The 57,671-nt window shown below is 38.2% G+C and carries 59 protein-coding genes and 1 other annotated feature (1 of these 60 running past the window's edge); of the genes, 47 read left to right on the top strand and 12 right to left on the bottom strand.

Annotated elements, in window-relative coordinates; translation table 11 throughout:
• A protein-coding gene (locus tag HNQ80_RS11405) for an ArsR/SmtB family transcription factor (protein WP_184310784.1) crosses the window boundary here: on the top strand, positions 1-204 show its 3' portion. The gene continues 126 nt to the left of window position 1, outside the view; the window shows 204 of its 330 coding nt (coding positions 127-330); the start codon falls outside the window, past its left edge; it ends in the stop codon at positions 202-204.
• Between the two features lie 32 nt (positions 205-236).
• Positions 237-632 (top strand): VOC family protein, encoded by a 396-nt coding sequence (locus tag HNQ80_RS11400; RefSeq protein WP_184310783.1) that lies wholly within the window; start codon positions 237-239, stop codon positions 630-632.
• A 611-nt stretch (positions 633-1,243) separates the two neighbouring features.
• Here the strand turns inward: HNQ80_RS11400 and HNQ80_RS26455 are convergent.
• Entirely contained in the window at positions 1,244-1,753 is a 510-nt protein-coding gene (locus tag HNQ80_RS26455) for a hypothetical protein (RefSeq protein ID WP_330602839.1), read from the bottom strand.
• Between the two features lie 341 nt (positions 1,754-2,094).
• On the opposite strand from HNQ80_RS26455, the gene HNQ80_RS11390 reads away from it, so the two are divergent.
• The gene (locus HNQ80_RS11390) at positions 2,095-2,328 is read left to right on the top strand and encodes a hypothetical protein (RefSeq protein ID WP_184310782.1); all 234 of its coding nucleotides are present in this window, start codon (positions 2,095-2,097) and stop codon (positions 2,326-2,328) included.
• 368 nt (positions 2,329-2,696) lie between these two features.
• Here HNQ80_RS11390 and HNQ80_RS11385 read toward each other — a convergent pair whose 3' ends face one another.
• Entirely contained in the window at positions 2,697-3,761 is a 1,065-nt protein-coding gene (locus tag HNQ80_RS11385) for an IS4 family transposase (RefSeq protein ID WP_207726979.1), read from the bottom strand.
• Positions 3,762-4,056: 295 nt separating this feature from the next.
• Between HNQ80_RS11385 and HNQ80_RS11380 the strand changes: the two genes are divergently transcribed.
• The 3 genes from HNQ80_RS11380 to HNQ80_RS11370 all read left to right on the top strand — a co-directional run bounded on the left by HNQ80_RS11380 (position 4,057) and on the right by HNQ80_RS11370 (position 6,483).
• Positions 4,057-5,286, top strand: coding sequence for an RtcB family protein (locus HNQ80_RS11380; protein ID WP_184310780.1), 1,230 nt, complete (start codon positions 4,057-4,059; stop codon positions 5,284-5,286).
• A 17-nt stretch (positions 5,287-5,303) separates the two neighbouring features.
• Entirely contained in the window at positions 5,304-5,924 is a 621-nt protein-coding gene (locus tag HNQ80_RS11375) for a hypothetical protein (protein WP_184310779.1), read from the top strand.
• Between the two features lie 88 nt (positions 5,925-6,012).
• On the top strand, positions 6,013-6,483 hold the full coding sequence (locus HNQ80_RS11370; protein ID WP_184310778.1) for a spore coat protein: 471 nt from the start codon (positions 6,013-6,015) through the stop codon (positions 6,481-6,483).
• Between the two features lie 207 nt (positions 6,484-6,690).
• On the opposite strand, the gene HNQ80_RS11365 is transcribed toward HNQ80_RS11370, so the two are convergent.
• On the bottom strand, positions 6,691-7,443 hold the full coding sequence (locus HNQ80_RS11365; protein ID WP_184310777.1) for a TSUP family transporter: 753 nt from the start codon (positions 7,441-7,443) through the stop codon (positions 6,691-6,693).
• 217 nt (positions 7,444-7,660) lie between these two features.
• On the opposite strand from HNQ80_RS11365, the gene HNQ80_RS11360 reads away from it, so the two are divergent.
• The 3 genes from HNQ80_RS11360 to HNQ80_RS11350 all read left to right on the top strand — a co-directional run bounded on the left by HNQ80_RS11360 (position 7,661) and on the right by HNQ80_RS11350 (position 10,890).
• A complete protein-coding gene (locus HNQ80_RS11360; RefSeq protein ID WP_184310776.1) occupies positions 7,661-7,984 on the top strand; it encodes a hypothetical protein in 324 nt (107 codons plus the stop codon).
• A gap of 170 nt (positions 7,985-8,154) precedes the next feature.
• Positions 8,155-9,972 (top strand): MutS family DNA mismatch repair protein, encoded by a 1,818-nt coding sequence (locus tag HNQ80_RS11355; RefSeq protein WP_184310775.1) that lies wholly within the window; start codon positions 8,155-8,157, stop codon positions 9,970-9,972.
• A 135-nt stretch (positions 9,973-10,107) separates the two neighbouring features.
• On the top strand, positions 10,108-10,890 hold the full coding sequence (locus HNQ80_RS11350; RefSeq protein WP_184310774.1) for a diguanylate cyclase: 783 nt from the start codon (positions 10,108-10,110) through the stop codon (positions 10,888-10,890).
• A gap of 59 nt (positions 10,891-10,949) precedes the next feature.
• Here the strand turns inward: HNQ80_RS11350 and HNQ80_RS11345 are convergent, their stop codons facing one another.
• Positions 10,950-11,378 (bottom strand): DMT family transporter, encoded by a 429-nt coding sequence (locus HNQ80_RS11345; protein WP_184310773.1) that lies wholly within the window; start codon positions 11,376-11,378, stop codon positions 10,950-10,952.
• A gap of 130 nt (positions 11,379-11,508) precedes the next feature.
• Positions 11,509-12,249: an MBL fold metallo-hydrolase gene (locus HNQ80_RS11340; protein WP_279288987.1), complete on the bottom strand. Its 741-nt coding sequence runs from the start codon at positions 12,247-12,249 to the stop codon at positions 11,509-11,511.
• Here HNQ80_RS11340 and HNQ80_RS25910 point away from each other — a divergent pair.
• Both HNQ80_RS25910 and HNQ80_RS11335 read left to right on the top strand, forming a co-directional pair.
• Complete coding sequence (locus tag HNQ80_RS25910; protein WP_243183197.1) at positions 12,230-12,421, top strand: hypothetical protein; 192 nt, start codon at positions 12,230-12,232, stop codon at positions 12,419-12,421. The two genes, HNQ80_RS11340 and HNQ80_RS25910, sit on opposite strands and share 20 nt — an antisense overlap.
• A gap of 308 nt (positions 12,422-12,729) precedes the next feature.
• Positions 12,730-13,425: a zinc metallopeptidase gene (locus HNQ80_RS11335; RefSeq protein ID WP_184310771.1), complete on the top strand. Its 696-nt coding sequence runs from the start codon at positions 12,730-12,732 to the stop codon at positions 13,423-13,425.
• A gap of 73 nt (positions 13,426-13,498) precedes the next feature.
• Here the strand turns inward: HNQ80_RS11335 and HNQ80_RS11330 are convergent, their stop codons facing one another.
• On the bottom strand, positions 13,499-14,185 hold the full coding sequence (locus HNQ80_RS11330) for a DUF3298 and DUF4163 domain-containing protein (RefSeq protein ID WP_184310770.1): 687 nt from the start codon (positions 14,183-14,185) through the stop codon (positions 13,499-13,501).
• Positions 14,186-14,379: 194 nt separating this feature from the next.
• On the opposite strand from HNQ80_RS11330, the gene HNQ80_RS11325 reads away from it, so the two are divergent.
• Positions 14,380-14,970, top strand: coding sequence for a gamma carbonic anhydrase family protein (locus HNQ80_RS11325; RefSeq protein ID WP_243183196.1), 591 nt, complete (start codon positions 14,380-14,382; stop codon positions 14,968-14,970).
• Positions 14,971-15,002: 32 nt separating this feature from the next.
• On the opposite strand, the gene HNQ80_RS11320 is transcribed toward HNQ80_RS11325, so the two are convergent.
• Together HNQ80_RS11320 and HNQ80_RS11315 are read right to left on the bottom strand one after the other, a co-directional pair.
• Positions 15,003-15,185, bottom strand: coding sequence for a hypothetical protein (locus HNQ80_RS11320; protein ID WP_207726978.1), 183 nt, complete (start codon positions 15,183-15,185; stop codon positions 15,003-15,005).
• A gap of 64 nt (positions 15,186-15,249) precedes the next feature.
• A complete protein-coding gene (locus tag HNQ80_RS11315) occupies positions 15,250-15,948 on the bottom strand; it encodes an SIMPL domain-containing protein (RefSeq protein ID WP_184310767.1) in 699 nt (232 codons plus the stop codon).
• A gap of 248 nt (positions 15,949-16,196) precedes the next feature.
• On the opposite strand from HNQ80_RS11315, the gene HNQ80_RS11310 reads away from it, so the two are divergent.
• From HNQ80_RS11310 to HNQ80_RS11250, 13 genes are all read left to right on the top strand, one after another.
• Positions 16,197-16,898 carry an ABC transporter permease gene (locus HNQ80_RS11310; RefSeq protein WP_184310766.1) on the top strand — a complete coding sequence of 234 codons (702 nt, stop codon included), beginning with the start codon at positions 16,197-16,199 and terminating at the stop codon, positions 16,896-16,898.
• Positions 16,899-16,929: 31 nt separating this feature from the next.
• The gene (locus HNQ80_RS11305) at positions 16,930-17,634 is read left to right on the top strand and encodes an ABC transporter ATP-binding protein (RefSeq protein ID WP_207726977.1); all 705 of its coding nucleotides are present in this window, start codon (positions 16,930-16,932) and stop codon (positions 17,632-17,634) included.
• Positions 17,635-17,822: 188 nt separating this feature from the next.
• Entirely contained in the window at positions 17,823-18,416 is a 594-nt protein-coding gene (locus HNQ80_RS11300; protein WP_184310764.1) for a TetR/AcrR family transcriptional regulator, read from the top strand.
• 28 nt (positions 18,417-18,444) lie between these two features.
• Positions 18,445-18,807: a response regulator gene (locus HNQ80_RS11295; protein ID WP_184310763.1), complete on the top strand. Its 363-nt coding sequence runs from the start codon at positions 18,445-18,447 to the stop codon at positions 18,805-18,807.
• Positions 18,808-18,829: 22 nt separating this feature from the next.
• Positions 18,830-20,884 carry a chemotaxis protein CheW gene (locus tag HNQ80_RS11290; RefSeq protein WP_184310762.1) on the top strand — a complete coding sequence of 685 codons (2,055 nt, stop codon included), beginning with the start codon at positions 18,830-18,832 and terminating at the stop codon, positions 20,882-20,884.
• A gap of 39 nt (positions 20,885-20,923) precedes the next feature.
• Entirely contained in the window at positions 20,924-21,100 is a 177-nt protein-coding gene (locus HNQ80_RS11285; protein ID WP_184310761.1) for a hypothetical protein, read from the top strand.
• A gap of 27 nt (positions 21,101-21,127) precedes the next feature.
• On the top strand, positions 21,128-21,619 hold the full coding sequence (locus tag HNQ80_RS11280) for a chemotaxis protein CheW (RefSeq protein WP_184310760.1): 492 nt from the start codon (positions 21,128-21,130) through the stop codon (positions 21,617-21,619).
• Between the two features lie 12 nt (positions 21,620-21,631).
• Complete coding sequence (locus HNQ80_RS11275) at positions 21,632-23,362, top strand: methyl-accepting chemotaxis protein (protein ID WP_184310759.1); 1,731 nt, start codon at positions 21,632-21,634, stop codon at positions 23,360-23,362.
• A 64-nt stretch (positions 23,363-23,426) separates the two neighbouring features.
• A complete protein-coding gene (locus tag HNQ80_RS11270) occupies positions 23,427-24,242 on the top strand; it encodes a CheR family methyltransferase (protein WP_184310758.1) in 816 nt (271 codons plus the stop codon).
• A 5-nt stretch (positions 24,243-24,247) separates the two neighbouring features.
• The gene (locus HNQ80_RS11265; RefSeq protein ID WP_184310757.1) at positions 24,248-25,273 is read left to right on the top strand and encodes a protein-glutamate methylesterase/protein-glutamine glutaminase; all 1,026 of its coding nucleotides are present in this window, start codon (positions 24,248-24,250) and stop codon (positions 25,271-25,273) included.
• A 38-nt stretch (positions 25,274-25,311) separates the two neighbouring features.
• A complete protein-coding gene (locus HNQ80_RS11260; RefSeq protein ID WP_184310756.1) occupies positions 25,312-28,815 on the top strand; it encodes a PAS domain S-box protein in 3,504 nt (1,167 codons plus the stop codon).
• Between the two features lie 2 nt (positions 28,816-28,817).
• Positions 28,818-29,216: a response regulator gene (locus HNQ80_RS11255; protein ID WP_184310755.1), complete on the top strand. Its 399-nt coding sequence runs from the start codon at positions 28,818-28,820 to the stop codon at positions 29,214-29,216.
• 195 nt (positions 29,217-29,411) lie between these two features.
• Positions 29,412-30,020 carry a redox-sensing transcriptional repressor Rex gene (locus HNQ80_RS11250; protein WP_184310859.1) on the top strand — a complete coding sequence of 203 codons (609 nt, stop codon included), beginning with the start codon at positions 29,412-29,414 and terminating at the stop codon, positions 30,018-30,020.
• A 73-nt stretch (positions 30,021-30,093) separates the two neighbouring features.
• Here HNQ80_RS11250 and HNQ80_RS11245 read toward each other — a convergent pair whose 3' ends face one another.
• A complete protein-coding gene (locus HNQ80_RS11245; RefSeq protein WP_184310754.1) occupies positions 30,094-30,273 on the bottom strand; it encodes a hypothetical protein in 180 nt (59 codons plus the stop codon).
• 162 nt (positions 30,274-30,435) lie between these two features.
• Between HNQ80_RS11245 and HNQ80_RS11240 the strand changes: the two genes are divergently transcribed.
• The 13 genes from HNQ80_RS11240 to HNQ80_RS11180 all read left to right on the top strand — a co-directional run bounded on the left by HNQ80_RS11240 (position 30,436) and on the right by HNQ80_RS11180 (position 43,780).
• Positions 30,436-31,308 (top strand): cation diffusion facilitator family transporter, encoded by an 873-nt coding sequence (locus HNQ80_RS11240; protein WP_207726976.1) that lies wholly within the window; start codon positions 30,436-30,438, stop codon positions 31,306-31,308.
• A gap of 398 nt (positions 31,309-31,706) precedes the next feature.
• Complete coding sequence (locus HNQ80_RS11235; protein ID WP_184310753.1) at positions 31,707-32,963, top strand: ammonium transporter; 1,257 nt, start codon at positions 31,707-31,709, stop codon at positions 32,961-32,963.
• Between the two features lie 52 nt (positions 32,964-33,015).
• Complete coding sequence (locus tag HNQ80_RS11230; RefSeq protein WP_184310752.1) at positions 33,016-33,375, top strand: P-II family nitrogen regulator; 360 nt, start codon at positions 33,016-33,018, stop codon at positions 33,373-33,375.
• 143 nt (positions 33,376-33,518) lie between these two features.
• Positions 33,519-33,773, top strand: a binding site (T-box leader).
• Between the two features lie 507 nt (positions 33,774-34,280).
• Positions 34,281-35,573, top strand: a complete 1,293-nt coding sequence (aspS, locus tag HNQ80_RS11225) for an aspartate--tRNA(Asn) ligase (RefSeq protein ID WP_184310751.1) — start codon at positions 34,281-34,283, stop codon at positions 35,571-35,573.
• An 11-nt stretch (positions 35,574-35,584) separates the two neighbouring features.
• Positions 35,585-35,869: an Asp-tRNA(Asn)/Glu-tRNA(Gln) amidotransferase subunit GatC gene (gene gatC / locus HNQ80_RS11220; RefSeq protein WP_184310750.1), complete on the top strand. Its 285-nt coding sequence runs from the start codon at positions 35,585-35,587 to the stop codon at positions 35,867-35,869.
• Positions 35,870-35,879: 10 nt separating this feature from the next.
• Complete coding sequence (gene gatA / locus HNQ80_RS11215; protein ID WP_184310749.1) at positions 35,880-37,355, top strand: Asp-tRNA(Asn)/Glu-tRNA(Gln) amidotransferase subunit GatA; 1,476 nt, start codon at positions 35,880-35,882, stop codon at positions 37,353-37,355.
• Between the two features lie 2 nt (positions 37,356-37,357).
• The gene (gene gatB / locus HNQ80_RS11210; RefSeq protein ID WP_184310748.1) at positions 37,358-38,788 is read left to right on the top strand and encodes an Asp-tRNA(Asn)/Glu-tRNA(Gln) amidotransferase subunit GatB; all 1,431 of its coding nucleotides are present in this window, start codon (positions 37,358-37,360) and stop codon (positions 38,786-38,788) included.
• A gap of 69 nt (positions 38,789-38,857) precedes the next feature.
• On the top strand, positions 38,858-40,183 hold the full coding sequence (gene glnA / locus HNQ80_RS11205; RefSeq protein WP_184310747.1) for a type I glutamate--ammonia ligase: 1,326 nt from the start codon (positions 38,858-38,860) through the stop codon (positions 40,181-40,183).
• A 56-nt stretch (positions 40,184-40,239) separates the two neighbouring features.
• Positions 40,240-40,809 (top strand): ANTAR domain-containing response regulator, encoded by a 570-nt coding sequence (locus HNQ80_RS11200; protein WP_184310746.1) that lies wholly within the window; start codon positions 40,240-40,242, stop codon positions 40,807-40,809.
• A gap of 478 nt (positions 40,810-41,287) precedes the next feature.
• Positions 41,288-42,280, top strand: a complete 993-nt coding sequence (locus HNQ80_RS11195; RefSeq protein WP_184310745.1) for a 2-hydroxyacyl-CoA dehydratase family protein — start codon at positions 41,288-41,290, stop codon at positions 42,278-42,280.
• Between the two features lie 4 nt (positions 42,281-42,284).
• A complete protein-coding gene (locus HNQ80_RS11190) occupies positions 42,285-43,049 on the top strand; it encodes an acyl-CoA dehydratase activase (RefSeq protein WP_184310744.1) in 765 nt (254 codons plus the stop codon).
• 159 nt (positions 43,050-43,208) lie between these two features.
• A complete protein-coding gene (locus HNQ80_RS11185; RefSeq protein WP_184310743.1) occupies positions 43,209-43,589 on the top strand; it encodes a hypothetical protein in 381 nt (126 codons plus the stop codon).
• 50 nt (positions 43,590-43,639) lie between these two features.
• Positions 43,640-43,780 carry a hypothetical protein gene (locus tag HNQ80_RS11180; RefSeq protein ID WP_184310742.1) on the top strand — a complete coding sequence of 47 codons (141 nt, stop codon included), beginning with the start codon at positions 43,640-43,642 and terminating at the stop codon, positions 43,778-43,780.
• A gap of 66 nt (positions 43,781-43,846) precedes the next feature.
• Here HNQ80_RS11180 and HNQ80_RS11175 read toward each other — a convergent pair whose 3' ends face one another.
• The gene (locus HNQ80_RS11175; protein ID WP_184310741.1) at positions 43,847-44,350 is read right to left on the bottom strand and encodes an arsinothricin resistance N-acetyltransferase ArsN1 family A; all 504 of its coding nucleotides are present in this window, start codon (positions 44,348-44,350) and stop codon (positions 43,847-43,849) included.
• 56 nt (positions 44,351-44,406) lie between these two features.
• Complete coding sequence (locus HNQ80_RS11170; protein WP_184310740.1) at positions 44,407-45,264, bottom strand: hypothetical protein; 858 nt, start codon at positions 45,262-45,264, stop codon at positions 44,407-44,409.
• Positions 45,265-45,648: 384 nt separating this feature from the next.
• Between HNQ80_RS11170 and HNQ80_RS25905 the strand changes: the two genes are divergently transcribed.
• A complete protein-coding gene (locus HNQ80_RS25905) occupies positions 45,649-47,061 on the top strand; it encodes a peptidoglycan-binding domain-containing protein (RefSeq protein ID WP_184310739.1) in 1,413 nt (470 codons plus the stop codon).
• A 440-nt stretch (positions 47,062-47,501) separates the two neighbouring features.
• Positions 47,502-48,458: a methyl-accepting chemotaxis protein gene (locus HNQ80_RS11160; RefSeq protein ID WP_184310738.1), complete on the top strand. Its 957-nt coding sequence runs from the start codon at positions 47,502-47,504 to the stop codon at positions 48,456-48,458.
• A 147-nt stretch (positions 48,459-48,605) separates the two neighbouring features.
• Here HNQ80_RS11160 and ric read toward each other — a convergent pair whose 3' ends face one another.
• Entirely contained in the window at positions 48,606-49,310 is a 705-nt protein-coding gene (ric, locus tag HNQ80_RS11155; RefSeq protein WP_184310737.1) for an iron-sulfur cluster repair di-iron protein, read from the bottom strand.
• 201 nt (positions 49,311-49,511) lie between these two features.
• Here ric and HNQ80_RS11150 point away from each other — a divergent pair, with 201 nt between their 5' ends.
• From HNQ80_RS11150 to HNQ80_RS11120, 7 genes are all read left to right on the top strand, one after another.
• The gene (locus tag HNQ80_RS11150) at positions 49,512-49,817 is read left to right on the top strand and encodes a PadR family transcriptional regulator (RefSeq protein ID WP_184310736.1); all 306 of its coding nucleotides are present in this window, start codon (positions 49,512-49,514) and stop codon (positions 49,815-49,817) included.
• Between the two features lie 48 nt (positions 49,818-49,865).
• Positions 49,866-51,677 (top strand): ABC transporter ATP-binding protein, encoded by a 1,812-nt coding sequence (locus tag HNQ80_RS11145; RefSeq protein ID WP_184310735.1) that lies wholly within the window; start codon positions 49,866-49,868, stop codon positions 51,675-51,677.
• The gene (locus HNQ80_RS11140) at positions 51,658-53,454 is read left to right on the top strand and encodes an ABC transporter ATP-binding protein (protein WP_184310734.1); all 1,797 of its coding nucleotides are present in this window, start codon (positions 51,658-51,660) and stop codon (positions 53,452-53,454) included. The genes HNQ80_RS11145 and HNQ80_RS11140 overlap by 20 nt, the downstream gene beginning before the upstream one ends.
• Before the next feature lie 11 nt (positions 53,455-53,465).
• The gene (locus HNQ80_RS11135) at positions 53,466-54,884 is read left to right on the top strand and encodes a sensor histidine kinase (protein ID WP_184310733.1); all 1,419 of its coding nucleotides are present in this window, start codon (positions 53,466-53,468) and stop codon (positions 54,882-54,884) included.
• Complete coding sequence (locus HNQ80_RS11130) at positions 54,865-55,503, top strand: response regulator (protein WP_184310732.1); 639 nt, start codon at positions 54,865-54,867, stop codon at positions 55,501-55,503. Before HNQ80_RS11135 ends, HNQ80_RS11130 begins: the two co-directional genes overlap by 20 nt.
• 146 nt (positions 55,504-55,649) lie before the next feature.
• Positions 55,650-56,006, top strand: a complete 357-nt coding sequence (locus tag HNQ80_RS11125) for an FMN-binding protein (protein ID WP_243183193.1) — start codon at positions 55,650-55,652, stop codon at positions 56,004-56,006.
• Positions 56,007-56,072: 66 nt separating this feature from the next.
• Positions 56,073-57,479, top strand: coding sequence for an FAD-dependent oxidoreductase (locus HNQ80_RS11120; RefSeq protein ID WP_207726975.1), 1,407 nt, complete (start codon positions 56,073-56,075; stop codon positions 57,477-57,479).
• Positions 57,480-57,671 lie beyond the last annotated feature (192 nt).

Genomic DNA, 57,671 nt, shown 5'->3' with positions numbered 1-57,671 from the left:
ACCCGCACGGCTGTTTCAAAACATCTACACATCTTAGAAGAAGCCGGACTTGTGAGTGAGCGTAAAGTCGGACGTGAGACACGTTATAAGCTTCAGCCGGAACCGCTGCTTGAATTAAAACAATGGCTTTCATACTATGAAAGATTTTGGAACAAGAAATTGGCTGCACTTAAAAATTTTGTGGAAGACAAAGAAATCAAATAAAATTAATGAAGAATTTAAGGAGGCAAACTCACATGAGAAAAATTATTCCTGAGATTTATGTCCAAAACTGTAAAGAAGCTCTTGCATATTATAAGGAGATATTCGGTGGGGAAATAAAAAATGTTCAGTTGGCAGATGGAAAAGAGATGTTCAAAGGTTTCGAAGGAAAAATTATACATGCTGAGCTTCATATAAATGATGATTGCGTGCTGTATCTAGTTGATATATTTGATGAGAAAAAAGAAAATGGCAATATTAACTTATTATTAGAGTTGGAAAGCGAAGAAGAAATAAACAATCTATATCAAGCGTTAACGAAAGATGGAGCTGTGAAGTTTGAATTGCAGAAAACCTTTTGGGGTGCTTACCATGCAGTAGTAACTGATCTTTATGGGAATACGTGGGGGTTGAATTATTCTATAAGATAAATAGTAACTGAAAAATGACCTAAGATTGTTGAGTTGTCAATGAGACATCTACTTATCATTCATTGCTTTGATACAAAGAGAGGCCTAGGATGACTCCTAGGCCTTAAACATTGGAGGTAGCATATGAGTGATTGGCTTTTGTTTACATCTATCAGATGCAAATGAGTGAAAATCTTGAGATCATCATATTTATCAGGCAACTAAGCATGGATAGCTGAACAATACAATAAGCAATCGGAAAAAGAAAATAGTGTATTAAATTTGATGTAAAGAAAATGGCTGTTTGTCCTTTTCCTGATACAAAATATGCAGGACAAGAAGATTTGTTACATAAATCATGGAAGATCTAATATTTCTGTAACGGATGTGACATGAGAAAAGAAAGGAAGTACTATAAGGAAAAGTTAGGGATAGACTTCCTTGATTTGACATGAAAATTAAAAGCCCCCTTATATGAGAAATTATTGATGAAGAATTTCTCATGTGAGGGAGCTTTATTTATATTTAAGAAGCCTAGGGTTTTCTAGGGAAGATAAAATTACATAGCCAAATTTGTGCTTTATATATCTCACCAAAAATAGGGGGAATACATAGGCTTAGATGCTTGATGGTTAGTAGCAGATGAAATTGTCAATGTTTCTTAAATCTGTTCCGAAATATACCCAGCGGGATCTTGCCCATCGAAAGCCAGCTACGGATCTTGGACCTACAAAAGTGAGATATGCCCAAAAAGATCGACCATCTCTTAGCCAAAGATATACAAATTGAAAGGTACATGGACGAATGGCACCAGGATCAACGGCGAGAATGGAAGGTCCTTGCTGCTGTTGTGGGACAAAAGATGGAGGACGACCTACTGGAGGAGCCTGTGTTCCAGGACCAGCACCAAAGGGAGGTGTAGCAGGAGGCTGACCAAATGGAGGTCTGGGTCGCTGTCTCATATAATTAAAATAGTAATAGGGGTCATATATATCATCAAAATCATCGTAATACAATGAAATCACTCCTTTTCTTAGATCTATTTCATCATATTCTAGTCCAAGACAAAATGTACCAACAGAATGGGATATCTTATCTAAATAATTTTTGATTTCGTTATGGTGATCTCTGGAGTGATCCACAACCGTATAGAGAAATTTTGTAATGAAATTTTGTAATGAAATGTTGAAATTAATGATAAAATTGGATAATATGTCGAAAATGATAAATAATAAAATATATATGCAATAGATAGAACGGAGCGATGATTTGAAATGAAATGGGCGATATCCAGATGGTTAAAAAAGCATCAGATAGAGCAGGACTCTCAAGAAGAGCCTATTCATTATAGGATAAGAAAACCATGTAGATATTGGGAGTTTGAAAAAAGCTTAGAAAAGCTAGAAAAGAGAGGGCATGATTCATAATTTACAACAGCCAATAATATGCTTATTATATAGTGGAAAAAATGGGGTGTTGTAAAGTGGATGAGACCGTTATAAAGCTCTTAAGAGAAATGGAAACAAGCATAGAGGAGATGGAAAAGAAGATAGATCAGATTTATCGGGTGATTCTGGGTAAATCTGCTGGTCAAGAAGTGAATAAATCAGAAGAAGAAATCTTGGTGGTAGACAGTAGAAAATATGGATGGGAAAAGGAAATGCCCTTTGATGAGGTTGTGAAGAAAATGGGGGGAGGCAATACGAGTCTGAAATAGAAAAGCATACGAAGTATGCTTTTTTATTGTCTAAGAGAGTATAAATTTTAAGTAAGCTCAAATTAAGTAAGCACAATGGATGTAGGGATTGAGAAAACCAAACAATAAAAAATAGGGGTTGTAGGGGATGAAATCCCCTGCCGTACTAAGGAGGGTGCTCAGACTGCGATAGCAGTCGTCGAAGGGAACCTAGGGTTTCTAGTGTTGCATTTATGAAAAAAATTCATAAATCGTTAAATTCAATCCGTTATGGTTGGAGCATATTATCCAGCCATAACGGATTTTTTATGGTTAACCATATTTTTCCACCATAAATAGATAGATTTATAATAGGAACCTATAGCCATCTTTTTTAAATTTTCTTCGTTTTATCCACTAAGAATTGTAATTGTATCCTCATGCTCCAATAGGTTCATCTGCAGGATCCCCCTAAGTGAAGTAATAGACAATTTAGGATTTAGCTCTAAATGAAATAGGCTAAGAAGAAGATAGGCGATGAGGGCTGAATAAATCTGAATCTTAATTGCATTTTCATTATGGCCTAGCCATTTCTTTATTCTTAGATTTTGTTTAATCCATTTAAAGAAGACTTCTATGTTCCAGCGTAGCTTATATAATTCTACTATCTGCTCCGCAGGAGTTGAAAAATCATTAGTAATCATCCTAACTTCTCCATTTTTCTCATCAAAGATCGTTACTTCTCGATAATGATTCTTAGCCCTTTTGTCTTTTTTCCCAAGCCAAATCCTTCGGTCCTTAAGATTCTCATTATAGGTTTCATATTCTTCTATTACTTGGGTGTGGGCATTGTTAATTTGTCTAGTAATGAACCGCCTACCCTCACGGGTTAGTTGATCATAGAGTTTGTAGTTGAAATACCCTCGGTCAAACAAATAGAGTGCTTCAGGATTATCAAACAATCCTTCCAGACATTTTCTATCATTGGTTTTAGCTGGTGTAATATTTACTTTCTCAGGGATAGACTTATTCAAATCATAAAGGGTAGTAATCTTCATTCCAGCCTTATCATTCTTATATTCAAGTTTGGGAGCCAGTGAAGCAGCAATTTGTATGATGGTACCATCAATAATCTTTATGTTATTAAATCGTTGATTCCATATCTTAAGTCCCAGTTTTGTCTTCGCTACACCTACTAAATGATAGTACATATCTTCAAAGATTTGATAAGGTCTAGATCCATTCTTTCTAGATAATTGAGAGAAGCTAGGCACATTCATAAGTTCCCTAATTTTAGGACTATGCTTTGCTTTACAAGTTAACAGCCTCAACCCTTCAGTACTACTAAGTTGCTGATAAATCAAGGCTATTGCGTGGGAGTGGGTGTAGAAATGCTGGGTTCTATAGTCCCCATGATATTTATTTACAAGACTGCTAAAGAAACTACCAGAAAATACTTGTGTTATTTTTCGCAAAACTGTTTTATTATTTAGTTGAGTCATAAAAGCATCTCCTTTGTTTGGTGAGTTAGGGGTAACTCCATTTAACCAAAGGATATGCTTTTTTTCATTGTAAAGATTTTTCCAAAAGGAAGATACATAAATTTCTTTGATGCAACACTAGAAACCTAGGGTTCCCTAGCGAAAGCGCCCTTAGGCGCTTTTTTTATTGTATGGAAAGAAATTACAAAATAAGGGTAGTAAACCACAGAAGGCATTCGCTATAATAGAAGTGGATATAAAAATTTCTACAATGTAAAAAGGAGAAAAGATGTTTATTCTATACGATCAAGAGAAACAGAAATTCCCAGTTAAAATATGGTTAGAAAATATATCTCAATTAGATGAGGGTTGTATAGAGCAGGCCATCAATCTTTCGAATTTGCCATTTCTGCATCAATGGGTGGTGCTCATGCCGGATACTCATCAAGGGTTTGGTATGCCTATAGGGGGTGTCATCGCTGCCATAGATACAATCATTCCAAATGCTGTTGGCAAAGACATTGGTTGCGGGATGGCCTATATGGATACCAATATTCGTAAATCTGAGCTCAGTGAAAATGAATATAAGCATCTGGTAGGGCAAATCATGAGAAATATTCCAACGGGATTTGAGAAGCATAGCAAGTTACAGGAGTCAGAAGAATTTTTAAATTTTCATGAGATGGTTCGTGAAGGCAGCGAATTTGCGAATAACCAGAAGAACAAGCATCCTGAGTTATGGAAACGATGTTTTCCCAATGCTTTCCAGCAGATTGGAACTTTGGGCTCTGGGAATCATTTTATTGAAATTCAAGAAGATGAAAACGAGCTGTTAGGGATTATGGTGCACAGTGGAAGTAGAAATATGGGGAGTCAGATTGCTGATTACTTTGACCATTTGGCAAAGAATATGAATAAGCAGGAGCGCAGTAATGTGCCTGCATCTTACGATTTGGCATATCTATCTGTAAAGGATGAGACCGGACAAGATTACATTCAGTGGATGAACATGGCCTTGACCTTTGCAATGTACAATAGAAAACGAATGATGGACATCATAAAGATGGAAATGAAAAAGAAGCTTCCCCATATACAGTTTCTAAATGAGGTAAATGCCCATCATAATTATGCAGCAAAAGAAAGGCATTATGGAAAAGAAGTATGGGTACATCGAAAAGGGGCGATTTGTGTGTCCAAAGGAATGCTAGGCATTATACCGGGCGCCATGGGGTCCTACTCTTACATTGTAGAAGGTCTTGGCAACGCCGAATCCTTTGATTCATGTTCCCATGGTGCTGGAAGAGTATTGTCGCGCAATAAGGCAAAAGAAAGGTATTCAGTGGAGGATACATTATTGGACTTAATGAAAAATCATGTGATTTTAGGGAAAAACAATAAGAAAGATGTGTCTGAGGAAAGCAGGAAAGCCTATAAGGATATTGATTTTGTTATCTCTCAGGAACTGGATATTGTGAGGCCCATAAAGAAGTTAAAAACCATTTGTGTCATTAAAGGGTAGTTGAAGGGGGATTTCTTTTGAATAAGGAGTTATTATGGGCAAATCTGTTGGTGATGTTTCTTGTATTTCATTTTTTATACAGGGGAATGAGAAAGTTAAATGGCTGTATTTTTTTTCAGGAATCCAATCAGATGACAGTTGTATATGCCATCATAACGGCTTTATTCGAAATTAAAAAAATGGATTTTTCCATTTTTCAAGACATAGAATATAGTGCTGCCTTTGTCTTATTGTATTCGATTCCTCTTTTGATCATTGTAGGAGGTACTTATTTTAATCTGAGGAAAAAATCAATGATTGTTTATGATATTTCAAAAGGGAGAATCGTTCAAGTGTTAAAGGATGTATTCCTAAGATATCGTATGGTGTTGGAGCAAGAAAGTGGGGAAGATCTTAAATTTCAAGTAAAAGAGCAAGATGTGACGGTAAAACTTTCTGCGGGAAACTTTGATCCAAATAAATGGACGATCGAAATTAACAAATATCGCAGGCTTTTAGATTTTGAATTGATCATGGAGGACATAAAAAATGCAATATATGAAAAAGAAGAGCAGAGAAAAAGATATCGAGGAATAATGGATATTTGTCTTGGTATTGCTGTTTTTATTGGCTTGGCATGGTTCCATCTTAAATTTTAAAAATGCTTTCCTTAGATGTAGCGTAATATAGTATTTTGCATATCTTCTGTAGGAATGAAGAAAATATCTACAGGAGGTGGTATGTAGAATGTTACAACTAACACAAAAAGAAAGAATGCTGTTGGAGGATCAGAAGAATCATGAGGAATTGTGCATCAAAAAATATCTGAAGTATGCCAATGAAGCGCAAGATGTACAACTGAAGCAACTGTTTACGTATTATGCCAGTGTAGAGCAGGAGCATTTGAGCACGGTGACTCAAATTTTGGCGGGACAAGTGCCCAATACATCTTCACAGCAAGGTGGACAGCAAAAGAAGCAACAACAGAATCAACAGAGCTTTACAGGAAATACAGCTTATAATGAAAATGACATTGCTCTGTGTAAGGATGCCTTGACCACAGAAAAATATGTTTCTTCCACCTACGATACTACTATATTTGAGTGTGCAGACAAGAATGTGAGACAAGTGTTGAATCATATACAGAAAGAAGAACAAGAGCATGGAGAAGGACTTTTCAACTACATAAAAAGCAAAGGAGCATATAAGCTGCAATAAAAAAGGCACACCACGTGTGCTTCGCTAGGGGAACTTAGTTCCCCTTCGACGGCTGCAAAGCAGCTTCCTGAGGACCCCTCTGACTGCGGCATGGGAATACTTCCCCTGCACCCCTGTTTTTTTATAGTATAAGAAAGTATACTTTCTTATACTATAAAAAAGGCGGTAGATTTCGATCTACCGTCTTTTTAGAATAGGATGTTTTAACTAGATGAATTCTAAAGATAATTTGATGATAAAGCCCAAGGAAACAATTAAAAAGATGGGTTTGATGAGCTTAGCACCGTTTTTGATGGCTAGTTTTGTACCTACCAGAGCACCAAGAATCATGGATATGGCCAATGGAATACCTATTGCATAGATGACCTTTCCATGAAGGGCAAATACGATAAAGGACGAAATTCCGCTGAAAGCGTTTAACACCTTGCCATTGCCACAGCTTACCAGGAAATCAAAACCCAAAAAGGTGATAAATGAGAAAATAAGGAAAGATCCTGTTCCAGGACCAAAAAAACCATCATAAAATCCCAGTATAAAAGCAATGGAACATCCAATCAATATGTTTTTGCGAGTCATTCCAGAAAATTCATCGGTACTGCCCAAATCCTTTTTTAGCACTGTGTAGAGGCAGACGACGGCAAGCAGGACTAAAATGATACCGCTTAATATTTTTTGGTCAATCATAAGTACTGTGTTTACACCCAATGCAGCACCGACAATCGTGCATGGAATCATATACTTTAGCATGGGGATATGTATCTTTTTAGATTGTATAAAGCCGATAGAACTGGAGACGGTTCCAAACATGGCGCCAAATTTATTGGTACCTAAAGCAAAATGAGGAGGTATACCAAAGGCAAAGAGTGCAGGAATACTGATTAGCCCACCGCCACCAGCAATAGAGTCGATAAATTGGGCTAAAAATCCAAAAAAACATAAATAAATGATTTTAAGATCCATAAAGATTAGTCCTCCGTAAATTTAGATTTCAAAAATATTTTAACCGATTCCCTAATAAATGTCACGTAAAAGGTTAACTGTGCAATTTGAAGAGACAGCTGCCATAGGTTGGCGAGTGAAAAAATTTCCTATGTTAACAATAACTACAAAGGGCAGAAATAGAGGAAACGAAAGGCTGCTGACGAATTAATAGAGTTATGAAAAGAAGGCTTGAAGGGTGGGGGCTGTTATTCAATCACAGATAGAAGCATTAAAAAAATGGGAACAAAAGATTCGAGAGAATATTTTATTTAAGGAGTATGTTCTACGAAAGATCAAAAGAGAAGAACTTCAATATGAAGGTAAGATTAAAATATTTGAACAGGCTGGAGAGATATACAAGGAAGATATTGAAGCGTTAAAGGCAGCATTTGACGCCATGAAAGATAGGAATACAAGGCTTGTTGTGGAATTGGAGCGTGAGAAAATCCTAATGGAAGAGGCTTTGGAAGAAATCCATGGTAAACTTGATCATTTGAAAAGGGAATGGGCAAGTATATAGTGATTTCAAAATAAGCCATCATTTCAAAAATCCATATTCATTGAATTACTCGACATGTACGGAGCAGGCTAACTGCTCCTATTTTATTTTTACTATTCATTGAATTTCTAAATAAGTGTTATAATAGAAGAATGTAAAGAGTGAAAAGCAGCCAAAGGAGGTTTGCCAGATTGAAAAATCCTGAAATTGCTTATAGAAGAAAACAGAAACATTATGGATGGTTACATAAAAGACAACATCAAGCAGCAAATAAAATCAGTAAGATTAGGCTAATAGTTTCCTTGGTGGGTATTATCATTGGCGTGATTCTTTTTAGCATGGGTAAGAATTCCATGGCTGTTTTAGGATTGGTAGTTACTCTATGTTTGTTTGTCCCTTTGGTAATTTGTCATAAAAAGATGAAGAGAAAAAGTAGATATTCAGAGGTTCTTTGGAAGATGAATGAGGAAGCGATTCTTCGAATAACTGGTAAATGGCATGCCTTCGCCGATAAAGGGCAAGATTTTCGGAATGAAGCGCATCCCTATGCAGAAGACTTGGACGTGTTTGGGGATGGATCCTTATTTCAATGGATCAACACAGCCTTAACTGTTTTAGGGAGAAAAAAGCTAGCGGAATTCTTGGCCAATCCATCTAAAGAACTGGAGAAAATCCGAGATCGTCAAGGAGCTATTAAAGAATTAGCGAATCTACTTCGATGGAGGCAGCGGTTTGCTGCTGAGGCTCACTTGGCCGCTGATGAAATTTTCAATCCAGAACCTTTGGTTCAATGGCTGAAATCATCAAATACAACATATGGGAAAAAATGGTTGCAAATTCTCATGTGTATTTTGCCTGGGATGACAATGTTGCTTGGATGGCATAGCTTCGTCAATCAGGCAATATCTTACAGATATTTCATTGCTGCGGTTGGTATACACTTGATGATATTGAAAATAGGAAGAAAGGAAAGGGAAGCGATATTTCGTACGGTCTATCGATATAAAAACGATATAGGCATTTACATGGGAATGATTACATGGATTGAACAGCAGGAATTTGAAAGTCCATATTTAAATAGAGTAAAAGCTCAAATGATCAATGAGAGAAAAGAACTGCCATCAAAGCAAATCAAAAGATTCTTTCAAGTTGTAGAAATTTTTTCCCAACGATATAATGCCGTATTTCTTCTGATAAATATACTATTTCTATGGGATTATCATAGCCTGTGGAAGTTAGAACGCTGGAAAGATGAATCTGGTCGATACTTTGATCAGTGGTTGAATGGCATTGGAGAAATAGAAGCTCTTGCAAGCTTATCGATTATAGGGTATGATCATCCCGATTGGGCCCTTCCTGAAATACTAAGCGGAGAACCAGTACTCTTGGCCCAGGAAATGGGGCACCCATTATTAACGCAGAAATGTATAAGGAATGATTTCAAAATAAAAAGACCTACCAGTGTGCTATTGATCACGGGTTCAAATATGTCGGGAAAGAGTACATTTCTCAGAAGCGCAGGGGTGAACCTTGTTCTTGCTTATGCAGGAACACCTGTTTATGCCAGGGGATTTCAATGCGCTATCATGGAGGTTCATACCTGCATGCGAGTTCACGACGATCTAGGACAAAGCATTTCCTCGTTCTATGCTGAGTTGCTGCGAATCAGAAAAATCATAGATGCTGTGAAGAAAGAGAAACCTGTATTTTTCTTATTGGATGAAATCTTTAAGGGGACAAACTCCCATGATCGGCATTTGGGTGCGAAAGCCTTAATCAAGCAGTTGATCCAGGGAAAAACCATGGGACTTGTATCAACCCATGATTTAGAGCTTGGAGATCTGGAGCAGGAAACCCAGGGGGCAGTACAGAATTTTCATTTTAAAGAGTATTATGAGGAGAACGAACTTCGTTTTGATTATAAGCTGCGGTCTGGTATCTCTACCACTAGAAATGCCATGTATCTCATAAAAATGGCGGGTATTGATGTGGACAATAAAAATATATAAAAAACTGCTGTGATATTCAGCAGTTTTTTTTCATATATATGGGGTATAGAAGTTTTTTAAGACAAGCATGAAAATGAAGTAGAAGATGTTTCTGCTGGGTGTATGGAATTCAAAGGAACTAGGGGTGGAACACGAATGGATGATGTCTTTCAAGTTGAAGATATTAAGGAAAAATCCATAGAATTGATGGTAAAAAGCATCGAAAAAATAAATAGTTCTTCTATGGATACAGTAAAAAATGACCTTATCAACAATATAAGAGGAATCCATGAAAAATATAAGAAGAGGATGGAACTTCTTCGATGGCAGATGGCACAGATCCAAGGAGAAAAGGAAGCCTATCGTTTAAAGAATATTGAATTAAAGCAAAAACTCCATGATTTGGAGTTGGAAAACCAAAGGCTATTAAGCCTTTCACAAAATGATGGCTTAACTGGAGTTCCCAATCGTAGGAGATTGGATGAGTACTTGAGCATAGAGTGGATGCGTGAGAGAAGAGAGGCATCCTATCTGTCTCTACTCATCATTGATATAGACTATTTCAAAGAATACAATGATCATTATGGACATTTAGAGGGTGACCAGTGCCTGATACAGGTAGCGAATGCACTAAAAGGAACCCTAAAAAGACCTGGTGACCTCCTTGCTAGATATGGGGGAGACGAATTTATGGCTGTCTTGCCCAATACAGATTCGATTGGGGCCCTATTGATGGCTGAAGAGATGAGGAGAGAAATAGAAAAGCTAGAAATCATCCATCAATACTCGAGTATCAGTAATGTTGTAAGTATTACTGTAGGGGTTGCTACAGTCTTACCAAGTGGACATACGTCCGTGGAAGACCTTGTTCATATGGCGGATAGTGCCCTATACCAAGCCAAGAAAAAGGGGCGAAATCAGATCGTTTCATTAACATAATAGGGATTTACAGGGATGGACAAGGCTATGCTTATCATACTTTATATAGGGCTAGAGAGTTACTTTACAATTAGGTATGTACCTAATAGCAGAAAAAGAATTCCGAATAGTTTACAGAGATAGAGACATTGTTGTTTTAAAATAAACGCATCTACGATCAAACCACTAACAATCTGAGAAGCGACAATAATGGTAAGGGTATTAGCTACTCCAAGTTTTGGAATTGCCTTAATACCCATATAGACAATCAGCGTGCCAAATATTCCGCCAATGAGCCATAGAGGTTCTACATGGATAATCTTTTTGTACTCATGGATAGTTCCTTTCAGCAGATTTGCGACTAAAATAACTAGCAAGCCTGTGATTAGGTTGTGAAGTGTAGCGATTTTGGGTGAAACAATCCGCCCCAGTTTCACGTTGATGGTCGCTTCGATGGTTGTAAAGAACCCTGCCAGAATGGCAAAGAGAATAGGAATGATTTTGCCCATGGAATGATCCCCTTTCTACTCTTTTAATATATATGCAAAACACTAGTAAAAGAATAGAAAAATTTATTACACAAAAGAACATCCTTCCTATATGCTGAAGTTTTAGGTATAAGAAGGATGCTTTGTTAATCTAGTGGACATAGCGTCCATGATCAGGGATCGCAAGTTCATCAAAATCTTTAGCCAAGGCATCCAATTGTTCTGATAAATTTTTACCATACATAGGCTGGCCATGACCAGTAATAACTATCTTTGGATGGAGTGCTCTCAGTTTTTCTACAGACCGCCAAGCTTCTTTCCAATCCGTGGTGAAATAAGCAGGAGGCCCGTGAACCTCTTTTTCCTGGGTTAACACTGCCCACGCCGATTCCTGTTTTACGGTGGTAAAAGCATCTCCTGCGATCAAAACACCGTCCTGATCTCTGAAAAGGGAAACATGACCAGGTGTATGACCGGGGGTATGGATCCAACGCCAGTCAGTCATAAAGGGAATAGTGCCGTCAGAAGGCAGTGGCTTCACCCGATTTCCTAAATCTATAGCTTTTCGAGGGTAGATGGATGAGATTCGTGCCATCAGTCCGCCGCCAACACTGGGATCTGGAGGTGGATAATCCGATTGACCTGTCAAGTAGGGCAACTCAAATGCATGAGCATAAACAGGAACATCCCAATGTACTGCAAGTTCTTTTACGGCCCCAACGTGGTCAAAATGGCCATGGGTTAGAATAATAGCCTGGGGCGTTGAAGCTGATCCAAAACGCTCTGCAGAAGCTTCTAGGATACGTTCCATGGAATCGACCATACCTGCATCAACTAGGACCCATTTATTGAAACGGTCATGGGGATTACCAATGAAGCAGAGATTGACCATCAAAAGTGTCATGGTCCATACATCTGGTGCTAGCAATAAACCTGAACCGCTGGCATCTACCTTTTCATGTACTTGGTTTTCTACCATAGCAGAAGCTCCTTTCTATTTTTTGAGGTTAACGATGTTATTATGTGTGATTCACCAAGGGGATATTCTGCTTTTTAGGAACTGAGATATCTTTGTAGAGTGAAAAAATATTGTATTTTTTTGAGAACTGTGATATAGTATTATTCAAATATCATATGTGAGTGTTAAAGGGGAGTAACTACCCGTTCAGGGAGATAAAGTCAACAATCGATAGCTTGGGCTGTCTGGCTTTGTCCTTTGTTTCTAGAAGATGTAAGACCTTTAACATAATTCCACCATTCTTGGTAGAATTATGTTAAAGGTCTTTTATTACTAAGGAGGTGATAATAGGTATACACTATAAATAAAAATGCTAAACAATAAATTTAAATAAAATGATAGGAGGAAAAAAATATGATACCTTTTTTTGATCCAACATTTATATTGCTAATCCCAGCCATCATATTGGCCATGATAGCTCAAGGCAGGGTGCAAGCAGCTTATAGCAAATATTCAAGATACAGCTCACGATATGGTATAACTGGTGCTGAATTGGCCAGTAGACTCCTGCGAGATCAACGGATAGGAGATGTACGCATTGAGATGGTTTCAGGTCATATGACAGATCATTATGATCCGAGACAAAAGGTGCTTAGACTTTCCAGGGATATTTATCACGGAACATCCCTTGCAGCATTAGGAATTGCTGCCCATGAAGTAGGGCATGCAGTGCAACATAACGAAGGCTATGCCATGTTGAGCTTGAGAAATATGATCTTTCCTTTGGCGAGCATTGGTTCTCAAGCTGCATTACCTCTTTTATTCCTAGGTTTAATCCTGGGTTCTCAATCGTTGGCCTCCATAGGAATATTCGTTTTCATGTTTGCCGTAGCATTTCAGGTAATCACACTGCCTGTTGAATACAATGCCAGCAGCAGAGCATTAGCAATGTTGGCAGATGGTGCATATGTTACTGTCGAGGAAGAAAAACCTATTAAGAAGGTCTTAAATGCTGCCGCCTTAACCTATGTGGCGGCTACAGCTATGGCTGTAATGCAACTCTTAAGACTACTGATGATTTCTGGATTCTTGGGAAGGCGAGATGATTAGGAAATCTTCATATGGTAAAAGGAAAAGCGTCTAGGAAATAGATCTGGACGCTTTTGTCTTTTAAAACCATAGACTACCCTCTCAAAAATATAGGTTTGAGTATAGAAGAAAGGGAAGAAAAGGGGATTTTAAATACGGGTAATTGAGATTCTGTGGGCGCAATTTGGTGGAAACCAAAAAAGATGACCACATGACCATTTTCAAGATAAAACGGTTGATCTTCAGCAATGCCCTTAAACTGCTCTGGGGTGCCAGCAAAATATTTATCTCTGTTTGCCTGGAGCTGCTGTTTGATCTGCTGGTTGATGACTTCTTTATAGTTGGATCCTTCTCGGAACAAATCTTCAATGGAAAGAGATTTTCCTGTTAGGAGGCTGTAATTATAGGGTACTTTAATATATGAATGCTTTCCTTGAATGCGTTCGTAATATAGGATATTTATGCTAAGGATAGAAGCCTTGTTGTAGGTAACTGAATAAATATTTGAGGCGATATATGGAATAACAGCTTTCCCTTTTTTCTTGGCTTCGGCGGCATTGTCTTTCGCTGCCTCTTCCATTCCTTTTTTGAATTCTAGAATATCATCTTCAACTTGTTTGTTGATATTACTTTGAATCTGAGGATTGGATAAACCTTGCGCAACTGGGATTTTTAAATCTAAAGTGATAGCAGTGGTGTCGCTTTTAATTGTTTTTGTCTTGAATGTTACAGGATTTTCAGGAATATCACTGCGATATAGGTCAGAATTTGTTTCAGCCATATGATAAGCCATGCACAAAGGATAACCATGACAATGATATTGGCAAGATCGGAACATGGAACTCCCCCTTTTTTAGTTTTTTAATACCGTATATATAGGAATTTTCTATCTATAACAATATTATGTAGCAGAGCATGTATAAGTTCTTACTATGTCGTGATGGGTAAATAGGCATTCTTAGATTGTAGCAGAATATGATCAGACAACAGATTTACAAAACGAAGGGAGATAAAATCGATATGATAAAAGAATTTGAAGGTGTTTATCCTCATTTAGATACGAAAAGCTTTATAGCCGATGGTGCCCAGGTGATTGGATCGGTGACGATGAAAGAATTCAGCAGTGTTTGGTTTAATACGGTGGTAAGGGGCGATGTGAATCGTATTGAGATTGGGAATTATACCAATGTTCAAGACAATAGTGTTGTTCATGTGGCCGACGAACATCCTACCATTATTGGTGATTATGTAACCATAGGCCACAATGCCATCATCCATGGTTGTACTATAGAAGATCATTGTTTGATCGGAATGGGAGCCATTGTGCTGAATGGTGCTGTGATTGGAAAGGGGAGCATTGTTGCGGCTGGTGCTTTGGTAAGAGAGAATCAAGTAATTCCTCCAAATTCACTGGTTGTGGGCATGCCAGGAAAAGTAATAAAGACAATAGAAAGTTTGGATACGATTCATGCCCAAGCATTAAAGTATAAAACCCTATGGACAGAACGCTATGGCATCATTCCAAATGCAGGTGGCGAGCGTTATCAAGGAGAGAAAATTGTTTAGAATATAAACGTATAAAAAACATGCAGCGGCTTTTATATCGCTGCATGTTTTTTTACTCTTTGTCTTAAAACCTCTGCAATCGGATAATAGTCAAACGAATAGGGGTAGAAGGCTATATGGAGCTCTATCTGGGCTAATATTTGTTCTGTTTCTGATAAAATTACTGCACCATTCTTGGATCTTTCGATCAGATGGCTAAACTCACTTTGAGACATAGATATATAAGGGTGATGCATGGGAAATCAGCTCCTCCATAAAGGATATATAAGACATTAGAGATCAATGAGGTAGCGGTCTATAGGTAAAAGTAGCGACGACTCTTGCTGAAATATTGATTTGACCAGGTTGAATAGGTGTGATTCCTTCCGCTGCTTTAAGCAGCTGTCTATCTTCGAATGGGATAGGTTGGCTGGATTCTTCCACAACATGAACAGGCATCTTAGATACAATTGCTCTGATGCTTTGTCCGATGACGCTAGCTTTATTGATGGCATCGTTGATTGCCAGCGTAAGTGCCTGTTTATAGTATCTTGATGGATCAGCGGTTGAGAAAACAATATTGTTAATGATATTGGCGCCGTTGGCTACAGCTCCATCGATGACCGTACCGATCCGATCTATGTTTCGAATGGTGACTAAGAGCATGTGTACAACACGATAATTCCTAAATATTTGGCGTCCTTCCACATAGTCATATTGGGGATCGATGGTATAAGATTGGGTTTGAATATCCTTCTGTGGAATACCTGCCCCTATCAGTCCTTGGATTACCCTGTTTACTATTTGGGTATTTTGCTCTTGTGCCAGTTTAAGCTCTTGATTTTCGGTAGATACGCCAAGGGAGACAGATGCCATATCAGGAGTTACTTGGACATCTGCAGTACCAACTACTTTAAGTTGATAAGGAAACTGACGGAACATCTGAGAGATATGGGAAGGAACATTCGGTGTGCCATAATTTAAAGGAACAGATAGCATAGTTTTCATCCTTTCATATAAATTGATGCATAATTTATCATATGTGCAAACTGATGAATTGGAGACTATTGGGATGGAAGATAAACTGCAAGAATAGATAGAAGATTTTTAAAACAATATTTACTTTCCCATGGAAGCTTTATATAATATTAACTAGGCATGTACTATCATTTTCAAAGATTGAAACAATCCTTCCAGGATTGTTTTTTGATTATACTTTAGAATGAATTATGTTGAGGGGGAAAATTATGATATATTTTAGAGAAGCATTGGTCATGGCAATAAAAAAGCTTTTATCCTTTGATCCTGAGTTGTATGGTATCGTATTTCTTTCATTGAAGATATCGACGATAGCTGTCATTCTTAGCGCAGTGATAGGTATTCCCATCGGTGCAGTCATAGCACTGAAGGATTTCAAAGGAAAGAATATTGTGGTAAACGTGATCAATACCCTAATGGGTATACCACCAGTGGTGGTAGGTCTCATTGTATACATACTTCTATCAAATCAATTCGGAATTCTAGGAAATTTAAGACTATTGTTCAGCCAAACTGCTATGGTCATCGCTCAGGTCATGCTAGCAGTACCGATCATTATGGGGCTTACCATTGTTGCAATCCATGGATTAAATCCCCTTTTAAGAAGCACTGCCATCAGCTTAGGAGCTAACCGCTTTCAGCTGATATGGACCCTGATTGGGGAGGCACGTTATTCTATTGGATCATCTATTATTGTTGCTTTTGGAAGGCTGTTGGCAGAAGTAGGAGCGGTGATGATGGTGGGAGGAAACATACGGTTTCAGACAAGGGTGATGACAACGGCTATTGCACTACATAAAGGAATGGGAGAATTTCAAGAAGCCCTTGCGCTAGGTATTATATTATTATTTTTATCCCTTCTGATCACTTCGGGAATTGATATGATCCGCCGCGGAAAGGTGTGGATGTAATATGGAGAGTATTTTCAAAATTAACAACTTGATGAAGCAGTTTAAAGGAAAAACAGTATTGAGTATTGATGAGCTTAATATTCAGAGAGGTGCTGTCACTGCAATTATAGGACCCAGTGGCGCTGGCAAAAGTACTTTGTTATCCATCTTGAACGGACTTACGACCCCTGATGGTGGAAAAATCTTATTTGAGGATCAAGATATTTCAGGCGGCATCAAGCATGGGGATTATAACCGAAGATCCATGGCTATGGTGTTTCAAAATGCTGTAATGTTTCAGGGAACTGTTTTCGAAAACATTGCCTATGGGTTAAAGCTTCGAGGGATGCCTGAGCATGAGGTAAAGGTGCGAGTAAACGAAGTTTTAGAGCTGATCGGGCTAAAGGAGATTGCCTATCAGAAGGCAGAGACAATTTCAGGTGGAGAAGCCCAGCGAATTGCTTTGGCTAGGGCTATGGTGTTCAAACCTAAGGTGTTGTTTCTCGATGAACCCACGGCAAATCTTGATCCAGCCAATGTGACCCAAATTGAAAAGCTGATTGTCCATGCAAAGGAGCACTATGGCACGACGGTAATTTTAGTAACGCATAATATGTTTCAGGCTAAAAGGCTGGCAAATTATACGGTTTTTATGATGAATGGCAGTATTGTTGAGTATGGGAGCAATGAAGAGGTTTTTGCAAATCCAAGTAACGAAAAGACAAAATTATTTATTTCAGGTGAAATGATTTATTGATACTAAAGTTAAATATGATTCTGTTGTTTTGCCAAACCAGTACATCTAAGTACTGGTTTTATTTTTCTGAATTAGAGAAAATTGAAAATTATTTTTCGACTTTACTTAACATATATTGACATTGATAGAAGGATTGTATAAAATTCAATTAGCTGAGAGTAAGCGATTACTTACCACGGAGGTAAAAAATGGAAGCTTTATTGCATAGAAAAGAGAGCATTATCCTTACTGCGGTTGAGATCATCCATGAATTGGGAATTCAAGGCCTGTCAACGAGAGAAATTGCAAGGAGGCAAGAAATCTCTGAGGGAGCAATCTTTAAGCATTTTAAGAATAAAAATGAAATACTTCTAGGTGTGCTAGAACACTATTCCCAATATGATACGGATATTATAGAGTCCATCGCTATGAAAAGCTTAAAACCGATTGAGGCAATTAAATATTTTGTGCGGGCCTATGCAGAGTATTATGAAAACTATCCAGCGATTACTGCAATTGCGCAAGCTTATGATGTGTTTTCTTGCGATCCCAAACTGGCATGGAAAATTAAAGACATATTTGATATTCGCAATCAATTTATAGTAAAGATGGTAGGGGAAGCTCAAGCAGCGGGAGAAATCTTGCCCCATGTAAATATTGAAAACTTATCAGATGTTATTGTAGGACTCTGTAATTCCATATGTCTTAAGTGGAGGTTGAATCATTTCAACTTTTCATTGAAAGAAAGAACTCTTTCAACATTAGAGATGATTTTAAGTGCATTTTTCCCTGTACACGAATAAGAATTTTATGAAAGGTGAGTGATGTACAATGGCAAAAGTGATGATTGTTGATGATGCAGCGTTTATGAGAATGTCATTGAGAATAATGCTGGAGAAAAATGGGTTTGAGATTTTGGCTGAGGCTGAAAATGGTGATATGGCGATTAGCATGTATAAAGAATTGAGGCCAGACATTGTAACCATGGATATTACCATGCCCGATATGGGTGGTATCGATGCCTTAAAAGCGATTCGGCAATTGGACCCAAAGGCAAAGATTGTAATGATTTCTGCTATGGGACAAGAATCCATGGTGAGGGATGCGGTGATGAATGGAGCAAAATCTTTTGTTGTAAAACCATTTAAAGAAGATCAAGTTGTTCAAACTTTAAATAAAGTATTAGCTTTATAAAGCAAAAGGCGAGGTGAAATGAGTGTCCAATCCGTATCTTCATGAGCCAATGATTGAAATGTATGTTTTTGAAACGTCACAGCTGATTGAACAGCTTGAAAAATCCATATTGAGCAGTGAAAAAACAAATTCATATACATTGGATAGGATTAATGAGATCTTTAGAATTATGCATACCATCAAGGGCTCGTCGGCCATGATGCTCTTTAATAGCATTGCTGAGTTAGCCCATACCATAGAAGATCTTTTCTTTTTAATCCGAGAGGAAAGGCCATCGAATTTGGATTACGCTGCTATATCGGATTTGGTACTGGACAGTGTGGATTTTATAAAAGTAGAGCTTGAAAAAATTAAGAATGGAGATGACGTGGACGGAGAGGCTGGGGGACTCATCGATAGCATTCATCATTTTCTTGGCAAGCTGAAGAAAAAAAATGACCTTCAGGATGAAGTAGAAGAACAGGAAAAACCGTTAATTACAGCGCAACAATATTACATAAGCCAGCATAAGATACAGGCCCAATTTCCTAGACATACATATAAAGCAGTAATTCGCTTTGAAGATGGGTGTGAAATGGAAAATATACGTGCCTATACTGTAATTCATAGTCTTAAGGAGATTACCGAGAATTTTCATTTTACGCCAGAGGATATTAGCGACAACGATGATAGCATTCAAACCATTCGAGAAGAAGGATTCAGAATTCTGTTAAAGACAGACAGAAGCTACGATGAGATGTATGACTTCTTTATGCAGACGGTTTTTCTAAAGGACTTGGAACTTATTGAACTAGATCAAGATGATGAATTTCAGTTGCTAGAAAAAGAAAAAAAGGAAAATACCCTCCAAGGGTCGGTCATTCAGAACCAGCAGAGTGAAGGGGAGAGCAGAAAAGACCTCCAAGCTTCTTCCCATCAAAGTATGATCAGTGTAAATGTAGGAAAACTGGACAAATTGATGGATTTGGTTGGGGAAATGGTGATCGCAGAAGCTATGGTTACCCAGAATCCAGATTTGAAAGGCTTGGAATTAGATAATTTTCAGAAAGCAGCCAGGCAGCTAAGAAAAATTACTAGTGAACTACAGGATATGGTGATGTCTATCCGAATGGTTCCCTTGGCTACTACTTTTCATAAGATGCATCGAATTGTTCGGGATATGTGCAAGAAATTGAATAAGGAAGTGGATTTGGAGATCATAGGGGAAGAGACAGAGGTTGATAAAAATATTATTGAGCATATTTCCGATCCATTGATGCACTTGGTACGAAATGCCATTGATCATGGTATTGAATTTCCAAAAGAAAGAAGAGAAAAGGGAAAAGAACGTCAAGGAATCATTACCTTAGAAGCAAAAAATGCAGGTAGTGAAGTATTGATTGTGATCAGGGATGATGGAAAAGGATTAAATAAGGAGAAAATTCTCAAAAAGGCGATTGATAATGGTATCCTTTATAAGCCTGAGCAGGAAATGACGGACAAAGAGATATATGGTTTGATTTTTTTACCGGGTTTTTCTACGAAGGATAGTGTTACAGAGTTTAGCGGTAGAGGCGTCGGGATGGATGTGGTTGTAAAGAATATAGAAGCAGTAGGTGGTGCTGTATCCGTAGACAGCATACCCAATGAGGGCACCATCATCACGCTAAAGATTCCTCTGACTCTGGCAATCATTGATGGAATGAATATCAATGTGGGTAGATCTTATTATACAATTCCTACAACTTTGATTAAAGAGTCCTTTCGAGCAAAAGAGAGCGATATTATTACAAGTCCAGATGGCAACGAGATGATGATGGTAAGAGGGCAATGCTATCCAATTTTAAGGCTCCATGAGATTTATAAAGTAAGAACGGATGTCACCCATATATCAGAGGGCATCATTGTAATGGTAGGAGATGGAGAGAAGACGTATTGTATCTTCGCTGATGAACTAATTGGGCAACAGCAGGTAGTGGTGAAAGGATTACCTAACTATATAAAAAATCTAAAGAAAATAAGGGGATTAGCAGGGTGTACTCTCTTAGGAGATGGCAGTATCAGCTTAATATTGGATGTAGCAGGTCTAATTGACTAGTGGCATCGTGTTCAAGATGGATAGAAGGGATTGAAGATAATGGAGAAGGATGTATTCGAGCAACTGAGAGAGGAATTGCATATGGTATTAGACGAAAGAAACAAAGGGCAGATGCTGAAAATTAGTCAGGCTTTAGACGTTGAGATATCCAAATTCTTGAAGCATGAGATGGTGGTGTATGAGCAAGCGGTGAAGGTATTGCCAAAACTGAAGTGATCAAATGATATGAAAGGAGTTAAGGCTATGGCTGATGTAGTAGTACAGGAACTGTTGGATCAGGAAGATACTCAGAGAGGAAAATATCTTACATTTGCATTAGGAAATGAATTTTATGGCATTGAAATCAAATATGTTACCGAGATCATAGGTGTACAACCCATCACAGAAATTCCAGAACTACCGGAATACATTCGTGGGATCATCAATCTAAGGGGAAAAATTATTCCTGTGATGGATGTGCGATTACGATTTAAAAAACCCTTTAAGGAGTATAATGATCGCACTTGCGTGATTGTGATAGATATTAAGGATATATCCATTGGACTTATTATCGATAGTGTATCAGAAGTGTTATCCATATCTGATGAAGAAATTGTTCCTCCCCCTGATATCCATAAGGGTGGAAATAAATACATCAAAGGCATTGGAAAAGTGGGAAGTGATGTGAAATTGATTCTGGACTGTGACAAGCTTCTCAACGATGATGACATTGAAAATTTAGAAAGTATACAATAAGGGGGAAAAAGAATGAAATGGTTTAGTAATTTAAAAATTAGAGTAAAGCTTATTTCTTGCTTTATAGTACTGGCGATTTTTACAGCAGCGGTAGGTGTGATTGGCATTACGAATATGGACAAGATCAATACCCGGGGAGATGATATGTATTATAGCAACTTCATACCTTCCATGAACTTGGCAAACATTCAGACCGCATTACAAAATGTACGGGCCAATCAGCTTTTGGCTGTTTATGAAAGAGATCCTAATAAATTACAATTGAGGATAGATGAAATCAATCGGCTTGTTGAGCAAACCAATACATTGTTAACTCACTATGAAACGCTCATTGAAAATGACGGAGAAAATCGTCAACTGTATAATAATGTTAAGGATGCCTTAGTGCTTTATCGAAACGTACGAAACGAAAATCTTGAGTTGATCAAAGCTGGAAGATATGATGAAGCACTGGCAGCGTTGAGTGGTGTTACAGAAGCCCGAGTAAAGGTTGATGAAGAACTGCAAAAACTTATTGATTACAACACAAAAATTGCAGAGGAAAGTGCAAAGCAAAACACAGTAGATTATCAAAATCAATCCAAGGTGATGATTGCAATCATTGTGGCAGGAATCGCACTTGCCTTGGGACTTGGATTGATGGTAGCTTCCATGATTAGTAAACCACTGAACCAAATTGTAGGTGTGGCCAATCAGATTGCCGATGGAAATCTGGATGTAGCAGTTGATGTGGATTCTAAAGATGAAGTAGGGATGTTGGCCAATGCATTTCGTGTGATGACGGATAACTTAAACGATGTCATGTCTAATATCAGTACTGCTTCAGAACAGGTAGCATCGGGTTCTAAACAGGTTTCTGAATCCAGCATGGAGCTTTCTCAAGGAGCCACAGAACAAGCAAGCTCCATTGAAGAGCTAACGGCTTCCATCGAAGAAATTGCTTCCCAAACCAGATTAAACGCTGAAAACGCAACACAAGCCAATGGATTGGCAGAAACTGCAAAAGAAAATGCAGCGAAAGGCAATGAGCAAATGAAGCAGATGCTAAAAGCTATGGATGAAATCAATGATTCTTCCAGTAATATTTCTAAAATTATCAAAGTGATTGACGAGATCGCTTTCCAAACCAATATTCTTGCCTTAAATGCGGCTGTAGAGGCAGCCAGGGCTGGACAGCATGGAAAGGGCTTTGCCGTGGTAGCTGAGGAAGTAAGAAATCTAGCAGCAAGGTCTGCCAATGCAGCGAAGGAAACAACAGCGATGATTGAAGGCTCTATTAAGAAGGTAGAAGGTGGAACGAAGATTGCCAATGAAACGGCAGATGCCTTGAATAAAATTGTCGAGGGGATTGCCAAGGTGGCTGGTTTGGTTAATGATATTGCAATTGCATCTAATGAACAGGCTTCTGGTATCGCCCAGATTAATCAAGGGGTATCCCAGATTTCCCAGGTTGTACAAGCTAACTCTGCTACCTCAGAGGAAACGGCAGCAGCCAGTGAGGAACTGTCTAGCCAAGCAGTAATGTTAAATGACCAAGTTAGCAGATTTAATCTGAAGAAAAAGAATCGTTCCTCCTATAGAGGGGCGGAAGAAATGAATCCTGAAGTCCTCAGAATGTTGGAACATATGTCGGAGAAAAAAAGAAACAATACATATACTTATGATGATGATAAAGCTGAAGCTGCTGCCACCAGTGCAAAGTCTAAAATCATGCTAAGTGACAGGGAATTCGGTAAATATTAGTAGAAATTTGGATGGAGAGGGGCTGCAGCTCCTCTTCAATCCTAAAGAAAAGTAGGCGGACATAATGATTACGATTACCACAAAAGAGTTTAAACAACTGGCAGACTATATCAAAGTGAATTATGGTATCCATCTAAAGGAAGAAAAGCGGTCTTTGATTACTGGTAGATTACACCATGTATTAATCAGTAAGAATTTTAGAAGTTTCACTGAATACTATGATTATATTGTCGCTGATAAAGCAGGACATGCAGTTGCAACATTAATCGATAAGATTACTACAAATCATACTTTTTTCATGCGAGAAACGGATCACTTTTATTTTTTGAGAGATAAAGTACTGCCTTATCTGGTAGGTACAGCGAAGGATAAGGATCTAAGAATCTGGAGTGCAGGCTGTTCTTCTGGAGAAGAACCATATACGTTAGCCATGATATTGGATGAATTTCTAGGAAAAGAAAAGGTTTGGTGGGACACAAAGATATTGGCAACAGACATATCAAATAGTGTATTGGACACGGCCCAAAAGGGTATCTATAGCAATGAAGGAATTGCTTCCCTTCCTGCCCAGTGGAAAAACAGCTATTTTAAGAAACTTAACAATGAAAATTCTGTCCTGATTGATATGATTAGGAATGAAGTGATATATAGAAAGTTTAATCTGATGGAGGAGGTATTCCCCTTCAAGCGAAAGTTCCATGTGATTTTTTGCAGAAACGTTATGATCTATTTCGACAATAAGACAAAAAACGATTTGGTAGATAAATTTTATGATGCCATGGAGTACGGAGGTTATCTATTTATCGGACACTCAGAATCTTTAAATCGTGACGCAACCAAATTCAAGTACATCATGCCCGCTGTGTATAGGAAGGAGTAGTTTCCATGGGTCTAGGAAAAAGAATAAAGGTTTTGGTGGTAGATGATAGTTTAGTATTTAGAGAAGTATTGTCTCGAGGAATTGCTTCGGATCCAGCCATTGAAGTGGTGGCTACTGCAGTAGATCCATTTGATGCCAGAGATAAGATTTTAAAATATAAGCCAGATGTCATGACCTGTGATGTAGAAATGCCGAAAATGAATGGCATCGAATTTATTCGAAGATTGCTTCCTCAATATTCTTTACCTGTGATTGTGGTGAGTACGGTCAGTGAGGCTGTATTTGATGCTATGAATGGAGGCGCTGTAGATTTTGTGACTAAACCTGATGTGAAATCAGTGAAAAGTGTGGAAGCTTTCATTGAGGATTTGATTACGAAGATCAAGATAGCTTCAGATGCAAAAATATCATGTGCCAACCTTAATGAAACCAGAAGTATTATATCGGCCAATACCAGTGGAAACACAAAGAAAATCATTGCCATTGGAGCATCTACAGGAGGAACAGAGGCTATTTATAATATATTGAAGCTGTTGCCGTCCAATTTACCCGGTATTGTAATTACCCAGCATATTCCACCTGTCTTCTCGAAAATGTTTGCCGATCGATTGAATAACTCCACAGTGTTTTCAGCGAAAGAAGCCCAAACAGGGGATTTTGTAAAGCCAGGCTGTGTATTGGTTGCTCCAGGGGATCAACATATGAGAGTTATTAAAATAGGAGATACTTACAAGGTAGAGTGCTTTCGAGGGGAGAAAGTAAATGGACACTGTCCATCCGTAGATGTTCTCTTCGATTCTGTAGCGAAAGCGGCTGGCGCTCAAGCGATTGGGATCATCCTGACGGGTATGGGATATGATGGGGGAAAAGGTTTGCTGGCCATGAAGAGAAGGGGTGCTAGGACCATTGGCCAGGATGAGGCTACTTCAGTAGTATACGGTATGCCAAGGATTGCATATAATCTAGGGGCGGTAGAAAAGCAGGCATCATTAGGGCATATTCCTAAATTGTTATGTGGGATGATTGATTAGGTGACTCATTTTGACTTAGAAGAAAGAGGTATTGAGGAATGGATGAGAAAAATTTACAAGAAAATTATAATGAGTTCTTTCTGGCAACCTTAACTAGCATAGGTGATGGTGTTGTTGCTACGGATTTATCTGGCAAAATTACTTATATCAATCTATCGGCAGAGGAACTGATTGGCTGGAAGTCTGAAGAAGCAATAGGCTCATTTTTTGATGATGTGTTTCATTTGATCCATTCCCACACAAAGGATTGGTTACCAAGCCCTGTGCAGAAGGTGCTGCAATCAGGAATACCGGAGGGACTCCGAAAACATACCGTGCTTCTTTTGAAAAATGGATCCAGAAAATATATTTCCGCCAGTTGTGCACCTATTAAGGATTTCAAAGGAACTATGACGGGAGTTGTTGTTGTCTTTCGGGATATCACCCGAATTGTGGAGGTTGAGGAAGAATTAAGGACAGAGCGGAATAATCTGGATGTTGCCTTTGAGGCATCCCCTGTAGGGATGGTCATTTTAAATTGTGACCGGATTGTAAAAAGGGCAAATAAAGCTTTTCTAAAAATGGTGAACAGAAGTAGCCACAGTATCGAGGGACTTAGGTTTGGAGAAGGCATTCAATGTCCCAATAATGTTCAGAAGGGCTGTGGATTGAGTATTCAATGCTGTCTTTGTGAAATTAAGCGGAATGTTGATCAGGTATTGACTACAGGAATATCAAATAATGGGATCGAGTTAAAATTTCCCATATACACAAGTGGTATAGGGCGGACACCTTGGTACAAAATACATTGCATTCCCATTATGCTTATGGGTGAAAGACACATTATGCTTGTGATAGAAGATATTAGCTATGAGAAGTTTAAAGAAGAAAGACTCATTCAGTCCATTGAGTATAGTGAAAGACTATTGGAAAATCTTCCTATTATGATATGGCGGGCTGACCGTGATAGAAAAACAGGTTACGTGAATAAAGGTTGGCTTGAGTTTACTGGGATGACACTAGAGCAGGTATTAGATGTAGGATGGATCAGAGCGTTTCACCCTAAAGATATACAGAAATGCTCAGAGATATATTTCGATGCATTCCGTAGACGTGTCCCTTTTGAAATGGAGCATCGCATGCGCAGATATGATGGAGAGTATAGATGGTGCGTTAGCGTAGGTACACCCTTTTACGATCTAAATGATGAGTTTGCAGGCTTTATAGGAGCTGTATATGACATCACAGAGCGGATGCTGGCAGAAGCACAAATCAAAGAGAGTAAGGAAAAATATCATTCATTATTTCGAAATATGTTAAATGGTTTTAGCTATAATAAACTTTTATTTGATAAAGATGGAGAATTAATCGATTATGAAATTCTTGAGATAAACGATGCCTATGAAAGAATGACAGGATTTAAGAAAGAAGATGTGGTCGGCAAAAAGGCATCCGAAGTGTTTAATGAAAAAATAAGTCCAGAGCGCCTTGAATTATGCAGAAGAATTGCGCTAGATGGGGAGACGCTGCTGCAAGAGGATATATATTCACCTAAATATGATAAGTGGCTGACCACAGCTTTTTACAGCCCACAAAAAGGGTATTTCGCTACCATGTTCTATGATTCCACTGAACGAGTTATGGTAAACGCTGAGTTACGTGCAAGCAGAGCAAAATATCAAACATTGCTGATGAATATGAACAATGGCTTTGGATATTTTAAGGTTATAAAGGACGAAAACAATCATCCTGTAGATGCCATTTGTATTGAAATCAATGAAGCTTTTGAGAATTTAATGGGAATGAATAGAGACATGGCCCTAGACAAAAGCATTTTTGAAGCCTGTCTCTATTCAAAAGAAATCATGAAGGAGTTCTTTGAACTTTTGGTCCAATTTGCAATCTCAGGAGAAAGTCTGAGCATCCAACAATACTATTTCAAGCATACAGGCAAATACTGTTCCTTATATATCTATAGCCCAGAAGCGGATTATGCCGCCATGGTATTGACAGATATTAGCGAAGAAAGAAGCATTACTCAAGCCATGAGGGATGCCAAGGAGCAGGCAGAAGCTGCAAATCAAGCGAAGAGTGAATTTTTAGCAAACATGAGCCATGAGATTCGTACGCCATTAAATGGTATTGTAGGAATGATTGACCTCACCTTGTTGACGAATTTGGACCATGAACAGCAGGACAATTTGCTGACGGCAAAGACTTGTGCGGACTCTTTATTGAAGGTAATCAACGATATTTTGGATTTTTCAAAAATGGAGGCAGGTAAGCTTGTTTTAGAAAACATCAATTTTGATATCAAAGCATTGGTGGAAGAGATTATCAAAACCCATGCTGTCCATGCAGCAGATAAGGGAATTGAGCTAAACTACTCCTTTTCATCCAGCATACCCCAGTATCTGGTTGGGGATCCTAGTCGACTGCGACAAGTTTTAAATAACCTTGTGAACAATGCCATCAAGTTTACGGAGCGTGGAGAAGTATCCTTGGCAGTGAAAAAAGGATTAACCATAAACGATGAGGTAGAATTAAGATTTATGGTAAGCGATACGGGCATCGGGATTTCCCCTGAGAATATGAATAGACTCTTTAAAACCTTTAGCCAAGTAGATAGCTCCATAACCAGAAAATTTGGTGGAACTGGGCTGGGACTTGTGATCTCAAAACAGCTTGTGGAGATTATGGGAGGAACGATGATGGCTATAAGTGAAGTGGACAAGGGAAGCCGTTTCTATTTTGATATAAGATATAGAATTGGGGCAAAGACTGGTATAGGGAAAGTTAAAACAGACGAAATCCAACAGACTACCAAATCCTTGGATATTTTATTGGTGGAGGATGATAAGATCAATCAAATCGTTTTAACCACAATGCTGCAGAAAAGAGGACATACAGTACAGATTGCCAATAATGGATTGGAAGCTCTAAAAATATTTGCAGAAAATAAATATGATATTATATTGATGGATATTCAGATGCCCATCATGGATGGCATAGAGGCTACAAAATGTATTCGAGAGCGAGAGGAAGGTAACTCACATATTACGATTATCGCATTAACAGCCCATGCATTAAAAGGAGATCGGGAAAGATTTCTATCTATTGGCATGGATGGATATATTTCAAAGCCTGTGCAGATGGAGGAGCTCTTTCAAACCATAGAGCTTTTATTGAACCGGAATAAGGAAGTGTTAAAAATTGCAATAGATTCATCAGAGCTTGGATATACTGAAAGAAATATTTATGACGAACATAAGAAGAATGTTACAAAGGAAGAACAAGTACGGGTTTTAAAGGAAATCGAAAAGCATGTTATAGAAGTTGAAACTGTCATACGAATGAACGAATTGTCACAAATGGAGAGTATTGCTCGGAAAATCAGAGATCTGGCTAATGAAATCGAAATGGATGACATCAAAAATCTAGCATTTAAGATTCAGCTGTATTCCAGGCGTGGAGATCTTGAAGGCGCCATCGACTATGCATTACAAATGGTGGATGAGTTTAAAATTATTAAAAAAACTGTTTATAAATTAAAGGAGGACTAAGGATGAGAATTCTTATTGCAGAGGATGATTTGACGAGTAGGAAATTTTTGTTTAAGTTTCTCTCCCAATATGGAGAATGTGATCTGGTAGTGGATGGTTTGGAAGCCCTAGATGCTTTCATGATGGCTATGAAGGAACAGGCACCCTATGATCTGATCTGCTTGGATATCATGATGCCTAAGGTCGATGGTGTAAAGGTACTTAAGGCAATCCGTGATTTGGAAAAGCAGCGAGGAATTTTACCAGATAAGAGATCCAAGATTATTATGACAACAGCTTTAGCAGAGACCCAATATGTTCAGAACGCATTCGATATAGGCTGTGATGCATATGCAGCCAAACCCATTGATACACAGAAATTGATAGATGTGATGACGAAGTTTGGATTGATATCCATATAAACTGACTAAGAAGTGAGCGAAGGAGATATTATTTAATAAAAAAGTTGCCTATTCCCTTTTAAAGGAAATATAATATAATTATAATAAATGAGGCTGAAATAAACTTTCTAAGAATCTAGAATGAAATTTGAAGTCGAATTTCAATATCAAACTGAGGGAGTGATATAGGTGCTAAAACCCAGCAGTGGAATTTCTATGGCTCTAATTAGGAGATTACCCAAGTATCATAGGTATTTGGCTGAACTTTTGGAGAAAGGTGTTGCCATAATATCTTCAAAAGAGCTTAGTAAAGTGATGGGCTTTACGGCTTCGCAAATCAGGCAGGATTTTAACACCTTCGGAGAGTTTGGACAACAGGGATACGGATATAATGTGGAAGTGCTCTACCGCGAAATTGGAAGAATTATTGGGTTGGATCAGACATATAGAACGGTGATTGTAGGTGCAGGGCATCTCGGCCAAGCTATTGCAAATTATACAAGCTTAAAGGAATCGAAGTTCATTCCTCAGGCAATGTTTGATATAAATCCTAGGATGTTCGGTATAAAAATTGGTGATATTGAAATAAAAGATGTGGATGAGTTAGAAAACTTTGTACGAAATCATCAAATCGATATTGGGATCATATGCACGCCTGGATCAAATGCCCAAGAAGTGGCAGATAGATTGGTGAAAGCCAATATAAAAGGTATTTGGAATTTTGCTCCTATAGATTTGAAGATTCCAGAACAAGTGGTTTTAGAAAATGTCCATGTTAGCGAAAGCTTATTTGCATTATCTTTTTTGATGAAGAATAATAAGTAGTTTTATATTAGAATCCTATGATGATCATACCTTATGAAAGCTCCTAACTACATTAGATAGGAGCTTCTTAAAGTTATTGTATTGTTTTTTTTACTGTCAAAGCCATTAGTGCGACTCGGTCACCATGGATATTCTTATTAATTTCATCTTCTAAAGCCTTGATCTTGCCTAATTCTTCCTGACTTAGATCAACGATCTGTAAATTTCCTAATCCATTGTTATTAAATCGGTTATCCATTTCTTCTCTTGTCATATTTTACACCTCCTATTCTAGTTTGTCTTGAATTTGTGATTGAATGTAATATACAATTTAACATGAATAGGATATTCTACTAATATAGATATTTACACTCGCATTTTTTAACGCGCTATTGGCAAATATAATTTAGCGATAGGCTTTGAGGAGACGATTTTAATGATGGATAAAAGAAATTATAAGCAGGTAAGAAACATTCTTCTAGGGATTTTTGTGCTTAACATTCTCGTAGCGGCAGCGAAGATTATTTATGGTGTCATTACCAAAACTTCAAGCATGACCGCTGACGGATATCACTCTTTGTCTGATGGTACTTCAAATATCGTAGGATTGATTGGGATATGGATTGCATCAAAGCCAGCTGATGAAGGTCATCCCTATGGGCATCATAAGTTTGAAACCCTAGCTACAGGAATTATTGGGCTTTTGTTGTTCTTTGTTTCTTATCAAATATTGATAGAGGCATACGAGCGATTTCGAAATCCCCAGATACCTGAGATCAATGGGGTAAGTTTTGGGGTTATGATCATTACGCTAGTTGTTAATATGATCATAACCAAGTATGAGGACAATAAAGGAAAGGAACTGAAAAGTGCCATATTGATTTCTGATGCCAGCCATACAAAAAGTGATATCTATGTGTCACTTTCTGTTATTGTAAGCTTAATTGCTGTGAAATTTAATTTTCTTATAATGGATACCATCGTGGCGGTAGTCATCGCCGTTCTCATCATAAAAGCAGGTTTAGAAGTATTGATTCCCAGCATCAATGTGCTATCTGATGCGTCTGTCATTGATTCGGAACAGATATATGGATTGGTAATGAACTTTCCCAACGTGATTTATTGTCATAAGATTAGAACCCGGGGCAAAGAAAACTACATCATGATGGATCTTCATGTGGGTGCGAATAAAAGTATCAGTCTCGAGGAAGCCCATACGCTATCCCATGATATCAAAGATAGAATTATTCAGGAATTTCAGGATATCAGAGAGGTGATCATCCATATGGAACCAGCAGAAAGGAAATGAAAACAAATAATTCATAAAATAAATAAAAAAGTCAAAAAATTTAAAAAACATGTTGCAAAAATATAAAAAATATATTATGATTATACCTATATTAAAAAATGCATAGAAACAAGTAGGCAACGGCGTCTACAAACAAGGAATATAAAATTCCTTGTTTGTTGGCGCCGTTTTTATATATAGGAAATATGGTTTTCAATTTCCTATATATGGGGTGTGCAGAGGGGATTCCCCTTTGCCGTATTCAGGAAGGTACTCAGCCTGCATTGCAGGCGTCGAAGGAAACCTAGGGTTTCCTAGGGAAAACAAATTGCCGATAGGCAACTTTGTTCCTTTTGCGATGTACAGCTGGCATCGGCATGAGAAAAAGACAGAGAACGTAAAAAAAGGAGGAATCATTTATGGATTATGGAATCGCAATTGATACGGTGTGGGTATTGGTGGCAACAGCTTTGGTATTTTTTATGCAAGCCGGTTTTGCCATGGTGGAAACTGGATTTACGAGAGCGAAAAATGCAGGAAATATTATTATGAAGAATTTGATGGACTTTGCAGTAGGATCTGTTGCTTTCTGGGTCTTAGGATTTGGAATCATGTTTGGACCAGATCTAAGTGGTTATATTGGAAAAGTAGATTTTCTCTCCTTAGGATCATTCGAACACTTAGAGTTGAGCATACCCAAAGAGGCATTCTTAATCTTTCAAACTGTATTCTGTGCTACAGCTGCCACCATCGTATCGGGTGCAATGGCAGAAAGAACAAAATTTAGCTCTTATCTTATTTATAGTTTAGTAATCAGTGCAGTGATTTACCCCATTGCCGGCCATTGGATATGGGGCGGCGGCTGGTTAGCTCAACTCGGGTTCCATGATTTTGCTGGTTCTACTGTGGTTCACTCTCTAGGGGGCTGGGCAGCATTAATGGGGGCATGGATTATTGGACCACGTATAGGCAAGTATACAAGTGATGGAAAAACCAGAGTCATTAAGGGCCACAGCCTCACCTTAGGTGCGCTAGGTGTATTTATACTATGGTTTGGATGGTTTGGTTTTAACCCTGGATCTACATTGGCAGGAACAAATACAGAAGCCATTTCCCATATATTTGTTACAACAAATCTGTCTGCAGCAGCAGGTGCCATTGCATCCATGATACTTTCTTGGTCACGTTACAAAAAGCCAGATGTGAGTATGACTTTGAATGGGGCGTTGGCTGGATTGGTAGGTATTACTGCAGGAACTGATATTGTAAGTCCTAGTGGGGCAGTAATGATCGGGATCATCTCAGGTATTGTGGTTGTATTGGCTATTGAGTTTATTGAAAATGTATTGAAAATTGATGATCCAGTAGGTGCCATCAGCGTCCATGGTATCTGTGGTGCCGTAGGTACGATCTTAGTAGGTGTTTTTGCCACCGATGGGGGATTGCTCTATGGGGGTGGAACAAAGCTACTGTTAGTTCAATTGATAGGTGTGGGCGCAGTAGCACTTTGGACCAATGTCACTGCATTCTATTTGTTTAAAGCTATCAATAAGACTGTAGGCTTGCGAGTAAATAGTGAGGAAGAAGAGGAAGGACTGGATAAGAAGGAGCATGGTACAGAGAGCTATGCAGATTTCCAACCAAGAGTGGTCTATTTGAATAGCGACCAGATTTAGTGATGAAGTCACCTGATAGCAATGCAAATATCTATAAAAAAGGAGGAACGCTATGGATAAAATCACCAAGGTGGAAATTATCACCAGACCAAATAAGTTTGAGGAATTGAAGGATGCCCTAAATAAAATTGGTGTCATGGGAATGACCGTTACCAACGTCATGGGCTGTGGTGTTCAAAAAGGGCAAACTGGTAATTATCGAGGTGTTGCCTATACACCGGAATTGCTTCCTAAGATCAAGGTAGAGACAGTGATTTGCGAAGTGCCTGTGGAGTTGGTCGTAGAGACAGCAAAAAAAGTATTATATACTGGTAAAATTGGAGATGGAAAAATATTCATCTATGAGATTGCTAATGTAGTGCGAATTCGTAATGGCGATGAAGGGAAGGTTGCTTTGAACAACCAACCTTAGAGAGCAAACCATGAGGTATAAGGGAATGAGAAAGTGGGAATAGTAACATAAATAAATATTCATTATGCATAAAAATAAATTTTTTCTGAAAATTGTATTGACAATGTATAAAAATAAGCGTAGAATTCATAAAAAAGACACATTAAAAAACGATGATGAGAAGAGTACACTTAGGAAGTAGTTTCAGCGAGTTGGTGATAGTGAGAGACCAGCACGAGACCTATGTCGAAGAACATCTCGGAGTTGCTAACCGAAATCCCTTGGGAAAGTAGGCTTAGACGGAGCCAAACCGTTATTGATTGGACAGTATCGATTTATCTATGATATTTCCGTACTGATAGAGTGAGCCGTACAGCTAATTTGGGTGGTACCGCGGAAGCAAGCCTTTCGTCCCTTTATAGGGATGATGGGCTTTTTATTTTTGACAAGAATGTATATGCTGCTGGGGTTTGATGGCAGTAAAACAAAAAGCATCAGGGGCGGTTTAAGCAACGGAAATCTGAGAGTCTTACTCGAAGGAATTTCGTTGGCACCATGAGCAGTTGCGGTAGCAACATGCGAATTTTTAAATTTTTATCAAGAATGTATATGCTGTTGGGGTTTGATGGCAGTAAAACAAAAATCATTAGGGGGCGGTTTAAGCAACGGAAATTCTGAGAGTCTTACTCGAAGGAATTTCGTTGGCGCCATGAGCAGTTGCGGTAGCAACATGCGAATTTTTAAATTTTTATCAAGAATGTATATGCTGTTGGGGTTTGATGGCAGTAAAAACAAAAATCATTAGGGGGCGGTTTAAGCAACGGAAATTCTGAGAGTTTTACTCGAAGGAATTTCGTTGGCGCCATGAGCAGTTGCGGTAGCAACATGCGAATTTTGTAAAATACGTTGAGAAAGGAGAACAAGACATGAAAAGAGTATGGATTCGAGAATTGGCAGAGAAGAAAGAGCAAGAGGTATTGCTAAAGGGTTGGATATATAAAATGAAAAGCTTTGGAAAATTTGCATTTGTGTTTCTAAGAGATAAAACGGGAATCGTACAGTTGGTGGTGGAAGATGAAGAATTGATCAAAGAGTTAAAATTAGAAATGGCAGTTACCATAGAGGGAACAGTATTCAAGAATGAGAGAGCTCCAGAAGGCGTGGAGATTCGTGTGAGAACTATGGAGATTCTTGGAAAAACCTATTATGAACTATTGCCTTTTAGCATCAACCAGAGAGAAATCAATGCGGCGTTAGAAACACAGCTAGATCATCGAACCATTGGTTTGCGTAGACCTGATAAGAGAGCGGTATTTAAAATCCAAGGAGAAATTGTAGAGGCATTCCGGACTTATCTGAGGGGTTATGGATTCTCAGAAATTCATACACCGAAAATTGTGGCATCTGGAACAGAAGGCGGCTCAGAACTATTTACTGTAAACTATTTTGAAACGAGAGCATTCTTAGCCCAAAGTCCTCAGTTTTATAAGCAAATGATGGTTGGAGCAGGATTTGAATCGGTTTTTGAAGTGGGGCATGCCTACCGAGCAGAGCTTCATAATACTTGGAGACATCTAAATGAATATGTGAGCTTGGATGTGGAGATGGGATTCATTGAAGATGAAAATGATCTGATGGATTTGGAAGAAGGTTTTATGCGATTCCTGTTTCAACATTTAAATAATACATGTAGTAGGGAGCTTGAGATGTTCGGTATTGTATTGCCGGAAATTCCAAAAATACCTAGAATTCCTTTAGGGGAGGTACAAAGAATATTGTTGGAAGAATACGATAAGAAGTCTCCTATAGGCAACATTGATGCAGAAGGAGAAATCTTGTTCTCAAAATATGTGAAGGAAAAGTATCAAAGTGATTTTGTATTTCTTACAAAGTATCCTGCTGCTAAGCGACCTATGTATGCCATGCCCGATGACGAGTTGATCGGCATGACCAAAAGTTTTGATTTGATCTATAAGGGGTTGGAAATTACCACAGGAGGGCAAAGAATCCATGATTACGAGATGTTGAAACAAAACATCATCAAGTTTGGTGCAAACCCCGATGATTTTGATTTTTACCTAGAAAGCTTTAAATATGGGATGCCTCCCCATGGTGGATTCGCCATCGGTTTGGAAAGAATTACCATGAAGATTTTGGATTTGGAAAACATCCGTGAATCCACATTGTTCCCAAGAGACTTGAACAGAATTGTACCATAGGAGGATTGAATATGAAGATAACAACGGAAACGATTAATTATATCGCAAAGCTGGCAAAACTTAAGTTTACAGAAACCGAGGCAGAGGCTTTCGCCCATGAATTCGAAGGAATTCTAGACCACTTTCAAAACCTCGATAAGGAAGATCTCAGCTTTGAGAACGTAGAAACCTACGCAGAAGGAAAGTCTATCCTTAGAAAAGATGAGTTAAGAACCTTTGAAAATAAGGAAGAGTTGTTTCAAAATGCAAAAGGAATGAAAGAAACATATCTTTCTATTCCTAAGGTTATAGAATAGGGGTGACATCATGAAAATAGAGCAGATGACTATTGAGGAGATTCAAAAGGGATATAGTGAAAAGCTGTTTACCGTTACAGAAGTCGTTCAAAGCTATTTGGATCGGATTGAGAAACTAGATCCGCAGATTGGGGCATTTATCAGCCTTTGTAGCGAATCAGCATTAAAAGAGGCAGAAGTACTAGATGAAAGACTGGCAGCGGGAGAAGACATAGGCCTTCTGGGAGGTATACCAGTGGCTGTTAAGGATAACATCTGTACCCGAAGCATCAAAACTACTTGTGCATCGAAGATTTTGGAAGATTTTGTCCCGCCATATGATGCAACGATTGTTCAGAAATTAAAAGATGCGGGAGCCATTATCATTGGAAAAACCAATATGGACGAATTTGCCATGGGATCATCTACGGAAAATTCAGCCTTTCAAAAGACAAAAAATCCTTGGGATCTCAGTAAAGTTCCTGGTGGTTCATCTGGCGGGTCTGCAGCGGCATTGGCTGCAGGATTTGTGCCATTGACCTTCGGATCAGATACTGGTGGATCTATCCGACAGCCGGCCGCCTTTTGTGGAGCTGTGGGGCTAAAGCCCACCTATGGGTTGATCTCAAGATATGGACTGATTGCCTTTGCATCTTCCTTAGATCAAATCGGTCCTTTTACGAGAACAGTGAAAGACTGTGCCCTAAGCCTTCAAGCAATCCAGGGATATGATCCATTGGATACTACCAGCATTCAAGGTGAACCAACTAAAGATTATATTTCAGACTTGAATAAAGGTGTGAAGGGGCTACGCATAGGCATTCCAAAGGAGTGCTTTCAGGAAGGTCTAGATCCAGAAATTCGAACCGCTATTGAAAACGCGGTGAAGCAATTTGAAGCAATGGGGGCTGTTATAGAGGAATTTTCATTACCGATTATGGATTCGGGACTTTCTGCTTACTATATTATTTCTTCAGCAGAAGCCAGTGCCAATCTTGCAAGATATGACGGTGTACGATATGGGTATAGAGCTGAAAGCTTTACAGGTATTGAGGAACTGATGGAAAACACGAGAACCGAGGGCTTCGGCAAAGAGGTAAAAAGAAGGATTATGTTGGGAACCTATGTACTTTCTTCAGGGTATTATGATGCATATTACAAGAAGGCCATGCTTCTTCGCAAAAAGATACGAAATGTGATGAAAAAAGCATTTGATTCCTATGATATCATTTTAACACCGACATCACCGGTGCTGCCTTTTTCTATGGGTGAAAAGACCTCAGATCCCCTTGAAATGTATTTGGCGGATATCTACACGGTAAACATCAACATTGCTGGAGTGCCTGCTATTTCCATTCCTTGTGGCTTTAGCCAAGGAAAACTGCCCATCGGATTGCAGCTTATCGGTGATCATTATGCTGAAAAGAAGTTACTGCAGGCAGCTTATAGTTTAGAGCAAGGGCTAGGGATTTTTGAAGAGACAGCGCCGTTAAAGGAGGCAGAATAACTATGTTTGAAACGATTATAGGACTTGAAATCCATGTGGAACTAAAAACAAAATCAAAAATATTCTGCGGCTGTTCCACGGAATTTGGTGCTCAACCCAATGAGAATACTTGTCCCATTTGTACAGGGCTTCCAGGAACATTACCTGTACTAAATGAGGAAGTAGTCAATCTTGCCATGCGGGCAGGGAGCGCATTGAATTGCCGCATCAATCATGTAAATAAATTTGATCGAAAAAACTATTTTTATCCTGACTTGCCTAAGGCATATCAGATCTCCCAATTTGACTTACCCATCTGTGAAAAAGGATTTGTAGATATTAAAGTAGATGATAAGGAAAAACGAATTGGAATCACGAGAATCCATCTGGAGGAGGATGCTGGAAAGCTGATTCACCTGGAAGATGCACCGGTAACCTTGATTGATTATAACCGAACAGGAGTGCCATTGATTGAAATTGTGACAGAACCTGATATGCGATCCTCTGAGGAGGCGGTAGCCTTTTTACGGGAATTAAGAGCTATGCTGGAGTATGTGGAGGTTTCAGATTGCAAGATGGAACAAGGCTCCATGCGATGTGATGCCAATATCTCTATCCGACCAATCGGACAAGAAACATTGAATACTAAGGTAGAAATCAAGAACATGAACTCATTCAAGGAAATATTAAAAGCCATTCAGAAAGAGGAGAAAAGGCAGAGAGAGCTATACACCTTTGGAGAGGCCTATAAGATAAAGCAGGAAACACGAAAGTGGGATAGTGCCAAGGGAAAGACGGTGCCTATGCGATCGAAGGAAGATGCCCATGATTATCGCTATTTCCCAGAGCCGGACCTGTTACCTGTGATTATTCAAGAAGAGGATGTAATGAAGGTGAAGGAGAGTCTTCCAGAACTTCCAGCTCAGAAAAAAGTAAGGTTTACTGAAAGCTACGGCTTGAATGAAAAAGAAATCACTATTCTCACTGGTAGAAAGATATTGGCCGATTATTTTGAAGAGGTAGTATCAGCAGGAATTCGCCCGAAAGAAGCATCGAATTGGATTCTTGTTGAAATGTTAAGGCTGCTGAAGGATGAGGATGGAGATGAAATTCCTGTGAAAGCAAGTCATCTAGGGGATTTGATCAAAATGATCGAGGAAGGTAAAATCAGCCGTACAGCGGGTAAGGAAATATTTGAAGAATTGGCGGCAACTGATAAAAGTCCTATGGAAATTGTGGAGGAAAAGGGATTAACTCAGATCAGTGGAGCCGATGAATTGGAAGCAGCAGTCCAGGAGATTTTAGATAGTAATCAACAGGCCATAGACGATTTTAAAAATGGAAAACCTCAGGCTATAGGATTTTTAATGGGACAAATTATGAAAGCGACGAAGGGAAAAGCCAATCCAAAGACAGCAAAGGAAATTTTAGAAAAAATGCTGGCAAATTTATAGGGGAACTGAACATGCCTTGGTATTTAATGATATAATATTTAAAAATTGTAAGGTGGGGAGGTTTTTGTCGTGGACCAAAAGATTGCTCTAATTGAAAGAGCGAAGGAAATGGATGTTGAATTCATCCATCTACAGTTTACGGATATTTTAGGTGTCATGAAAAATGTAGCCATCACGATTGAGCAGTTAGAAAAAGCTTTGGATAATGAAATCATGTTTGATGGTTCCTCCATAGATGGTTTTGTAAGAATTGAGGAATCTGACATGTATTTACGACCTGATTTGTCTACTTTTGTGGTTCTTCCTTGGACCAACTATCCAAGGGAAGCTAGATTGATATGTGACATATATAAGGCAGATGAAACACCTTTTGAAGGATGCCCTAGGAATACCTTGAAAAAGGTGCTTCAAGAGGCCGCTGATATGGGATATATCATGAATGTGGGACCTGAATGTGAGTTTTTCTTATTTCATACTGACGAGAAGGGGCAACCTTCCCTTGAAACCCATGACAATGCTGGTTATTTTGATTTGGCACCCATTGACCTAGGAGGAAATGCCCGTAAAGACATGACCGTGATCTTAAAACAGATGGGATTTGAGATAGAGACTTCCCACCATGAGGTGGCGCCAGGGCAGCATGAGATTGATTTCAAGTATGCTGACGCATTGACCACAGCCGATAATATTATGACCTTTAAGATGGTAGTAAGGCTTATTGCTCAGAGACATGGTCTCCATGCTACCTTCATGCCAAAGCCAAAATTTGGTGTCAGTGGATCGGGCATGCATATTAATATGTCCTTAGAAACATTGGATGGGAAAAATGCCTTCTATGATGAAGGCGATGAGATGAAGCTGTCCCAAGTGGCTTATCATTTTTTAGGGGGAGTCATGGACCATGCCAAAGGATTTACAGCTATTACTAACCCTACCGTGAATTCCTACAAGCGATTGGTGCCAGGTTATGAAGCCCCTGTACTGATTGCCTGGTCTGCAAGCAATCGAAGTCCTCTGATCAGAATACCTGCAAAGAGGGGAAATTCTACACGAATTGAGTTAAGAAATCCAGATCCTTCTGCCAATCCTTATCTGGCGCTGGCAGCTATTTTAAAGGCAGGACTCGATGGGATTAAAAATAAAATCGAGCCGCCAACACCTGTTACCAGCAATGTCTATCACATGGAGGAACAGGAGATGAAGGAGAAAGGCATTGAGTACCTACCAGGAAATATCTATGAAGCGGTACAATGGCTTTCAAAGGATGCTGTGATCAAAGAAGCCCTTGGAGATCATATTTATGAGAAGTTTGTTGACGCGGTCTTATATGAATGGACAGAATACTCTCGTTATATTTCCCAGTGGGAATTAGATCGGTATCTAAGAAAATTCTAAGAGTCATAAAGAATAGGATGGGGAAAAAGCGTAGCTAGCTGTTTGGAGTGGGTGAGATGAACATTTTTAGTATATTGATTGCGGATAGCAGCGAAACATCTAGGAAAAAACTATGTGAGTTGTTAACGATGAAGGGATATAAGCTGTTTCAAGCGACGGATGGAGCAGGAGCCATAAGAATTTCCAGAAGCATTTTTCCTGATCTAGTCATTATGGACGTGAATCTATGGGGAATCCAAGCCTATGAGGCAGGGAGGATCATAGAAGAAGATCGCCTATCTACAGTACTATTTGTCACCAATTATGCCAGTAAGGGATTCTATGAAAAACTGCAAAATATGAACGTTTATGCCTACATTATGAAGCCCATTCAGCAGGAACAGCTATATCAAACGGTAGAATTTACGATTAGAAATGCCCAAAAAATTAGTTCGCTAGAGAAGAAGGTAGCCTCCTTAGAACATAGTCTTGAAAGCAGAAAGAAGATAGACAGGGCAAAGGGAATCTTAATGGAGAAACTTAGCATTTCAGAAAATGAAGCCTATAAGATACTAAGAAAAGAGAGCATGGATCAGTGTATTTCTATGGATAAGATGGCTGAAAAAATTATCAAAGATAATAAATAAACTTATTTAAAGATATCTTATATTGCAGAGAATCTAAACCTTCGGTTAATTTAAGTAATGGAGATTTTGAGAGTCTTACTCGAAGAAATCTCCATTGCACCATGAGCATTTGCGGAGTAATTTGCGATTTTTATGTTTAATATTTCCAAGGGTTGCATCTATATCTGGAGCGTGCTATAATGAGTCAGTAAAAATAAAGAAGACAGTTCGAAACCATCCTGTCTATAAACAAAACTAGGGCGAATACTACTCAGTTTGTAGTATTTTCTTATTTTGGGACAGATATGTCCTTTTTTTATTGTCTAAATATATGCATATTTAGACAATAAAAAAGAGGGGATGTAGGGGATGAAATCCCCTGCCGTAGTAAGAGGGGTGCTCAGGCTGACTTGCAGCCGTCGAAGGGGAACTAGGTTCCCCTAGCGAAGCACACGAAGTGTGCCTTTTTATTGTCTAAAACAAAGAGTAGAGGTGAATCATGAGAAGAATAGGGATTACCACAATGGTTCCTATAGAAGTATTGCTAGCAGCTGGTTACAAGGTGATCGATTTAAACAATTTGTTTATTACATCGGTGGACTATAATCGATACATTGATTTGGCGGAAAGGGATGGATTTCCAAAAAGCTCCTGTGCCTGGATCAAGGGAATCTACGGTGCTTGTCTTCAACATGAAATAAAGGAAGTCGTTGGCGTGATGGAAGGAGACTGTTCCAATACGAAAGCACTGATTGAAGTGCTGAAATTAAAAGGTATTCGGGTATATCCTTTTGCCTACCCCCACAGTCATATGCTAGATGACGTGAAGGCGGCTATCGCCAATTTTATGAAAATTTTCGGGGTAGATCTGTCTGAGGTTGAAAAAGTAAGGCTGCAGTTAAATGAACTTAGGGAATTGGCGAAGCAAATAGACGTGATGACATACCTTGAAAATAAGGGAAGTGGCTTTGAAAATCATCTATATCAGGTAAGTTTAAGCGATTTTAATGGGGATATTTATTCATTTCAATCAGAAATGGAAGACAAGATAAAAGAAATACGACAAAGAGCATCCTACAATAAAAAAATAAGATTGGCGTTTATTGGTGTGCCTCCTATGACCTGTGACATTTACGAGTTGGTAGAAAACTATGATGCTCACTTTGTATATAATGAGGTACAGCGTGAGTTTGCTTTTCCTAGGGCAAGCAATGCCTCAAATGTATATGAACAGTATCATGATTATACCTATCCCTATGACATTCATTTCCGATTAAAGGAATTAAAGCAGCAGATCAAGGAACGAAGAATAGATGGGGTTATTCATTATACCCAAGCATTTTGCTATAGGGCTATTGAAGATATTATCCTAAAAAAGGAATTGGATATTCCTATACTAAACATCGAAGGTGATAAGTTAAATGCTTTGGATGCCCGAACAAAGCTTAGGATAGAAGCTTTTATTGATATGCTGTCGGATCGAAAGGAGTAAAAAAGTGAGAATACTTGGTATTGACCTTGGTAGTAGGCAGGTAAAAGTAGTGTTAATGGAAAGCGGTATGATCGTAGATCAATTCAAAATCAGTACCATGTCCTTCTATAGAGATTACTGTAATTTTGATGGAAAACTGGCTGTGGATTTGAAAAAGTTGGGTGTTGGAGATATTGATCGAGGTATTTCTACAGGATATGGAAGAAACAATACCGATCTTAAGCTATTTCAATCTATCAATGAGATCAAAGCCCATGCTTATGGGGCCCTCTATCAAAGCGGATTAAAGGAGTTTATTTTACTGGATATAGGAGGGCAGGATGTGAAGGTCGTAAAGGTAGAAAAAGGAATTATTACAGATTTGGAGCTCAACGAAAAGTGTGCTGCCTCCTGTGGTAGATACTTGGAGAATATGGCGAATGTATTGGAAGTGACGCTTGAAGGAATGTCCAATTGTTATGACGAGCCTGTAGAATTGAATTCCACTTGTGCGGTGTTCTCTGAATCGGAATTGATAGGAAAAATTGCAGAGGGTGTAGCGCTCGAAAAGCTTTGTGCAGGTGTGAACTATTCACTGTATAAGAGACTTCAACCGTTACTTACTAAATTTAAAGGTAGAAAATTAGTTTTATCGGGTGGGGTGGCTCAAAGCAGTGCAATTCAGTACTATTTGAAAGAAGATTATGATGAAATCATTTCCCTTCAAGATCCACAGTTTAATGGTGCCATAGGATGCTGTCATTATGGAAACAAAATGCTGAAACGATGACAAGGAGAGAAAACTTTGGTAATCATTGGCGATGAAAAAATATTTTTTATGTAGAGAATGAAGAAATTAGCAAACAGTAGGATAAATCTGTTAGAATATCATCCTAGAAAATGAGGAAACAATATTTAGAAGAATACCTACAAAAAAGGATGATGAATGATGGATGTTAAGGAAAATGTTATTGTGCCATTAGGATATGGTAAGTTCGTTCGATCTGATAAAATTGTGGCATTGGAACCTATTGAAGACGAAAGAGGACCTGGGAGAAGAACCCATGTATTTGTGGAAGAGATGAAACACCCTATGGTGGCTTCTAGGACGGAGCACTCTATACTGGCAAACATTGTAGAAACGCCTAGAGAGGTTATGGAGGCCACCGCTGCTATGGAGCTATTACAAGACATATTAGATGATATACAGCAAATTGGGCCCATGTTAAGAAAGAGTATCAAAAAGGAAGCTGGTCTTGATCTCGAGGGCATCGAAAAGAAGATTGAAGAGATTTTAAAGCATGAAATAGATTTTGATATGAGACAATAGTCTAAGTATACATTTGTCATGTAATCGCATACTAATAGCGAGGTGATTATATGAAGGTTAGTAAAAGAAGCCCTAAAAGTACTCATAAAATTGAGTTCAGCAAAGAGTTTTTAGCAGAGTTTGGACTAAGTCCTAATAAGCATGAAGCATTGACAAATAAGGACAAAGCAGAAAATAAGAATAAGAAGTAGTAGAATGGTTTAAGGAGAATCCCCGATAGATTCTCCTTTTTTAACGAAGTGTACGTAGTGTACCTTTTAGTGGGCAGAAAGAATCTTCTCCATAATCGTTACATCTACCCATTTACCGTCTAGAATACCATGCTGGATATAGGTACCTACCTCTCGAAAACCAAGGGATCTATACAAATGCTGACCTGCTTTATTAGATAAAAAGGTGCTAAGAACCACCTTGTGGAAACCTTGTTCTTTGGCAGCTTGAATGAGGGCATTTAGTAGAGTTTTGCCTAAACCCTTACCTCTCAGCTCCCTTCTAATGTAGATGGAGATGTCTACAACACCGCTATAGCAGCATCTGGAATTAAAAACATTTAACGACGCCCAACCATCAACATTACCGGTTTCATCTTCAATGACCAGTACCTTGTGGCTATCGCTTCGATTCGTTAGCCAAGCGTACATATCTTCATCGCTCCTTAAGGTAGTTTCCAATGTGGCAATTCTATCTTCAATGCCTTGATTGTAGATTTCTCGAATAGATGGAATATCATCTGTGATGGCTATACGGGTTATATAGTTCATAAATATCTCCCCTTTCTTTACAACACTTATTATTTCTCAGAGAATTTGCCAGCAAATTATCTGATGTGGGCGTTTATTTGGCTGATCAGAGAGCTGACGTCATCGCTCCGTGTTAGTGGATAAGACAGATTTATTTTTTTAGATCCATAGAATTGAATGGACAGAACAATTAGGCTAGCTGAAGTATCCACAATTCGTTCTAGGGATCTAATTTTATTCAGTGGAATATAAGACCAGATACCACCAAATTTACTAATATCTGCTTTTTCAAATTCTTCTTTATAAATAATAAGCTCTTCGCTGGTTAGAATTAATAGTTGGTTAGGTATCAGAAGATCTTTCGAAATAAGCCAGGATCTTTTGAAAATAGCTGGTTGAAATACTGCACTGGCTACTTTTTGATAAGGTAGAAGACAGCTTTTGGTATAGTTTTCTAGTCTACAGGTCAGATCTTCAATGCTAAAAAAATTGCCATGCTTATCGTTTGGATTCGCTTTTATTTTCTTGCTAACAATGGAATTACGTATTGTCTGCATGATTTCTTTAAAGAAGGATTCTACCACGGTATTATATTGAAAAATCGAATGAATGACCTTATCATCTATCATGGATTCAATTCTGATCCATGAATACAAAAGAATCTTTCCGTGTTCAATAGTAATGATGTCTTCGAAAGCATGACAAAAAACCATAATTGAGCCATTTGAATTTTCTAATATATAAGCATTATTATTGTGTGTAAAGAGTAATTTATCATGAATAGTCTGTCCTCTCCAGGTGTCCTGTGGAGCATAAATTAAGTATGGAAGCGTAATTGCGTCTCCTAAAATTTGTGAAAGACAGCTTGTGAAAATTTCAGGGATATCTTTTTTGTCATTGATTAACCTTGCCCATTGGAGTGAAGCTGATGGCATGACATACACCTCTTTCAATTCAAAACATAAAGGCCTTAATAACCATTATATACCATATATCCTATTTTTCGAAGCGTGGACACAGATAAATTAAAATTTAAATATAAAGCATCTAAAAAAGGGGATTTTTCTTAGGATATACCAGTACATTTTAACGTTGACATGCTTTGCGAAAATATGACAAAATATCCCCTTATGTCTTGTATTTTGGATCACTTTATTGATATAATGTATCTGTTAATATTTCTTACGAAGTATAATAATATTTTATTTTCTACAGTTTGATAATTAACAATCAAATTTGTTATTTAATTGGACTAGAAAAAAATTATTTTTATTTCGTAGAAATATAGTACAGGTAACTTACATAAGGAGGGTGTTTTTTTGAAAAGAAATCTAAAACCAGTAACTTGTGCACTAGTAGCAGCATTATCACTGTCAGTAGTGGCTGGTCCAAAGTTAGGACCTCTTGGTGTAGATGTTGTTTCAGCAGCTACAGGAACAACTACACCAGCTACACCAGCTGCACCTAAGGCACCGGCTAAGCCAGCAGCACCAACAACGTCTAAGGTGCAAACGACACCTAAGGCAAAAACTACTACCGTAGCAACAACGGTAACCCGTATACTTCAAGTAGGTTCTGCGGGTAGTGAAGTTGCACTTCTTCAAACAAAGCTTAATGAGAATGGATATGCGCTTAAGGTTGATGGCATCTTTGGAAAGTTAACATTAGCAGCTGTGAAAAGCTATCAAAGCAAAAACGGCCTGACTGCTGATGGCATCGTTGGTGCAAAGACTTTTGAAAAGTTAAATGCAGCAACACCAGCGCCAGTAGCAACACCAGTGCCAGTAGCAACACCAGAGCCAGTAGCAACACCTGCACCGGTTGCTACACCAGCACCAGTAGATGTTGTAGCATCTGCTTCTATAGTAAGTGATGCGGCTGCATTCGAAAAGGGAATCAGCAAAGATGGTAAATGGATCATTGCTACACTTAATGATTTAACCATTGATAAAGATCTTGTTTTAGAGGGCGAGTTCAAGAATGGTAAGAAGAATGCGGATGGTACAGATGCTATCCAGCGTAAAATAGCTCTTTACACGCAAGATGAAAATAAGAATGTAACAGCTAGATTTACGTTAACAGCACCAAAATTAACAATTAACAGCCCAAATGCTAGAATCCAAAGCGGAACTTTTAAGGGTGACCTTTACGTTAGAGTTCCAAACTTCCAATTAGTGGATGCTACAGTTGACGGAAATGTATACTTCACAACGCAAGAAGCGAAAGATACGTTCAAAATGGATCCGAAAAGCGCTATCACAGGAAAGCAAATATTAGCAGACGTAGATGCTGTGTCAACAGCTTCAATCGTTGATGATGCGGCTGCTTTTGAAAAGGCAATCAGCAAAGACGGTACATGGATTATTGCTACACTAAGAGATTTAACGATCGACAAGGACCTTGTAGTGGAAGGTGAATTTAGAGATAAAAATTTACCAGAAAATGATTTTAAACGCAAGGTAGGTCTTTACACACATAATGATCCAGCTGATAAGAAAAAGGCAACTCACAGCTTTACTTTAACAGCACCATCTATCACATTTAAGAGTCCAAAGTCTACCCTACAATATGGTACTTTTGTTGGCGACATTTATGTTGAATCCAATGACTTCTCTTTGGTAAACTGTGAAGTTAAGGGAAATATATACTTCGCTACACAAGAAGCGATGGATACTTTTACAATGGATGAAAAAAGCTCTGTTACAGGCGTGAAAGAATTAAAGACGAAGTAGTTAGTATTCGTTTAAAAAGAATACAGAAAACCTAAACGATATGGCTAAGTTAAACCAGGGACTATGTTCCTGGTTTTTTTCTATTGTTACCTTTGAGAGTCCTAATGCAATATTTTTTTATTACATGCAATTCAACTATCCAATGTTTATGCTGCTACTTTACTTGCATAAAGAGAAACTATGAATATTGGTAGTGCATCAAAGACGGACTGAAGAAAATTGGGGATAGAAAGGCTAGAATAGGATACGGTTGTAGGCACGGTTATAGGGACTAATTTGCTGAGAAATATTAATATCTTTATATGCCCTTGACTTAAATCACATATTTTATCTTTGTTACGCCCTATAATGAATCTAAAGAAATTATGAAAAGATGGAGATGGATTTTATAAGCAATTGACAAATAGGACGTAATCTCCAGCAAGAAAGGCAGGAATAAAATGTTAAACTTATTTAAAAAGAGCGTTTCAGCTAGCCTAGATCAACAAGTAAAAGGTGAAGATGATGTACTGGAAAAATCAAAATTAGAAAACGAATATATCAATTTTCTAAAGAATGTACATATGCAAATACAGACTGTAATCAATCAACATCATCGTGTAAATGACGAACATGGAGTACTGGCAAATTTAGCCCAACAGGTAGAAAGTGAAATATCAAGGGTTTCTGAATTGAGTAATAAAACAAATAAGTCAATGGATGCATTGAACGTAAAAAGTAATAATTTATTAAAAACCACCGAAGAGACAATTCACAAATCCTCAGAGGGAAAGGCGTCCATAGAGAATATTTCCAAGATTATTTTGTCATTAGAAGTCGAGACTCGGGAAACGTATAAAAGTTTAGAAAGTTTGAGTAAAAAAATAGCTGAAATTGATGAAATTGTTGGAGTCATTACTGGGATAGCAAGGAAAACAAACCTATTAGCCTTAAACGCTGCCATCGAATCTGCCCGTGCAGGGGAACAAGGGAAAGGTTTTACCGTTGTGGCAGAAGAGGTCAGAAAGTTGGCTGAAATGACTTCAGAAAGCACCAAAAATATTGCTGGTTTGATTGATAATATTCAAATAGAAACACGGGATGTTTTAGAAAAAGCTGGACAAAATACAAAATCTATTATGGAAGGGTCATTCATATCTCAAAAAGCGATTGAGAAGATTGACGAAGCATTAGGTGCTATTGAATACATTGGAGATGAAGTCACAAGCGTAATTAGTACAATTTCTGTACAAAAAGAGTACGTGCAAGATGTCTTAAATAACATTAGAAATGTAGAAAAGTTATTGCAAAAAACAAATGCTCAACTTATTCACCATGTAAAAGAGGCAAGCATTGTAGACCAGAAGTTAGAGGATAGCATGCAAAGTATAGATATCTATGTGAGTAATAAGATATAGATGTGTAATGGAAATACGTGAACAAAGCCGTTTTTATTGAGAATGGTTTATAGCAAAGAAGCAGGTATAAATGAATATACCTGCTTAATGATTGGCTATCTATATTTATATATCACCTTATATACAAAAAGTAGCGTCGCTAATAAATTATTTCTTTAATCTAGGGAAAAGGATGTTGTTTTCCAAGTGAATATGCTGGAATAAATCTGATTCAAATGCTTCAAGCCTTTTGTATGTTAGGACAAAGCTAGCACAGCTATCGCTTGGAGCAGTAAAGCCATTAGTTACTTTTCGTAATGATTTTATTAAATCGCCAGCACCGTCATGTTCATTCTCGGTTTCTTTCATAACGGAGATAATTTCAGTTAATTGTTGATCGCTAGGCGTTTTTTCATAATCTTTAATTTTAGGAAATAAGATAGCTTCTTCCTTAATCAAATGCTGCTCCATTTCCATCCTAAGATTGCTAAACAATTTGTGGACCTGTAATAGTTCTTGACCATGCTCGACACTGTGAACTCTTAGGATTTTAGCAATCAAATCACCGATTCTAGGCAACTCAGTTTTGACAAATACGTGATGTGTATTCATGATATGGTCTATAAGTTCTGTCATGGATAATTTTCTAAAGTCCATCTCTTCAAGCTGCATGTTTCTTAGCTCATTATATTTTTCTTCTAACTTATCTAAAACTTCTCTTTGATTCAAATTTTGTTCTTCCATAGCTTGGGATAACGGTCTGTCTCCACCACAGCAAAAATCAATATTATATGCCTTGAATATTTCGGCTGCCTTTGGAAATCTTGATACGATATCGCCAATTTTCTCACTTGCTTTAAAGTTCTTTATCATAGTAAATCCTCCAATCAATTGATTATTTAACCTTATTATAAATAGAAAAGGAAATTTAATCTTTGATTAGAATCACATTCTTTAAATTGATTAAAAAGTGATGTGTACAAATGAAAGTTATTGATAGAAAACAAAAAAAGGAATATAATATCAATATCGAAATCCGATATCTAAAATCGATATAGACAAGAGGTGATTTTAATGAAAGATAAGGTTTTAAGAAAACTTTTTTTAGGGTTTATACAGCTTCATATACTTCATCATGCATGCAAGGAACCGGTATTTGGTCTTTGGATGATGGAAGAATTACAAGAGCATGGTTACGAAATAAGTGCGGGTACATTATATCCAATTTTCCATAATCTTGAAAAAAGTGGATTATTGTATTCTATCGAAAAAGTAATCGATGGAAAGGTAAGAAAATATTATCAGATTACTGCCGAGGGAGAGGAAGTGCTTAAGCTAGCGAAAGAAAAAGCTATGGAGCTAATCGATGAGTTGGAATAAACTAGGGAAAACATCTTTAGCATAATAGAATGAGAGGGGGATGGCGTTATGGAATTAAATTTTTTCCAATTACCAAAGGAGGATCCACTAAATCTCAAATCATATCTAAGAAAATATAGAAAACAGTTCATTATTCAAGCAGTCTCTGGTATCTTGTACAATACAGTGATTGTGGCAGGTCCAATTTTACTTGGACTGGCTTTGGATGCAGCTGGAACCATAGAGAAACAAGGCGTAAATCGAGAAAACACTAGGACCTTAATTATGTATTGTTTTTTATTTGTTGGAGTTACCATCTTTTTTCAATATGCCCGTTATATAAAAAGATGGTATTTAAGGGATATGAGCAATCGGATTGCCTGCGATATGAGAGCAGGGATTCTTTCAAAGGCATTAGGGCAGTCCATGGAGCAATTAGATCGAGAATCTGTGGGTGATTTGATGTCAAGAACCGTGGGAGATGTAGAGCAGGTTGTATCTACCATGCAGTCTACGATTAATGAGGCTTGGGATACATGGTTATTAATGCTTTCATATTATATCGTACTACTTTATTATGATCCGATGATTACATTGGTGTGCTCAATACCGATTCCCATAGCAATTTATGCGGCTGAAGCGGTCAGACACCCTCTTTATCGGTTTTCAACAAACGCTAGAAAGTCAGCTTCCATTGTTAACTCCCATTTACAGAAAACCTTAAATGGAATAACTACATTAAGACTATTTGGACGGGAAGAAACAGAGAATGAAAGATTGAAAGCGTATAGTAAGGATCAGATGCACTGGAGCATTAAGGTCAGTTTGCTTCAAACAGGCATGATGCCTGTATACTCTACCCTTGCTTCATTGGGGATTATCGGTGTAATTGGACTAGGTGGTAACCGAGTGATCAATAGAGGATGGTCATTAGGTCATTTTACAGCATTTCTTACAATGTTTATCGCAATGTCTACGAGAACATGGGTGGCTGCAAGAGTGTTTAACCAATTCCATGCTGCCAAAGCATCTTGGGACCGAATAAAGGAAAAATTGGATTCTCCTCACTTAATTGAAGAAGTTTCAGTAACCTTCGAAAACAGACATACCAATGACATCGATATCGTGGTAAAGGATATGGATTTTAAGTATACAAATAGTGCTCAGGATGTATTGAGTGGTATCAGCTTTAATGCCAAAACAGGTGCGATCATCGGTATTACTGGTCCTGTAGGAGCTGGGAAAAGTGCGCTGGCCACGGTTTTGACTGGACGCTATCCGTACAGAGGGAGTATCAAGATTTTGGGAGAAGAATTAAGGGAGATACATAGGGAGAAGCTTACATCATTGATTGCTTATTCGGGACAGGATTCCTTTTTATTCTCTTCTACCATAGAAGAAAATATTACATTTGGCATATTAGATAAATACGCTGCAGAATACGAAAGATTACAGAAGATACTCTATATTACTGCCCTAAGTGATGATATGGAGTTGTTTCCAAACGGAATTCAGACAGTGGTTGGAGAAAAGGGTGTGAGAGTCTCTGGTGGACAGAAACAGAGAATATCCTTGGCAAGAGCCCTATATGCAGATACGCCTATTCTTATTTTGGATGACCCTTTTTCTGCTGTTGACATAGGTACTGAGCAGAGAATGATAGCAAGAATGCGCCAGGAACTGAAGGGAAAAACTATATTTCTTTTTTCACACCGTTTGGATGCCTTTAAGGATATCGATCATATATTGGTGCTGGATCAAGGAAGATTGGTGGAACAAGGTAATCATCATAAATTGATGGAAGTAGATGGTATCTATCAGAAAATATTCAGTGCACAAAAATGGATGGAGGGTGAAAAAAATGGCTACATGGCAGGTTAGAAATGAAAAACAACACCCACTTTCCGTCGTATTAAAAGCTATGAAAAATACACGGAGTCGATTAGGATTATTCTATGTCCTGTTAGCTTTTACTGCGCTGTCCCTTACTTTACTTGAATTATTGCCTCCAATGCTCTTAAAGAGAATATTAGATGTAAATTTAAAGAATGGACAGATAGAGCAAGTATGGATAGCTGCGTTTTACTACCTTGCCGCTTCTATGGGAAGCAGTATTTTTGCTTTTGCTCAAACTTATTTAACAACTTATATAGGGCAGAATATTCTTATTGACTTACGCCTTCTTATGGCTGAACATATAGCAAAGTTACCGATGAATTATTATAATAGAACACCAGTAGGGGAAATCATGAGTTACATGAGCTCTGATGTGGACTCTGTGAATACACTGTTTTCATCGGGTTTAATCAGCGGATTTACTGACATGATGAAGGTCTTTGGGATTGCCATGGCCATGTATGTAATAAGTCCAAGATTATGCTTCATTACATTGTTATCAATACCGGTACTTCTAATCGTAGCTAATTATTTTCGAAAAAACATCTTGAAAGCACAGATGGAAATCCGTAAAGCGGTAGGAAAAATAAATACCTATTTACAAGAACTCTTTAATGGCATCAGAATCGTTAAGTTTTATGCAAAAGAGGATGAATATGAGAAAAAATTTCAGACGCCTCTAAGAGAACATTTAAAGTCAATTGATCATGCAGCTGTTTTTGACTCCTATTTTCCCTGTGTGATGCAAACCATTAAGGCCATTGTCATTGCTGCCATTGTGTTACTAGGGGCCAAGACAAGCGATTACGATGGGACAACCGTTACGATTGGAAGTCTGGCAGCTTTTGCGGATTTAGTTAGCAGGTTGTTAAGTCCTGTCGAGGCTTTAAGCCAAGAATTTCAAACGATACAGCAAGCCATGGCAGGGCTAAGACGTATAGTAGGTTTCTTAGGGGAAGAAGTAGAAGAAAAAGGGAAAATACAGCGTCTAGATAATAAATTTTTCGTAAGTGAGCAGGGTGTCAGCGTCACAATTAGGGATATAAGCTTTGGATATGCACCCGATAAACTTATTCTAAAGGATGTTTCATTGGACATTCATGAAGGGAAAAAAGTTGCAATCGTTGGAAGAACGGGTGCTGGAAAGACGAGTCTTATGAACTTGATAGCTGGTCTATATAAACCGCATGCAGGTGCGATCAGCATATCTGGCATTGATCCTTATCGTCTTCACGCAACTGATAGAAGAAAATTAATCGGTATCGTGCCACAAAGTACCCATATTTTTGAAGGAACCTTACGAGAGAATATAACCTTAAGAGATGATAGGATTACTCAAGAAGAAGTAGAAAAAGCTGCAAAGTTGGTGGGTCTGCAAGATTTTATTGCTGCTCTTCCTGATGGATATGACACAGTAATCGGTGTTCAAGGTATAAAATTGTCCTTTGGGCAATCTCAGTTATTATCACTGGCAAGAGCAGTTGTATGTGATCCTCCGGTACTGCTGCTAGATGAACCAACTTCTGGTATGGATGCATTAACAGAAAAAGTAATTTTTGATGCCTTTCGAGCCATAGGAAATAAAAGAACGATCATTACCATCAGTCATCGTTTATCAGGTGTTATCGATGCTGATGAGGTCTATATTATGGCAGCAGGGAAGATTGTCCAGTCTGGAAGCCCAGATAAATTAGCGGGGGAAAAAGGCTGGTACAGTGTATTCAAGCAGCTAGAAGACTTGGGATGGAGATTAGATGTCTAAGGAGAGTGTACATGAATCTATATACAGGTAATCAATATATACTGCTGTTCTTTATCTATGGCCTTGCCTTTTATACCATGGGTATTGCGTCATTGTTGCAACATACCCATGGAGATAGCAGTTTTCCATTGTTAAAATCCATTAAATACCTAGGAGGTTTTGGAATTATTCATGGATTGGTAGAATGGCTGCTCATGATTATGATAGCAGACATATATCCCAAATATGATCGAATAATTCATGAATTAGCTATTCTATTGAACGCTCTTTCCTTCACATTTCTTTGGATGTTTGGGATAAAGCTCTTTGAATATGGTGAAAAGGTGAAAAAAAAATTAAAGAATTTTCCTTGGATCATTTTCTTTATATGGTTAGTTTTACATTTTATCATACCATTGGTGTATAACGGCGATATGTTGTCAAAGCGATGGTTTCAAAGCATGACTAGTAGATATTTCATTGGATTTCCTGGAAGTGTAATTACAGCGGTGGCTTTGTACAGAAATGCGAAAACGATGCTGAGTATGGGATTTACAAAAGTAGCATTCAAAACAAAAGGATTGGCGATGTTTTTTGCAACCTATGCTATACTTGCCGGACTAATTGTAAGAAAAATGGATTTCTTCCCTGCCAATATTATGAATACGGAAGTATTCCGAGATATTTTGGGTTTTCCAGTAGAACTAGGCAGGGCTGCGATTGCAATCGGTATTACCATCCTATTCGTTGGAATCATTGATGTTTTCAAGTGGGAAACAAATAAAAAACTAGCAATCTTAACGGAACAGCAAGCAGCAAGCATGGAAAGAAGAAGGCTGGGTAGAGAACTACATGATGTGATTCTTCAAGATCTTTTTGTTGCTGGACTGCGGCTAGAGAACATGATAGAGGAGGAAAGCAGCCTCGCTCAGAAAGAAGGTCTTATTGGGGTAAAAGAAAGTCTTAACAATACGATCGGAAAGATACGAGGTTTTCTAGAGACAGTTTCATCAAGAAAGATGGAAATAGAGGATCTGAAATATAAGCTCTATGAGCTTGTTCATAACTTTGAGAAAACATGCCACATTCCTATTCAATTGAATTATGAAGTGCCAGATATTACGCTAGGACATTTATCATCTGAAAAACTAACGCAAATCTATTATGTCGTTCAGGAGGCTATCAATAATGCAATAAAACATGGGAATGCTACAAAGCTCATCGTCACATTAAATACAACGCTAAAATATGTGGTGGCTACGGTTTATGATGATGGGCGAGGATTTGATACTGATAAAATAGATGGTGTTAGCGGTTATGGGCTCTACGCCATGAGAGAAAGAGCAAAATCGGTGAATGGCGTTTTTGAAATAGACAGCAGCGGAAAAGGAACAGTGGTATGCGTTAGTATTCCTTGGGAGGAGCATAATCATGGAAATGAAAAACATTAGAATATTATTGGTAGATGACCATGCCATCGTAAGATGGGGGATGAGCACACTCATCGAAAAAAAACAAGGGTATCTTGTTTGTGGGGAGGCAGCTACTTTAGCCGAAGCTTATGAAAAAGTAGAGACCTTAAAACCAGAGATCGTTCTGCTAGACTTAAAATTGCCCGATGGAGATGGTGCAACGGGGTGTCGGCAAATAAAAAAAATATCTCCCAATACAAAAATTATTGTACTAACTGCCTTTGCCGATGATTTATTGCTATTGGAGACGATAAAAGCAGGGGCAGATGGATATCTACTAAAGAATATCGATAGCAAGGCAATACTTTCAGCGATTGAAAACGTAGCAAAAGGAGAATCAATTCTTGATCCGGCAATGATTGGAAAAGTAATGAATGTAGTTAGAGGCAATAGTGAGATGACCGAAGAATTAACTTCGCAAGAGCGAAACATATTAGATTTAATAAGATTAGGAAAAACAAATAAAGAAATTGCAGAAGAGCTATTTATCGCGGAGAAAACCGTAAGAAACTATGTCAGTAGAATTATGAGAAAAATTAATGTGTCAAACAGAACAGAAGCCGCCATATACTGGTCAAAACAAAAGTCCCTTAAATAAGGGACTTTTGTCCTTTCAATAGAGGACGTTTGACAAATATCTTCTATACAATTGAAATGGTATGATAAATTTGTAACAAATACTCCAGAATCATGGGGATAATGGTTATATCGCTTATATACTACACTTAAAAAGGAGGGAAAATCATGTTGAAGAAAAGAATAGCAATTATTTTAGTACTTATTTTAGCAGTAGCACTCGGTGTAGGCTGCCAATCCTCTGCAAATGCAGGAAAGTACGTTGACGGTACATATACAGGTGTAGGAGAAGGAAAGGGTGGTCCTATAAAGGTTGAGGTGGTTGTAGAAAAAGGCAATATCAAAGAAGTCAAAACGATCGAGCACAGTGAAACACCAGGACTTTCAGATCCAGTATTTGAAAAGATAATAAAATCTATTATTGAAAAGCAGACACCAGAAGTTGATGTAGTAAGTGGTGGAACGGTTACAAGCAAAGGCATTATGGCTGCTGTTACAGATGCAGTAAAGGATGCTGCAAAGTAGAGTTAGCTTTAAAGTGAATGTTTTATCAATATGAAAGATTGCTAAAAAAATAAGGGAGTGAAATCAATGCGTCGTATAGGAATCGCAATGATGCTAATCGTTGTTTTAATGGTGAGTATGTTAACAGGTTGTGCAACACCTGCAAGTCAACCACAGACACCTACAAGTAAAGATATCACAACGGATATTCTAGTTATCGGTGGTGGTGGCGCCGGACTTACATCAGCTATCACAGCAGCTGAAAATGGTGCAAACGTTATCTTAGTTGAAAAGATGCCTGCAGTGGGTGGAAATACAATTATTTCTGCTACTGGTATAACTGCTTCAGATACAAAATTGCATGAAGAAGCAGGATTACCTTTCACAGTTGAAGATCATATTAAAAAGACAATGGAAACTGGAAAAGGTTTAGCCGATGAAGCCTTGGTTAAGATATTAGCTGAAAACAGTAGCGCTGCTTATGATTGGTTAGTTTCTTTAGGATTAAGCTTTAAGATTCAGAGCCCAGAAGAGCCATTTTGGATTATCCCTACAGAGGGACACTATGGTGCGCAATTAGTGAAAGCTTTCCAAGCTGAAGCTGGAAAATACAAGAACTTAGAAATAAAAGTAAATACAAAAGCAACTGAATTAATCGTTGAAGATGGCAAGGTTGTAGGTGCAAAAGTAGAAGGTGAAGGTGGGACATATGCCATTAAAGCGAAGGCAGTTGTATTAGCTACTGGTGGTCTAAACAATGCGCCAGAAATGATTGCAGAGTACAATTCAAACTACAAAGGAATTAATGCAGAAATGACAACACCAGGGCCAACTGGAGACGGAATAAAAATGGCTGTAGCAGTTGGTGCTCAGTTGAAAGATATGGAATACTTCCAAATGAGACCATTATCCGCAAATGGTCACTGGTATAAAGAAATTATTGTAAACGAGGAAGGCAAAGGCGGTATCTTAGTAAACAAGAAGGCTGAAAGATTTGTAGATGAGACAATGAAGCCTTGGGATTTAGGTGCAGAAATTTTAAAGCAAGAAGATCGTATGGCATATATCATCTTTGATACAGATGTATATAATACAAAGGATGGAAAAAAGGCTGTTGAACAAGGAAAAGGTGTTAAAGCCGACACAATTGAGGATCTTGCTGCACAGCTTGGTCTAGACGCTGCAGTTTTAAAAGCAACTGTAGATGCATATAACGGTGGTCAAGATCCATTCAATAGAAAGACAATGGGTAAGGTGACAGTAGGGCCTTTCTATGGTGTAAAAACATTACCATCAAGCCACTACACAATGGGTGGTATCGCAATCAATGAAAATGCACAAGTTCTTAACAATGATGGCAACGTAATCGAAGGCTTATATGCAGCTGGTGAAGTTGTCGGAGGTTTATATGGAGCTGGCCGTGTAGCTGGAAATAACACATTAGATGATATCGTATTTGGTAAGATTGCTGCGAATCATGCTGTAGGGAAATAGTTAAGGTAAGTTAAGATTAATACGCAAGATACGCCCTCTGTTATATTTATATTACAAAATGCTTAATAAATACAGACCCAACAAGGGTCTGTATTTATTGAGGTTGATTACAAACCACCAGATTTTATCTATCTGGTGGTTTTCTTAATTTCTAGTAATTGATAATTTTTTCGTTTGGATCAAAAAAATAAA

Origin of the sequence: Anaerosolibacter carboniphilus (assembly GCF_014205875.1) — a bacterium.
Lineage (GTDB): Bacteria > Bacillota > Clostridia > Peptostreptococcales > Thermotaleaceae > Anaerosolibacter > Anaerosolibacter carboniphilus.
Note: the sequence above shows the minus strand (reverse complement) of the source record. Positions and strands in the feature narration are given on the sequence as shown.

Excerpts from the sequence above, each read along its gene's own strand:
- HNQ80_RS11400 (WP_184310783.1), top strand. The coding sequence starts at position 237 with ATGAGAAAAATTATTCCTGAGATTTATGTCCAAAACTGTAAAGAAGCT.
- HNQ80_RS11380 (WP_184310780.1), top strand. The coding sequence starts at position 4,057 with ATGTTTATTCTATACGATCAAGAGAAACAGAAATTCCCAGTTAAAATA.
- HNQ80_RS11370 (WP_184310778.1), top strand. The coding sequence starts at position 6,013 with ATGTTACAACTAACACAAAAAGAAAGAATGCTGTTGGAGGATCAGAAG.
- HNQ80_RS11365 (WP_184310777.1), bottom strand. The coding sequence starts at position 7,443 with ATGGATCTTAAAATCATTTATTTATGTTTTTTTGGATTTTTAGCCCAA.
- HNQ80_RS11350 (WP_184310774.1), top strand. The coding sequence starts at position 10,108 with ATGGATGATGTCTTTCAAGTTGAAGATATTAAGGAAAAATCCATAGAA.
- HNQ80_RS11345 (WP_184310773.1), bottom strand. The coding sequence starts at position 11,378 with ATGGGCAAAATCATTCCTATTCTCTTTGCCATTCTGGCAGGGTTCTTT.
- HNQ80_RS25910 (WP_243183197.1), top strand. The coding sequence starts at position 12,230 with ATGAAGCAGAGATTGACCATCAAAAGTGTCATGGTCCATACATCTGGT.
- HNQ80_RS11340 (WP_279288987.1), bottom strand. The coding sequence starts at position 12,249 with ATGGTCAATCTCTGCTTCATTGGTAATCCCCATGACCGTTTCAATAAA.
- HNQ80_RS11335 (WP_184310771.1), top strand. The coding sequence starts at position 12,730 with ATGATACCTTTTTTTGATCCAACATTTATATTGCTAATCCCAGCCATC.
- HNQ80_RS11330 (WP_184310770.1), bottom strand. The coding sequence starts at position 14,185 with ATGGCTGAAACAAATTCTGACCTATATCGCAGTGATATTCCTGAAAAT.
- HNQ80_RS11325 (WP_243183196.1), top strand. The coding sequence starts at position 14,380 with ATGATCAGACAACAGATTTACAAAACGAAGGGAGATAAAATCGATATG.
- HNQ80_RS11320 (WP_207726978.1), bottom strand. The coding sequence starts at position 15,185 with ATGTCTCAAAGTGAGTTTAGCCATCTGATCGAAAGATCCAAGAATGGT.
- HNQ80_RS11315 (WP_184310767.1), bottom strand. The coding sequence starts at position 15,948 with ATGCTATCTGTTCCTTTAAATTATGGCACACCGAATGTTCCTTCCCAT.
- HNQ80_RS11310 (WP_184310766.1), top strand. The coding sequence starts at position 16,197 with ATGATATATTTTAGAGAAGCATTGGTCATGGCAATAAAAAAGCTTTTA.
- HNQ80_RS11305 (WP_207726977.1), top strand. The coding sequence starts at position 16,930 with ATGAAGCAGTTTAAAGGAAAAACAGTATTGAGTATTGATGAGCTTAAT.
- HNQ80_RS11300 (WP_184310764.1), top strand. The coding sequence starts at position 17,823 with ATGGAAGCTTTATTGCATAGAAAAGAGAGCATTATCCTTACTGCGGTT.
- HNQ80_RS11295 (WP_184310763.1), top strand. The coding sequence starts at position 18,445 with ATGGCAAAAGTGATGATTGTTGATGATGCAGCGTTTATGAGAATGTCA.
- HNQ80_RS11285 (WP_184310761.1), top strand. The coding sequence starts at position 20,924 with ATGGAGAAGGATGTATTCGAGCAACTGAGAGAGGAATTGCATATGGTA.
- HNQ80_RS11280 (WP_184310760.1), top strand. The coding sequence starts at position 21,128 with ATGGCTGATGTAGTAGTACAGGAACTGTTGGATCAGGAAGATACTCAG.
- HNQ80_RS11275 (WP_184310759.1), top strand. The coding sequence starts at position 21,632 with ATGAAATGGTTTAGTAATTTAAAAATTAGAGTAAAGCTTATTTCTTGC.
- HNQ80_RS11270 (WP_184310758.1), top strand. The coding sequence starts at position 23,427 with ATGATTACGATTACCACAAAAGAGTTTAAACAACTGGCAGACTATATC.
- HNQ80_RS11265 (WP_184310757.1), top strand. The coding sequence starts at position 24,248 with ATGGGTCTAGGAAAAAGAATAAAGGTTTTGGTGGTAGATGATAGTTTA.
- HNQ80_RS11260 (WP_184310756.1), top strand. The coding sequence starts at position 25,312 with ATGGATGAGAAAAATTTACAAGAAAATTATAATGAGTTCTTTCTGGCA.
- HNQ80_RS11255 (WP_184310755.1), top strand. The coding sequence starts at position 28,818 with ATGAGAATTCTTATTGCAGAGGATGATTTGACGAGTAGGAAATTTTTG.
- HNQ80_RS11250 (WP_184310859.1), top strand. The coding sequence starts at position 29,412 with ATGGCTCTAATTAGGAGATTACCCAAGTATCATAGGTATTTGGCTGAA.
- HNQ80_RS11245 (WP_184310754.1), bottom strand. The coding sequence starts at position 30,273 with ATGACAAGAGAAGAAATGGATAACCGATTTAATAACAATGGATTAGGA.
- HNQ80_RS11240 (WP_207726976.1), top strand. The coding sequence starts at position 30,436 with ATGATGGATAAAAGAAATTATAAGCAGGTAAGAAACATTCTTCTAGGG.
- HNQ80_RS11235 (WP_184310753.1), top strand. The coding sequence starts at position 31,707 with ATGGATTATGGAATCGCAATTGATACGGTGTGGGTATTGGTGGCAACA.
- HNQ80_RS11230 (WP_184310752.1), top strand. The coding sequence starts at position 33,016 with ATGGATAAAATCACCAAGGTGGAAATTATCACCAGACCAAATAAGTTT.
- aspS (WP_184310751.1), top strand. The coding sequence starts at position 34,281 with ATGAAAAGAGTATGGATTCGAGAATTGGCAGAGAAGAAAGAGCAAGAG.
- gatC (WP_184310750.1), top strand. The coding sequence starts at position 35,585 with ATGAAGATAACAACGGAAACGATTAATTATATCGCAAAGCTGGCAAAA.
- gatA (WP_184310749.1), top strand. The coding sequence starts at position 35,880 with ATGAAAATAGAGCAGATGACTATTGAGGAGATTCAAAAGGGATATAGT.
- gatB (WP_184310748.1), top strand. The coding sequence starts at position 37,358 with ATGTTTGAAACGATTATAGGACTTGAAATCCATGTGGAACTAAAAACA.
- HNQ80_RS11200 (WP_184310746.1), top strand. The coding sequence starts at position 40,240 with ATGAACATTTTTAGTATATTGATTGCGGATAGCAGCGAAACATCTAGG.
- HNQ80_RS11195 (WP_184310745.1), top strand. The coding sequence starts at position 41,288 with ATGAGAAGAATAGGGATTACCACAATGGTTCCTATAGAAGTATTGCTA.
- HNQ80_RS11185 (WP_184310743.1), top strand. The coding sequence starts at position 43,209 with ATGGATGTTAAGGAAAATGTTATTGTGCCATTAGGATATGGTAAGTTC.
- HNQ80_RS11180 (WP_184310742.1), top strand. The coding sequence starts at position 43,640 with ATGAAGGTTAGTAAAAGAAGCCCTAAAAGTACTCATAAAATTGAGTTC.
- HNQ80_RS11175 (WP_184310741.1), bottom strand. The coding sequence starts at position 44,350 with ATGAACTATATAACCCGTATAGCCATCACAGATGATATTCCATCTATT.
- HNQ80_RS11170 (WP_184310740.1), bottom strand. The coding sequence starts at position 45,264 with ATGCCATCAGCTTCACTCCAATGGGCAAGGTTAATCAATGACAAAAAA.
- HNQ80_RS11160 (WP_184310738.1), top strand. The coding sequence starts at position 47,502 with ATGTTAAACTTATTTAAAAAGAGCGTTTCAGCTAGCCTAGATCAACAA.
- ric (WP_184310737.1), bottom strand. The coding sequence starts at position 49,310 with ATGATAAAGAACTTTAAAGCAAGTGAGAAAATTGGCGATATCGTATCA.
- HNQ80_RS11150 (WP_184310736.1), top strand. The coding sequence starts at position 49,512 with ATGAAAGATAAGGTTTTAAGAAAACTTTTTTTAGGGTTTATACAGCTT.
- HNQ80_RS11145 (WP_184310735.1), top strand. The coding sequence starts at position 49,866 with ATGGAATTAAATTTTTTCCAATTACCAAAGGAGGATCCACTAAATCTC.
- HNQ80_RS11140 (WP_184310734.1), top strand. The coding sequence starts at position 51,658 with ATGGCTACATGGCAGGTTAGAAATGAAAAACAACACCCACTTTCCGTC.
- HNQ80_RS11135 (WP_184310733.1), top strand. The coding sequence starts at position 53,466 with ATGAATCTATATACAGGTAATCAATATATACTGCTGTTCTTTATCTAT.
- HNQ80_RS11130 (WP_184310732.1), top strand. The coding sequence starts at position 54,865 with ATGGAAATGAAAAACATTAGAATATTATTGGTAGATGACCATGCCATC.
- HNQ80_RS11125 (WP_243183193.1), top strand. The coding sequence starts at position 55,650 with ATGTTGAAGAAAAGAATAGCAATTATTTTAGTACTTATTTTAGCAGTA.
- HNQ80_RS11120 (WP_207726975.1), top strand. The coding sequence starts at position 56,073 with ATGCGTCGTATAGGAATCGCAATGATGCTAATCGTTGTTTTAATGGTG.